The sequence below is a fragment of the Polycladospora coralii genome, from assembly GCF_014773435.2.
Taxonomy (GTDB): domain Bacteria; phylum Bacillota; class Bacilli; order Thermoactinomycetales; family Thermoactinomycetaceae; genus Polycladospora; species Polycladospora coralii.
This window is the reverse complement of the sequence record NZ_JACXAG020000012.1, coordinates 1-52,616: the sequence shown is the minus strand read 5'-3', so window position 1 is coordinate 52,616 and position 52,616 is coordinate 1. Positions and strand designations below refer to the sequence as shown.

The following is a 52,616-nucleotide window of genomic DNA, read 5'->3' as shown; positions in this document are numbered from 1 at the left end:
GAGATTTCCCACAAGACCTTTGGTCTTGGTAAGACCCCTTGTAGATGACGAGGTTGATCGGCCTGAGGTGTAAGCATAGCAATATGTTCAGCTGACAGGTACGAATCGGTCGAGGGCTTAACCTACATTTGATTTTGTTCTCCCATACACTTGCTTCCATTCTAATTTTCAGGGTGTGACTGGTCATATTCCTCAGTAGCTCAACGGTAGAGCGTCCGGCTGTTAACCGGCAGGTTGCAGGTTCGAGTCCTGCCTGAGGAGCCATGCTTCCTTAGCTCAGTTGGCAGAGCGCTTCCATGGTAAGGAAGAGGTCACCAGTTCGAGCCTGGTAGGAAGCTCCAGAAAAGTCAATAAGGCCCGTTGGTGAAGCGGTTCAACACACCAGCCTTTCACGCTGGCATGCAGGGGTTCGAATCCCCTACGGGTCACCAAGAAAATATGGACGATTAGCTCAGCTGGGAGAGCACCTGCCTTACAAGCAGGGGGTCGGCGGTTCGATCCCGTCATCGTCCACCATTTATGGAGGGATACCAAAGTGGCCAAATGGGGCGGACTGTAAATCCGCTGGCTTCGCCTTCGTAGGTTCGAATCCTACTCCCTCCACCACAAAATAACTTGTTGGGGTGTAGCCAAGCGGTAAGGCAACGGACTTTGACTCCGTCATGCGTAGGTTCGAACCCTACCACCCCAGCCAAGTATGAGCCATTAGCTCAGCTGGCAGAGCATCTGACTTTTAATCAGAGGGTCGAAGGTTCGAATCCTTCATGGCTCACCAAAAATATGCGGAAGTGGCTCAGTGGTAGAGCATCGCCTTGCCAAGGCGAGGGTCGCGGGTTCGAACCCCGTCTTCCGCTCCAGATTGACAATCTACAAGGCCCGTTGGTGAAGCGGTTCAACACACCAGCCTTTCACGCTGGCATGCAGGGGTTCGAATCCCCTACGGGTCACCAAGAAAATATGGACGATTAGCTCAGCTGGGAGAGCACCTGCCTTACAAGCAGGGGGTCGGCGGTTCGATCCCGTCATCGTCCACCATTTATGGAGGGATACCAAAGTGGCCAAATGGGGCGGACTGTAAATCCGCTGGCTTCGCCTTCGTAGGTTCGAATCCTACTCCCTCCACCATAAATTAACTTGTTGGGGTGTAGCCAAGCGGTAAGGCAACGGACTTTGACTCCGTCATGCGTAGGTTCGAACCCTACCACCCCAGCCAAGTATGAGCCATTAGCTCAGCTGGCAGAGCATCTGACTTTTAATCAGAGGGTCGAAGGTTCGAATCCTTCATGGCTCACCAAAAATATGCGGAAGTGGCTCAGTGGTAGAGCATCGCCTTGCCAAGGCGAGGGTCGCGGGTTCGAACCCCGTCTTCCGCTCCACTTGCGGGTGTAGTTCAGTGGTAGAACATCGGCCTTCCAAGCCGTTTGCGAGGGTTCGATTCCCTTCACCCGCTCCAATATTCCTCAGTAGCTCAACGGTAGAGCGTCCGGCTGTTAACCGGCAGGTTGCAGGTTCGAGTCCTGCCTGAGGAGCCATGCTTCCTTAGCTCAGTCGGCAGAGCGCTTCCATGGTAAGGAAGAGGTCACCAGTTCGAGCCTGGTAGGAAGCTCCAGAAAAGTCAATAAGGCCCGTTGGTGAAGCGGTTCAACACACCAGCCTTTCACGCTGGCATGCAGGGGTTCGAATCCCCTACGGGTCACCATAGATGAATTTTTGTCTCATACATAGGGAAATATTCATCTTTAATATGAAGATGCGGAGCTGTGGTGTAGAGGCCTAACATGCCTGCCTGTCACGCAGGAGATCGCGGGTTCGAATCCCGTCAGCTCCGCCATTATTTTGAGCCATTAGCTCAGCTGGCAGAGCATCTGACTTTTAATCAGAGGGTCGAAGGTTCGAATCCTTCATGGCTCATTTATAAATTACACAGTATGATCGGACAAGTGGTTCGTCATACTGTGTTTTTTGCTATATACTTAATTAGATGACATATATGTTCATTTGTTCGCTAATGTACGTGATATGTTAAAATATAATCGGTTTAATTTGATAGTACAAGGAGTTAATCTAATGAATCAAAAACCAATCAGTATTGTTGGAATGCCTTCGGATTTAGGACAAGGTCGTAGAGGGGTAGACATGGGGCCAAGTGCTATCCGTTATGCTTCAGCTCAAAGCTTAATAAAGCGTCTCGGATATGAAGTAGAGGATTTAGGTGATATTGCAATTCCTAGCCCAGAATCTATAGATATGGGCTCATCATCGTTAAAATATTTGAGTGCGATTAAACAAGTAAATGAACAACTGGCTGGTGTCGTTTCGGATGTGGTAGAGCGCGGTCGTTTTCCACTGGTATTAGGTGGAGATCATAGCATGGCGATCGGTACGATTGCAGGGATAGCCAAACATCATAAAAATATGGGAGTCATCTGGTTTGATGCACATGGTGATCTAAATACAGGTGAGACTTCACCTTCAGGAAATATACATGGCATGTCACTAGCAGTAAGTCTTGGTATTGGACACCCTGATTTAGTTAATATTGGTGGCTTCGCACCTAAAATCAATCCAGAGAAAACGGTTATCGTAGGAGCACGTGAATTAGACTTGGGTGAGAGAGAATTAATTAAAAACTTAGGGATCAAAGTATATAGTATGCATGATATTGATCGAATTGGCATGGCGCAAGTGATGGAAGAAGCCATTTCGATTGTATCCCAAGATACAGATGGTGTTCATTTAAGCCTTGATTTAGATGGGCTAGATCCAAAAGATGCACCTGGAGTAGGGACACCTGTACCAGGAGGGATCTCCTATCGGGAAAGTCATTTGGCATTAGAAATGTTAGCTGAAGCAAATATTTTAACATCAGCTGAGTTTGTCGAAGTGAATCCAATCTTGGATCGTGAAAATCAGACGGCTAAGGTGGCAGTTGCATTAATGGGATCCATGCTAGGACAAACCGTGATTTAATGCAGTACGAGCACACGGAATTTCTGTGTGCTTTTTCAACATTTGATCTAGACGAGTAGAGTCGATTAACCAAAATACACGAGGGTAAAGTAGAAAAGTCATATAAATCGAAATGCTTGATCTTTAGGAGGGCTCAGATCTCCATTTTCCAACTGATTCTAGGTGTTTCAGTCTGGGCTGAAACGAATTTACTTCAGACAAGTAATTAAGGCGATTTTGGTTTCCAAATGCAAGTTGGGGGAATGCTAAAGAAAATATTCCAACTGACGATGAAATAGGTAAATTATGTAATTACACACTTATAAGAAATTAATAGGTTAGTAAACGGGAAGTGAAGGGAATCTTTTCAACAATAGTCGGTTATGCATTTGAAGTACTAGAGAGAAAGGATGAGACAATATGGTGAATTTGACGCAACAAACACCTGAAGAATCAGCTAAAGACTTACCGTTACGACGTGATATACGGTATTTAGGAAATATATTAGGGGAAGTTCTTGTTAAACAAGGTGGGCAAGAACTATTAAATCATGTGGAAAAGATAAGAGAAATCACCAAGCAGTTGCGCATAACAAATGAAAGTGAATGGTTGGAGCGCTGTAAAAATGAGATCACAAAGCTCTCGCCCAACATGCGAAAAGATGTCATTCGTGCTTTCGCGATTTACTTTCAATTAGTCAATATTGCAGAACAGAATCATCGCATCCGACGACATAAGCAGTATCAATTTGAGGATGATGAAAATAGGCTTCCATTTTCGATTGAAAGTGCAGTCAAAAAAATGTTTGATATGAATATGGATGCTACTCAGGTAGAGCAAGTACTCAAGCATCTGTCACTTGAGCTAATCATAACGGCACATCCTACAGAGGCGATGCGTCGTACCATTCTAGACATTCATCATCGTATTGCGGAAGATGTCATGGAACTGGATCAAGATCATCTATCTAAACAAGAAGAAGAGGCCCTTCATCAAAAAATATGTGGTGAAGTGACCGCACTGTGGCAAAGTGATGAGCTACGTCAGCGGAAACCCACTGTATTAGATGAAGTTAGAAATGGACTCTTTTACATGGATGAAACACTATTTGACATCCTACCCCAAATTCATCAAACGTTAGAGTTGAGCTTAAAACAGTACTATCCTGATTATCAGTGGTCGATACCTTCCTTTTTGCGTTTCGGCTCCTGGATCGGTGGCGATCGGGATGGAAATCCATCAGTTACACCTGAAATCACGTGGGAAACACTTCATTTACAACGTTCACTTGTTATTCGAAAGTATGAAGAAGCGATTCAGAATTTGATTCAGAAGCTTAGTTATTCCACACGTAAAATTGAGATATCTAAGGCCCTGATCGATTCATTAGAACAAGATAAAAAAGAGGTCTACACAGAAGATATTGGGCAAGGAGAATGGCGAAACCAACATGAACCATACCGTCGTAAAGGAACGTATATCCTTGCTCGCTTACGGCACACTTTAGCAGGTAAAAAAGAATTAGGTGTTTATGATGATGCCAATCAGTTTTTACAAGACCTGACCTTAATCTATGAAAGCCTGTGTGCACATCATGCCACGATGATTGCCGAACAAGATGTCAAAACCTTAATGAGACAAGTAGAGTTATTTGGTTTTCATCTCCTTACATTAGATATTCGTCAGCATAGTGCTGAGCATGAGAAAGCCATTACGGAAATCCTTGCTACACTTGGGATTCAATCTCAGTATGATCAACTTGATGAGCAGGATAAGCGTCAGTTATTAACGGATCTATTGGAAGATCCACGGCCGCTCACCTCGACCTATAGTGATTACTCAGCAGAGACAACAAAATGCTTAGCCCTATTTCACACCATTGTGCGTGTAAAAAATGAGTTTGGTGAGGGTGCCATCCAAAACTACCTCATTAGTATGACCCAGGATACAAGTGATCTCTTAGAAGTGATGTTACTTGCTAAAGAAGTGGGCTTGTACCAAAAAAGAGCAGGCAAAGCTAAAATGCGATTACATGTCGTGCCATTACTAGAAACGATTGATGACTTACATCGGGCAGAGGAAATCATGGAATCTTACTTCCTTCACCCAGCTTTTACACCAAACTTTAGAGGAGACCATGCTGTACAAGAAATTATGCTGGGTTACTCAGACAGTAATAAAGATGGTGGCGTGATGAGTGCGAATTGGGAGCTTTATCAAGCACAGGAAAATCTTACACGTTTAATTAAAAAGCATGGCATGGAAGCTAAATTTTTCCATGGTCGGGGTGGTGCACTTGGTCGGGGTGGTGGCTCGCTAAATCGGAGTATTATGGCTAATCCAAGTAAAGCAACCTTAGGCGGTATCAAAATTACAGAGCAAGGCGAAGTGTTGTCCTCACGTTATGCACAACAAGCTATTGCCAAGAGAAGCTTAGAACAAGCTACTTCAGCCCTAATGCTTTCCATTACACATGCTCTTTTTGATGAAGGCATAGATAGTAAGTCAGAATGGATGAAAGTGATGAATGAGATTGCTTCCTACACACTGACAAAATATCAAACTTTGGTCTTGCAAACACCCGAATTTATTACATTTTTCAATGAGGGAACGCCTTTACCGGAAGTGGGAGAATTAAAAATCGGATCACGACCTACACGTCGTAAAAATAGCAATTCCTTTTCTGACTTAAGGGCGATTCCATGGGTGTTCGCTTGGACGCAAAGTCGATATGTATTCCCAGCTTGGTTTGCTGCCGGTACAGGTATTAAGGAATTTTTAGAGAAACGTCCAGAAGGGATAGCGGTTTTAAAAGATATGTATGCGCAGTGGCCCTTCTTCCAGTCGCTAATTTATAATATACAAATGGCACTTGCTAAAGCGGATTTAACCATAGCGAAAGAATATACTTCGCTCGTCTCAGATCAACAATTGGCCGAGAAAATGTTTAAATTGATCGAAGATGAATATCATCTCACGTATCAAAAACTGTTGGAGATGACGAATCAAAATGAGATCTTAGATCATAATAAAGTGATCCAAGATTCGATTCGTTTACGAAACCCTTATGTAGACCCGCTTAGCTTTATTCAAGTATATCTACTAAAACAACTACGAGGTCAAACTGATCCTGTTTTAGCAGAGGAACAATTAGAGCAAGTACTACTTACAATAAATGGTATTGCCGCAGGGCTTCGTAACACAGGTTGACCTATGCGAAGGGCTCTTCATTGAGGTGGAGAGTCCTTTGTATGAGGTTGTAGTTGAGTTGACACTGGAAAATTATGCGAGTTATCATAATTGGCATGTATTTACATAAATGCGTCTGCATATTAGTATGAACACAAGACGAACGATGGAGCCGGACTTGTAGGAGTATATTACAACGGAGGGAGCTAATGGAATTCCTTTTAAGTTTAAGAGGGTATTTTAATGATGCGATTGATATATTGATCGTAAGCTATATCATCTATCAAGTATTGGTATTATTACGAGGTACTCGTGGGGTGCAATTATTACAAGGCATGACTGTACTTGTATTAATATGGATACTAAGTAATGTGTTTGATTTAAAAACCCTCGGATGGATGATTGAAAAAGTATTTTCCGTGGGTATTATTGCGATTATGATTATTTTTCAACCAGAGCTGCGTCGTGCTTTAGAACGTCTAGGGCGAGGAGGGCTACTCGGTCGAAGTCGCCAGGTAGAGGAGCAATTAACAACACAGGTAGTAGGAGAGCTCACCAAAGCGGTTACCGATTTAGCAGCGAGTCGTACTGGTGCGTTAATTGTGATCGAACGGGTTACCGGACTAAATGATTATATGGAGACTGGCGTAAAGCTAGAGGCAACCTTAAGTAGTGAATTGATTCAAAACATTTTCTTTCCCAATAGTCCACTCCATGATGGTGCTGTAATCATTCGTAACAAACAAATGATGGCTGCGGGGTGTTATCTACCGCTAACAGAAAATCCCTTTATTAGTAAGGCACTAGGAACTAGACACCGAGCGGGGATTGGAATCAGTGAAAATTCGGATGCCCTCGTCATTATTGTTTCTGAAGAGACAGGGCTCATTTCGATTGCCTTGAAAGGAAAAATTGAACGTGGGTTATCGGAGAAACAACTGGTTTCTCGCTTATATGAAGAATTAAAACCATCAGCCAAAAAGAAAGCGTCTGCAACGATGTGGAGATGGAGCAGAAAAGGGGATGATACGGCAGATGAGTAAATGGTTAAAAAGTGACCTTATTTTACGTATTATATCTGTTGGACTAGCCATTATGGTATGGGCAGCAGTAACAAACCCTGACCTGTCTTTTACCTCCGAAGGGCCTTCCTTATTAGTATCAAATGTAAAAATCGAACCAATTTATAACGAAGATACCCAGGAAGTAGCCAAAATAACACCTTCTGAAGTTGCATTAGAATTGTACGGTAGTAATGCGACTTTGCAAGATCATAACATTAACTATACCGCTTATGTAGATGTAAAACAATTATCAGCTGGAACGCACCGTAATGTGAAGGTTAAAGTGAAGAATCTTCCTTTTGGTGTTAATTATGTTGTAAGTCCGAGCAGTGTAGATGTCACGATTGAAAAGCGGGTCCAAAAAGAAATAGCAGTAGATATCCATTTACTCGGATCTGTGGCAGAAGGATTTAAAGTAAATGAACCGATACTATCTCCAGAACGTGCGATTGTACGTGGAGCAGGAAGCACGCTTGAACAATTAAAAACTGTGCAAGCCGTTGTTGATATCTCTGATGCGAAAACAAAGATATCGAAGCAAGTGAAACTACAAGCCTATGGTGATAGTGGTCCGATAGCCAATGTAGAAATCGATCCTGAAGTTGTGCAGGTAGAGGTCCCGATCACGAGTCCAGACAAGAAAGTCCCGATACAGATCGAGGTTGATAAACAACCCCCGCCTGGATTTGCTGTTGAAAGTATTGATACCGATATAAAAGAAGTGACCGTTTTTGGTCCTCAAACGTATCTCGATTCTCTGCAGTATTATTTAGGACCTAAATTAGATTTATCTAGTGTGACGAAAGATAAAACCATTCAACTAGACATTGACACACAACCAGAAGCGATAAAAGTAGAACCCCAAAACATAGAAATCTATGTTAAAATGGTTCGTGCTGAGCAGAAAAATATGAATGACATCCCGCTGCAATTAACAGGTATCGGTGAAGGATTAAGTGCGGAGATTCAAAAACCCAAACGTGAAAAAGTAGATATTACCTTATCAGGCGCACCAGCCCTTCTAAAACAAATCAGTAGTAGTGATATGAAAGCTGTAGTTGATCTGTCAAATTTACCGGAAGGGAAACATCAAATCCCTATTGTATTTAAATTACCGCCTTACCTTAAAGTGTTAAATGAGAAATCATATAAAGCAACAGTTGAAATAAAATCATGATGGAACTTTAGGAGAATTGTTGAGGAGGAAGAAGACAGATGGGAAAATATTTTGGTACGGATGGTGTAAGAGGAGTAGCGAATACGGAGCTCACACCTGAACTTGCTTATCGTTTAGGCAGATTTGGTGCCTATGTATTAACAAAGGGAAAAGAACAAGCCAAAGTATTAATTGGTGGAGATACACGCTTATCTGGTCAAATGTTGGAGTCTGCATTAATAGCAGGTATCTTATCTATAGGATGTAACGTCGTTAAACTAGGCGTTGTGAGTACACCAGGAGTCGCTTATTTAACCCGGCGTTTGGAAGCTGACGCAGGTGTGATGATTTCTGCTTCTCATAATTCATTTGAGGATAATGGAATTAAGTTTTTTGGATCGGATGGTTTTAAATTAACCGATCAGATGGAAGCTGAAATCGAAACGTTGCTGGATAGTCAAGAAGATCGTTTACCTCGTCCAGCAGGTGCGCAATTAGGACGCATATCGGAGGAAACGGAAGCCGTACAGCTTTATATGGAACACTTAAAATCAACGATTGATACCGACTTATGTGGGATGCATATCGTTGTTGACTGTGCCAACGGCGCAGCTTATCAGTTAGCTCCAGAGCTGCTTCGTGATTTAGGTGCAGATGTTACCGCGATTCATGTTAATCCAGATGGCATCAATATTAATAAGGGGTGTGGTTCTACTCATCCTGAGGCGCTACGAAAAACCGTACTTGAAAAACGTGCTCATGTTGGACTCGCATTTGATGGGGATGCCGATCGCCTTATTGCTGTTGATGAACAAGGAGAACTCATCGATGGTGATGTAATCATGAGCATTTGTGCAAGTTATATGAAAGAAATCGGTTTACTTAAGGAGGATACAGTCGTAACGACTGTGATGAGTAATATCGGGTTCTTTAAAGCGGCTGAAGAAAATCATATTCAAACCTGTCAAACAAAAGTGGGTGACCGCTATGTCATTGAAAAAATGCGAGAAGGTGGCTATAACTTAGGTGGAGAACAGTCTGGACATATTATCTTTTTAGACTATGTCACCACTGGAGATGGCATGCTGACAGCCCTTCAACTACTCCGTGTGATCAAAGAAAAGGCGCAAACCTTAAATGGACTCGCAAAAATGATGACCAAATACCCACAAATCCTTGTTAATGTGCGTGTGAAAGATAAACGGGGCTGGGATCAAAACGAAAAAATTAAGCAAGCGATTCAATCCGTAGAACATGAACTGGGGATAGATGGACGCGTGTTAGTAAGACCCTCTGGGACAGAACCTCTCATCCGTGTAATGGCAGAAGGTCCAGATGTTAAAAAATTAGACGAATTTGTAAAAACAATTGCAGATGAAATCCAAGCCGTTTTAGGGTAGAATAGAAAGAGTAGCACCAAATATCGGTGCTACTCTTTACAATTTTCTTTTTTTTGAATAGCATAGAAACAGGATACGTTGGAGGAGGGATGATATATAAACCATTTGCTCATTGCATCATGTTGAAAAGCGCCAGGACTATAGAGAGAGGTCTATAGTAGACGAGGTGGAGGTTTATCGAAAGGATCGGCGGGTACCTCCCGGTTCCACGTCAGAACCGCAGAGTTATGGTTTAAACCTATTGGGTGACCAGTAGACAAAGACCGTAACGTGACGTTTAAAATAGTATTGTCGATTCATCCTAGTCAAAAATTGTTTCTAAGCGAAAACAAATCAACATGCCTGACAGAAAAACAGAGAAAAATGGATTTTTAAATTTTTAGGGGGTAATTTTTATGTGCGGAATTGTAGGTTATATTGGAGAGCAGCAAGCGCAAAATATTTTGTTAGACGGCTTAAGTAAGCTAGAATATCGCGGTTATGACTCGGCAGGGCTTGCCATCTATAATGGAGAAACGATTGGACTTACCAAAGCGATGGGAAGAATTCGTAATTTAGAGGACAAATTACAGGTGCGATCCTTACCGGGAACAATCGGTATTGGGCATACCCGCTGGGCTACACACGGAAAACCATCTGATGCCAACTCCCACCCACACATGGATAACAGCGATCGCTTTGCTGTTGTGCATAATGGTATTATTGAAAACTACTTGGAGTTAAAAGAAAAATTAATCGCTAAAGGCTACATTTTCCGCTCTGAGACCGATACAGAAGTAATCGTAAACTTATTGGCTGACTTATGGAACGGTGACTTACTAGCTACTGTGCAAGCTGCAGTTAAGCATTTAGAGGGCGCTTATGCGCTTGCGATTACGAGTGAATACGAACCAGATAAATTAATTGCTGTGCGTTATGCAAGCCCGCTCATCATCGGAATCGGACAAGGAGAAAACTTTATCGCATCTGACATTCCTGCTATCCTCAAATATACACGGGATATCTACATCTTAGAAGATGGTGAAATGGCTGTGCTTACGCCTGATCACGTTCATTTGATGAGATTGGACGGAACAAAAATCGAACGAGATGTCATGACTGTGGATTGGGATATTACCACTGCTGAAAAAGGTGGCTATGACCACTTCATGATGAAAGAAATTTATGAACAACCGAAAGCGATTCGAGATACCCTTGGTAGCCGTATTAAAGAGGAAACAGTTGATTTAACCAATGAAATTGGTTTAAACAAAGAAGAGATCAATGAAATTGAAAGAATTCATTTTGTAGCTTGTGGAACCGCTTATCATGCCGGACTTGTAGGTAAATATGTAATAGAAGATCTCGCGCGTATCCCGGTAGAGTGCGACGTAGCTTCTGAATATCGTTACCGCAATCCGATCATTACAGCAAAGACGCTTGTGATCGTAGTGAGCCAGTCAGGTGAAACTGCGGATACATTAGCGGCGCTTCGTGAAGCAAAACGTCAAGGCGCACGTGTACTTGCGATTACCAACGTCGTAGGTTCATCCGTTGCGCGTGAAGCTGATGATGTGATGATCACGTGGGCAGGCCCTGAAATTGCCGTAGCTTCGACCAAAGCTTACACTTCGCAACTCATTGCGATCTACCTATTAGGTGCTTACTTCGCACAAGAAAAAGAATTGAAAACGGCTGCTGAAATTACGACAATCATCAGCGAACTGAAACAATTACCTGAGAAAGTAGAAGAAGTCTTACAACAAGAAGAAACAGTAAAAGCATTTGCGACTTCAATTGCTAAGCATAATAACCTTTTCTTCCTGGGTCGTGGGCTAGATAATGCTGTGGGACTAGAAGGATCACTCAAACTAAAAGAGCTATCTTATATTCACTCTGAAGCATACGCAGCAGGTGAACTCAAGCACGGAACGCTCGCGCTGATTGAAGAAGGTATCCCTGTCATCGCCTTAGCTACTCAGCCAGCGATTTACGATAAAATGGTTTCCAATGTAGAAGAAGTTAAAGCGCGTGGTGCTCACGTACTCGGTTTAACCACTGTAGGAAATAACGAGCTCGAAAAAACCGTAGATGAAGTGATCTACATCCCAGCGGTAAGTGATCTCCTTTCTCCAGTGATTACCGTCATCCCGCTTCAACTACTTGCTTACTACGCATGCCTTGCGCGTGGTTATGACGTGGATAAACCACGTAATCTGGCGAAAAGTGTAACGGTGGAGTAAGAAATGATAAAACCCCTTTAGATGTGACAGTCTAAAGGGGTTTTATGTTGTAAATAAAAAAGCATAAAACAAAGTTGAGGCTAAAGGTACGTATAAGAGGTGGAGTTCATGTTTTTAGGGCTTGGAATGAGAATCCTCCCCATTTCAATAGCGAGATATTTTACAAGAAAGCGTCTTACTTGCTGTCAAAAAAGTAGAAATGAAAAAGATGGGTTAGCAATTCTCCCAAAAAACACTCCTTTGCAAATAAAAAATACATGGTGAGGAAAGATATAAAAAACGATATATGAAGATTCGAAAATTATAGATGAGGGGCTCATTTATACGGATTTCATCGAAACAGATGCAGAAAACGATGTGTACGAATTTAAGAAAGGTTAACTGGAGGATCAGTGGTTGGCTTACATTCCTGATTTACTTTGTTTACGTCTTATGCTCATATACGGACTCTTGTATCAATCTATCTGATTTAAATACGATTGGCGTGCAAGAGAAAACTGATATTGGGTAAACCAACTCCAATTACGACACTTGATTTTACAAAGCTGATTCAATCCTAAAATAACGGGAAAATGATTCTTACAGTTGTCCCTTTTTGTGGCGTGCTTTTCACATTGATAGACCCTCCATGAAGTTGCACCAATTGTTTCGTTATGGCCATTCCAAGTCCAGTTCCGTTACCAGAATCGCTTGTGTTGGTACCTCGGTAATAACGCTGGAAGAGTTTATCTAGGGTTTCCTTGTCCATACCTATGCCATTGTCTTCAATCGTAATCTTAATAAGATGTTGCTCGATAAGCGAGATGGATACTGTAATCGTAGTTCCGGAAGGATTATACTTGACAGCATTTTCTAATAGGTTATCAATAACCCTTTGAAACCACTTCGAATCGATGGATGCTATAACTGTCCCATTATGTGGATGGTTTGAGATGTGTCTGATATCTTGCTCGCATGTCTGCGTAAGTGTGCTTTTACCCTTGCGACGACTTCAAGTGGATTGAAAGGTTTTGTAATGTAATCATCTGCACCCAATGCAAAGCCGGAAAGTTTATCTAACTCTGTCGATCGTGCAGCATCGGTTATTTCCCTAATTAAGGGACAACTATGTAACGATCAATATAGATGAAGAAAATGAGATTGCTGAAATGATACGAGCATTTAGTCCGTATAAGGTAGACGTCCTTCGTGTAGAAGTGGAAGAACCATCACTTGAAGATATATTTCTTGATGAATCGTATTAATGATAATATATAAAAGTAGTAGTTTAGAAATATGGGCGGTGATGATTATATATTCCCAAATGAATATGCCTCAAAAAAGATTATCCAAGGAAGCGGTCAAAGTATGGATTATAAGTGAAATGATCATGAATCTAATCGGATTCATGATTATCGGGGTGTTACTTTACCTAGACTATTTTTTTTCATGGCAAGAATGGATCGGTTGGATTCTGATTGCTATAGTAGTGATCTCTGTACTAGGCACGGTTTGGTCATTTATCAACCCATTACTACGTTATAAAAACTGGCGCTATGATATAGATGAAGAGTTTTTACAATTGAAATCGGGTGTATTATATGAAAAGCATGAGCTTGTCCCGATGACAAAAATTCAATCGGTTGCAACTAAACAAGGCCCCATACTTAGAAAATATGAACTCTACTCAATTTCAATTGAAACAATGGGGTCATCCCACACTATACCTGTCCTATCTAAAGACATTGCTATCAAGTTAAGAAATCAGGTAGCGCATTATGCAAAAATTAAGGAAGTAGAATCATGACTAAGACGAAACGACACCATCCACTTCTCATGCTTATTCATTTATGGACACTAGCCAAAAGATTTATCTTCTTTGTGGTGTATTTATTCGTGATCAAAGCGGATTCGGAATCTAGCTTCATAATATACGGTAGGATTATTATTTTTGCAGCTTTCGGAATTATGGTTATAACCATTATATGGACGTGGTTCACCCATAAATACAAACTTGATCATAAATCTTTTCACCTTTACAAAGGAATCTTCATTAAATCTGAGCAAACCATTCCTTTTTCAAAAATACAAAATGTTCATCGACATACATCTTATTTTCATCGGGTTTTTAAAGTAACTTCAATTCATTTTGAAACTGGAATGACAGGTGAGGAAACTACTGTGAAATTTGAAGTTATTTCTCACATAGAAGCAGATCGATTGGAAGCACATATAAAAAGTACTGACGGCGATGCATTGACCACTGATGATGTGAAAGATACAAAACATGCGAATCTAAATCGTAATATTCATTTTGAGCCGACGAAAATGGACATTTTAAAAGCATCCTTTACTTCATTAAGCTTTTTAATTCTTATTCCTTTAGTGGGTTCGTTTTATTCTAAAATCAATGGCATTTTTCATATGGAAAAAGAAGCCAAAGGAGTTTTTATGAATATCATAAGCTCTGAATGGATGGTGACGATCATCATCATGGTACTCGTCATTGCTTCAGTTACTTTCGGTATCGTGCGAACATTTTTAGCATATGGGAAATATCAAATTTCCTCAGACCATGATCGTATTTACATTACCAAAGGTGTAATCGAAGAAACTTCTTTTTCAATATCAAAAGAAAAAGTGCAGGCAATTGAAATTAAGCAGTCCATCATGAAACGATTGCTTGGTCTTGCCGAAGTAAAACTGACCAGTGCAGGCAGTTTGAGTTCTGACGAAGAGACACTTGAAATCAATTCACTCTATCCATTTTTACCTGTTAAACGGGCATATGAAATGGTTTCGGAAATTTTACCTTCTTACGAAGTAAAGCAAAAGATGATTCGTCTCCCGAGAAAATCTCTATGGGTACGTTTGATTAAGCCGAGTTGGATCTGGTTCATTGCAACGGCTATCCTATTTTATTTCAGACCAAGTATTCTAAAAGTGGAGCAAGCTTGGTGGATCTTATCTGCTGTGCTGTTTATTCTTATTGCTGTATTAAGACTGCTAGAATTCATGAATACACGATTCATTTTGAATAATCAATTCATTCAATTCAAAACAGGGGGGATGACCACTTCTTTATTCATATCAAAAAGGGATAAGATCATTGAAGTGAAAGTAACTCGGAATATCATACAACAAATGGTTGGACTTGCATCTATCGGAACAATTCATCGAGCTAAACCAGTGCATCATGCTGGCGTTGACGATGTACCGTTAGAGCTAGCTACCTCATTTTACCACTGGTATATGGGACGTAAGAATGAAATCAAGCTAGAATGAAAGGGTGTTGTATTGTCAAATAGGATTTCTACGCATAAATGCTTTGGAGCGTGTGAAATGATCCCCTAAATGGAAAATGTTTATTTAGAACCACACTCAATGCCGTATATGGTCAAATGTACACTGCTCTTATTACCTATTTCATAGGTCAATGTGTGAGTCCCATCGTCATTTTGAAAAACTGAATCAAATTATTTTTTTCTTTGTGTGATAACACGGATCCCTTCCAATTAGTTAGATGGTTTCTGTATACCATGCATTCCAGCATTTTAACATGGAAGAATGTTTGTAATTTAATTTTGGTTAATCGACACTACTGCCCTCTAGCGGTAAATGATCTCTTCTCTCCAGTGATTACCGTCATCCCGCTCCAACTACTTGCTTACTACGCATGCCTTGCGCGTGGTTATGACGTGGATAAACCAGTGTAACGGTGGAGTAAGAGATTTAACAAAATACATCCCTCGGTGTCGATTTGAAGTTAACTTGCACCGTGTACCCAAAACCATTAGATATGATTATCTAATGGTTTTTTTGTCGAACAGAAAAAGAACAATTTAGCAAAGTGTTGAAACTAGAGCAGGAATAATTGATCGAAAAGGTAGCTACATCCTTTGTGACAAAAGCTAAATAAATAAAATAGGAAATAGAAATTTTCATAAATTATAGAATTAAATGTTTGATAAAGGGTTAAATACACACATATATTGCGGGTTCTAAAGCAAATACACAGAATCAAAATGGAATAGCTTCATCCAATTTTATTGGCAGGAGGTGCTTGATCTGAACATTTTAATCGAGGAGCCGTCGCGTGTTCACGCGTAATCGAATAGAATGGGTATTATGACATGAAGAAAAAAGGAGAGTACATGGGAAATAGCATGTTATATCCATCATTAGAAGAAATTTCTATTGCATATCATAGCAGTTATCAGTACAAAAAAAAAGTGGACGAGGTCAGAATTATATCGCGAGCAGAACGTTTGTCCAAGCTAATAATTGAATACGAAATTGTCTTTCATACGAAGCGTAGTCGCAATCAAGTTGATCACGTTTTTCTAAAGATATATAAGAATAAAACAGATGCCGAAAAATCTTACCAAATGAATCATCACTTGTGGATGAATGGATTTCAATCTGCAAATTATTCAATAGCACGTCCACTTCATTATTTTAAATCGTATCAAGCGATTATGACAGAAAAAATGCGTGGAGAAGCGATGTTATCTTACATTATGTCGAGTAACAATACTAAAATCTTGGAAAGTATATTTCGAGTTGCTTACTTTTTGACAAAGCTACACCAATTAACATGCCCAACAATTTCATCTAATTTTGCGAATCGTTCAAAATCAAATCTTGAGAATTTTTATCATGATTTGATGGCGTTCACCCCAGGTCAAAGAACGGATATAGAATACATTTATAATATGTTACTACATCATTCTGAAAATATAAATAATAATAGCGCTACTTTTTTACATGGTGATTTTCATTTGGACAATATTTTTGTCAATGAGGGACAGGTTACTGTTATTGATTTTGATGATCACTTTCGAGGAGATTGTGCTTGGGATGTTGCCTATTTTTTGGCACAAATACATGTGAGAAGCTATCTCATTTTTGGTGACTTTGATCATTTCAACGATATTGCAGATTGTTTCCTAAACGCTTACTTGCTTTTTAATCCTCAGGAAGATCCTAATTCATTCCATAAGCGACTAGCTTTTTACAGTTCAAGATCTTTATTTGAGTTCTTATACTATGAAATTTGTATATTAAAGAAAAAAGAACCTACATTGCTTCAAGATTTTATTCAACAATGTCAGCGCTATATAAATGAGAAAAAAAATTAAAGTCATACTAAATTTTCTATGTTACTTCAGATGAGCAAATTTACTAACAATAATTGCCAATAAAAGAATCCATTTTAATCAATCTTTTTTCAAAATGAATTTTTTTTAGTTCTTACTAAATAAGGTTTGAAAAGCATTTCATTTACACTTTATTCCAAACCAACACCCCTCGGTGTAGATTTGAAGTTAACTTGCACCGTATACCAAAAAACCATTAGATATGATTATCTAATGGTTTTTTGGTAAAGTGTTGAAACTAGAGCAGGAATAATTGATCGAAAAGGTAGCTACATCCTTTGTGACAAAAGCAAAATATATAAAATAGGAAATAAAAGTTTTCATAAATTATAGAATTAAATGTTTAATGAAGGATTAAATACACACATATATTGCGGTTTCTAAAGCAAATACACAGGATCAAAAAGGGGTAGCTTCATCCAATTTTATTGGCAGGAGGTGTTTGATCTGAACGTTTTAATCGAGGAGCCGTCGCGCGCTCACGCGTAATCGAATAAAGTGGGTATTATGGCATGAAGAAAAAGGGGGAGACGATGGAAAATAACATGTTATATCCATCATTAGAAGAAATTTCTATTGCATATCATAGCAGTTATCAGTACAAAAGAAAAGTGGATGAGGTCAGAATTATATCGCGAGCAGAGCGTGTGTACAAGCTAATAATTGAATATGAAATTGTCTTTCATACGAAGCATAGTCGCAATCAAGTTGATCACGTTTTTCTAAAGATATATGAGAATAAATCAGATGTGGAAAAATCTTACCAAATGAATCATCACTTGTGGATGAATGGATTTCAATCCGCAAATTATTCAATAGCACGTCCGCTTCATTATTTTCAATCGTATCAAGCGATTATGACAGAAAAAATGCGTGGAGAAGCGATGTTATCTTACATTATGTCGAGCACCAATACTAAAATCATGGAAAGTATATTTCGAGTTGCTTACTTTTTGACAAAGCTACACCAGATATCTTGCCCGAAAATTTCATCTACTTTTGTGAATCGATCAAAATCAAATCTTGAAAATTTTTATCATGATTTGGTAGAGCTCATTCCAAGTCAAAAAACGGATATAGAAGCGGTTTATAATATGTTACTACACCATTCTCAACATTTAAAAGATGAAAATACCACTTTTTTACATGGTGATTTTCATGTGGACAATATTTTTGTCAATGAGGGACAGGTTACTGTTATTGATTTAGATGATCACTTTCGAGGAGATTGTGCTTGGGATGTTGCCTATTTTTTGTCACAAATGCATGTGAGAAGCTATCTTGTTTTTGGTGACTTTGATCAATTCAACAATATTGCAGATTGTTTCCTAAACGCTTACTTGCTTTTTAATCCTCAGGAAGATCCTAATTCATTCCATAGTCGACTAGCTTTTTACAGTTCAAGATCTTTATTTGAATGCTTACACTATGAAATTTGTATATTAAAGAAAAAAGAACCTACACTGCTTCAAGATTTTATTCAACAATGTCAGCGCTATATAAATAAGAAAAAAAATTAAAGTCATACTAAATCTCCTATGTTATTATTGTCATGAATTACAATGCGTGTGGGTTACTCATCTGGGCTTAGGTATATATTTAACTGAAGGTCTTTGGGTATTGCAAGGCGCATAATTTTGGAAAGCATTTTTATTTGAATCCCTGTTTGTACTTTTGAGTTAGATTTTGGCTCATACCGCTATTTTTTAGGTGGCAGCTTCTACAAGCCCTGTAGAAAATATTCGATTTTTAAAAATGATAAGTAGGGGGATTGAAAGATGATTTTTTCTAAAAAGAAACCTTTCTTATGGACGATAGTTTGTCTGATGATTGTATTATTAGGGTGCAGTCATAATGGTAAAGTATTTGATGAAGCAGAAAAATATGTTTCATCTGTAAATAAAATGAATATTCCGGATGATGTAAGAATAATTGGCTTGGGAGAGGCAACGCATGGTAATGTAGAACTTCAGAAGTTAAAAAAAGATGTATTTGAAACATTAATTAAAAATGAACATGTCCGTGTGTTTGTAATAGAAGGGGATTTTGGTGGCGGACAAGTAATTAATCAGTTTATTGTACATGGAAAAGGTACTGCAAAAGAAGCTGTATACGCACTTGATTACAGCATTTATAAAACGGAGCAAATGATCGAACTCGTTCAATGGATGCATGATTATAACGCTAGGGTTAGTGACGATGAGAAAATATATTTTTATGGAAACGATATGCAACGATATGATTACAGTAAAAAAGGTTTACTTGACTATTATGAAGTTGTTAACAAGAATGTGAAACAAAGTTATGCAGTTGAATTGGAACGTGCTTCAAACGATACAATGAGATCGTTATCAGAGAAGCAGCTGAAAAAAATAGATCAGGTGCTTGATGATATCATTTTTGATCTGCAAGCAAACGAAGTAGCGTATACTAAACATTCATCACCGGATGCATTTGCGTTTGCTTTAAAATACGCAGAACTTATGAAACAAAGAACAAAGCTATTTCTAAATGAAGGGAATTATCAACAACTGCGCGACCAGTATTTAACTGATAATTTGCAATGGATTTCGGAATTTGAAGCTGATCATGATAAGGTATTCTTCTCCGGACATAATGGGCATATCGAAAAAACGTCTGCTTCATTAGCTGGTTATAAAACGATGGGAAGTTACTTAGATGAGTTATATGGGTCCAAGTATTTTGCGATTGGCACCGACTTAACGAATAGTGAATTTCAAGCCTTAAACCGCGGATCGAATAGAAGAGAAAAGTATAAAATAGAGAACCATAATGAATTAGTTGATGCATTTCGTAAAGTAGAGTCAAATGTCTTTTACATTGATTTTGATAAAGCTAGTGAGTCAGAGGAATTGATGAGTATTATAGAATCGGAACAAAAAATGATAAACGTAGGTGATGACTTTCGTTCTTGGCAAAAGCGATTAAAAAGGTTTTACACAATTGAAATGATACCGAATAAGGCTTATGACGGCATCATTCTTTTAAAAGAAGCAACTCCAACTGATGTAATGGATTAAAGTTATGATTTTAAGCAGACTATCGGATATACCTAAAATTTTCGAAGGGAACAGATTAAATGAACTGGGACTTCTTTAAGCGAACAAAAAAATATCCTGCAGACTTATACACTAAGGAATATAAAGAGGAGGTACTATGTTCTATAGAAAACGATAATCAATGGACTAAAATCCCACTAGCTTTTTTATTTATGTTATCGAAATCAGATGAAGAAAAAGTTAGAACGGCTCAAATTCTACACAAATGTGTTATGAATTTGACGTACACACAAATGGCAAATCTAGATACCATTTTTAGAGATAGAACATCTATGGATTGGAGTTACGATTGGGGAAATGAGTCACCAAGAAACTTGCTATTAACCAGTATGAACGAAGAGGAAAGAGTATCCATTTTAGGGTTGTGTACATTTCATCCAAACGGGTACTTTCGAGAGAAAGCGTTACATACTTTGGCAAATTTTGAAACGGGGAGAGAAATACCATTCTTTCTTTTTAGATGTAATGACTGGGTCCCAGAAATTAGGCGTGTAGCGAGAATGAATTTTGAAAATAGAATTTCTATAAAGTATGGTAAGGAAATTGTACAAAATTTACCGATTGTATTTAAGTTGCGAAACGCTAAGCGTGCTGACCACAGTGTGCTTATTGAAAAGATTTTACAGTTTCTTGCACAAAAAGAAGCTATTGCGTTCCTAGAGCAAGGAACAAAATCTGAATTTAATAAAGTTAGGTTTTTTTGTTATAAAATTATGATTCATTCAAAAACATTTAACAAAGAGGCATTATTAAACTATCTACTGCAAGAAAGTGAACCTCATTTAAGATTTATTTTAATGAAAGAAATACTTAATGATATAAGCATAAAAAAGTTTAATGATATCTTTCCAATTCTAAGTAGAGATAAGTTTCCTAAAATACGAGTCGAAGTTTTACAGAAATACAACACTTTCCATCTTAAAGAAAGTATACCTATTCTAGAGGAAACTTTATTGGATAAAAATGGTTCAATCAGGTCGATCGCAAGATATTTATTAGAGAAACAAAATATAACAAACTTTGTTTCGTATTATAAAAGGGTTATCCATCAAGGCCCTAACGAAAAATATCGAGGCGCTTTACTAGGTCTGGGTGAAGTTGCAAATAAAGACCACATTGATTTGGTATTACCTTTTTTACAAGATGACAAGGTAGGTTTAATTAAAGCAGCCATTCGTACAATACGAATGTTGGACGGTAATACATATAAAAATGAATTTATTCATTTGCTAAGTCATGAACATAGGGGAGTTTCAAAAGAAGCTACAAGGTCACTGCAATCAACTTTTTTTCAAGATATGGAAACAGCTATTTATCATGTATATCAAAATGCTCAGTATGATCATACGAAATATAACGCTGCTGTTTTACTCTGTTCACTTCCCAAATGGAATTCGCTACCATATATTATTCTTTTTTATGTGTGCAAAGAAGATCAGTCAGTAAGTCATTTAGGAAAATTACAGTTAGTCAATTGGCTAGCAACTTTTAATAAAACCTTTAGTATTCCCGATAAAGAACAGATTAATTATATTCAATTTGCTTTAAAAAACCATGGTAAAAAGTTGATCGAAGAAGAAAAAAGGCAGATTGAATTTTACATAAAAGGATTTTGAAGAATGTATTTACAGATGATGATGTTTTAATCCTTCTAACTCAATTTGAAGAGAGGGAAAGAATGTTTCTCCTTTTTCTGTAACCTTGAACGCTAAGTGGGTTCAGCCCCTCACTTCTATAAATGGGGCTTTAATCCGGTGGAGTAGAGCTCCACCGGATTCCCCGATATTTCAGCTGTCATGGGTATTGTTGTTCGTCCTTGAAGGCGAGATGAGGTAGGAGATCCTCCTACTTTCTCATTTGTCTGGTTTTATATAGGGTACCATTTGTGCGGTAACACCTACAGAGGCTCCCCGGATAAAATCTTGATTTTCTAAGGCTTTAAAATTTTGGGTTTGCCCGGTGAGCATGACTCCTAAAATCTTTACTTCGTTCAACTGTTTATTTTGGTTCCGTTTAAGGTAATCTTGGATGGTTTTGTGATCGGCACGCTGATCATATTTTTTGAGGGAATCAATAAAGGTTGTATATGCTTCTTGAGGCGCATGAGATGAATCGAATCCGAAGATCTGCATGCCAGCAGGACCTTTACTCTCATCGACAATAGGCGATGTCATATATAACCATACCATATTTAAATTATCAGGAATTTTTGTTTGTATTTCTTGAAAGGTATAAGGTTTGTCAAAAGAAATGGCGACTTCCGCAACCTGATTTTCCATTTGTCCGAGTGCTTTTAGTTCATTTTGTACACCATCATGGTAATTACGGATCGACGGATGGTAAAACCTCGCAACTTTCTGCTTGGTTTGTTTATCATACATATAAAACTTCGTATTCGACCAGTGAGATCCAGGAATAAGTTCATTGAAATCAATTTGGTTCCGAACCCAACCATACGAACTCGTCAGCGTGCTCCATTGTACAAGATACCCATTAATATTTTTAGAGCGGTTCGTCACCATGCTTCCACCAAACATAGACGAGTTACTTGTAACTTGCGAATCAATCTGAATGTTAGGTTCCATAATACGATGTTGTAAAAAAAGTTGTTCGTGAAGGCGATTTGAACTTTTGGCAGCAAAGTAATTACCCGTTTTATAAATGACTGGCAACAATATAAGTACAACGATGATAGAAGTTATGACCATTTTTAATAAATGTTTTCGTTTTGCTTTTTTCAGGGCACCTCTTAGTAAATCTTCCATGATTGCTTTCCTCCTGAATTTTTGTAAACATATTTTCGTGCACGATATAGCTTCTGTTTTACGTTTCCTACTTTCATGTCCAACATATTTGCAATTTCTTCATATGAAAAATCATAGTAGTACTTTAGAAAGAACATTTCCTTATATTCCTTTTTGATGTCTTTTAACAAGTGAAAAATCTCATCCTTATTGATAAGCTGATCGAACTCATTGGTTGTTTGTCGTAGTTTTGCGTACATGTCCTCGGATATGTAGAGGTTTTGGTGCTCTTTCTTTCTTTTTAGATCAATGTATGCATTGAGTGCAACTCTAAAAAACCATGGACGTATATTATGCTCCGTTATATCATCCAATAAAGTGTATACTTTGTAGTAGGTGTTTTGAATGATATCTTCAGCATCTTCTCTCTGAGCCCCTTTTGCTATTAATAGCTTAAATACTTCCTCACCTAATTGAATTAGATAGGAGGTTAGCCCGTTATCTTTTTCCATTACCTATCCTCCTTGTACTTATACAACGATTAAGGCATTCAATTTGTATACACGATATATGTGGATGCAGGGAAAAGGCGGCTTTTCTATTCATCGAGGAAAGGATAATAAAATGTACTCAATTGGTCAATTTTCTAAAATATGTAAAGTGTCAGTAAAAACATTGCGCTATTATAGCGATATAGGATTACTTCAACCTGCATATATCGATCCGAAGACAAATTATCGCTACTATGATTATGAAGAAATTAAGGTGATGAACCAAATTATGCTGTTAAGAAAGTGTCAGGTTCCATTAGCGACGATTAAGCAGTTACTTCAAGGTCGCGCGCATAAAGGATGGGAGCAGATACTAGATGAGCAAATGAAAGCGCTTATCCGTCAAAGAGAAGACATTCAAAGGCAAATGCTTTGTATTCAGCAAATACAACAAAAAATTGCAGCAGAACAGTCACCCATTCCAAAACCCATACTATCTAAATGTAAGATAGAAAATCATACAGAGATCCCCGTTTATACTTTGAGAGAAACAATCGCCCTTAGTCAGATGGATCGTTTAGTAGAAAAATTATGGCATCAACTCTATGCATATCGATTAAATCCATTGGGCAGTTTGATGTCCACTTTCCATCACTATGAACAAGGGAAAGAGGGGGTAGATGTAGAGTTAATGATACCCATTGCGAATCCTTTAAATGAGTCTCAGGTTTTGGCGGGCGGAACCTATGCATCGCTTACGATACAAGGCCCTTATTCAGAGCTTTATTTGGGATATCAAAGTCTCAAAGAGTGGCTGGGTGAACAAAATCTCAAACCATTAGGTGCATATATTGAGATTTATGAAAAAGGGCTACTCTCTTTGTCGCATAATAGGAGAGAGATAAGGCCTGAGTTGAGTCGCCATCCATCAGAATTTATTACGAAAATATGTGTCGCTGTGTGAACCAACTAATTCCGGGATAGACTCTCCAGTTACTGGAGGGTCTATTCTTTATGGTAGAACAGATAAATATGGGATCGAGGAGGAGTTGTATGTATCATCCTAGATTAAAAGGAAGTTATTATGAAGCAGGCAAGCATTACGCAACGCTTCTATACCAGAAAGGAATTCGCTTTCCACAGATAACAACAGAACAATTAACATATGGTATGCAGTGTTTACCTATATTAAAAAAGTTTGACCCGAATGTGATCCAGGAGATAAAAGGTTTTGCTGAGGGATTTCAAACGAATGTCGAAAATGTGAGTGCGTTTCTTTTAAGTTTGGGTGTATTTGAGATGACAGGGCAGTGTAGTATCTTTGCCGCTTATAACGGTAAAGAAGTGATAGTTGGACGCAACTATGACATGCGATATGAATTCAGAAAAACGACTGAAGCAGCATTCGTAGATATAGATCGGCGTTATCCATATATCGGACATTCGGATTGTTTCATCGGTAAAGTAGATGGAATCAATACACATGGTTTATTTGTAGGGATTTCCGCTGTACCACATGAGGGCATCCAGAAGGGAATTAACTTCTATTTTGCTGTAAAGTATATCTTAGAAAATTGTCGTACAGTAGCAGAAGGGATCGAGGTATTACGAAAATTTCCAAGCTCTGTTGGAAATAATTATTTATTGGCAGATTCTTCGGGTGAAATGGCAGTAGTTGAGGTAGCACCTCACCACTTTCTTGTGAATCGGCCAAACGGTCCATATATTCATTGTACAAATCATCATGCGCGTACCCCAGCTTCACCAAAATGGAATTGGAGTAAATCGAAAGAGCGACATGTCAGCTTAGATCAACGTTTGCAGGAAGATGCACAGAATATGACGATAGACATTGCAAAATCAATCATGTCAGAAACAAAAGGACATGTATGCTTAAACTTAAAAAAACATCAGTTCGGCACATTATATTCCGTTGTTGCTAATTTAAATACATTAGAAATACACAGAGCTGAGGGTTCACCTCAGAGAGCAAAATATCAAGTGGATACAAGGTTAGGGAAGTCGTATAACTAAAATAGATTGACCTTTGCGAAGGTCAATCTATTTTTTATGTCCAAATAGAAAAGAGAGTGAAACCATTGACAAGAGACGTGGTGTCATTTATTATTTTAAATAACGACGCGTCGATTAATTTGATGTTGGTAAAGTGTATGTGGTTTGTTCATACTGTGAACCTTTTAAGAGAACAGGGTGACGAAAGCATTCCATGTAAAAACGAATTTCTGATTAATCGACTTTGAAAGTGTTGATCGTGGTCTCGTTACACTGGAAGAAGGAAAACCGATCTACTAAAGTTTATATGTTAAAAAGAGGAGAGATAAACATGACAAAAAATAAAACTGCATTGATTACAGGAGCATCATCGGGGATCGGATATGATCTAGCTCATATCCATGCTGAAAAGGGTGGTAACCTGGTGATTGTTGCTAGACGTGAGGATAAGTTGAAGGAACTGAAAGAGACATTAGAGAAAAGATATGGGATTCAAGTCATGACGGTTGTGAAAGATTTAGGTTTACCAAACGCTCCTTTGGAAGTATATGAAGAAGTGAAACAAGCAGGGATAAAAGTAGATTATCTGATCAATAATGCGGGCTTTGGTGGTCGTGGTAAATTTCATGAGCGAGATTGGGAAAAGGATTTAGCTATGATCCATTTAAATATTATTGCATTAGCAGCACTTACAAGACTGTTTTTACCTGATTTTGTAAAGCGTAATACGGGTAAAATCATGAATGTATCATCGACTGCTAGCTTAATGCCTGGTCCATTGCAAGCGGTATATTTTGCTACTAAGGCCTTTGTAACTTCATTTAGCAATGCGATAGCCGGAGAGCTACATGATACAAAAGTAACGGTCACATCCCTCTTACCTGGTGCCACAGAAACTGAATTTCTGAGTGCCGCTAATCTGAATAATACCGATATGGTGAAGAGCACAGCCAGCTCTAGAAAAGTAGCAGAAGATGGGTATAATGGAATGCTAGAGGGGAAACTAAATGTGATTACGGGACTGCCGTTTTCTCAGCGTATACAAGTGGCCGCAATGCCCCTACTCCCTAAAAGTATGCTTTTGAAAACGGTGAGACAAATGCAAGAAGTAAAATAGAAAATGCACACAATTGAAAAATAAAATGAATGAACACACTGGATACGATATAAGTTAGCTATTCGATCGTAGTGTGTATAGATGATAAATGAATCAAACGATGACATAGGCACATTTCCTGAGAAGAGGATATGTGTTATTTTTATTTAAGCAGGAGCTTGACGGTAAGGAGTGATAAAATGGGATTTTCAAGAGCAAGGACAAATGAGCAGAAGCAAAAGAGAATAGAAGAAGTAATGTGTGCGACAGCTCATTTATATGACACAGTCCCATATGAAGAGATTACGTTTGCTGCCATTGCCAAAGAGGCTGGTTTTGCTCGATCCAATCTATATATTTATTTTACAAGTAAGGAAGAAATTTTACTTGAAATACTAGTAAGCGATTTATCTTCGTGGTATCAAAATGTAGAAGCCTCTTTTCATGTCAGAAGGTCTTACGCGCTAGAGGAAGTGATGGAAGTTTGGACGGATGCACTGATAAAGAATGAGCGCCATCTCAGTTTACTATCAATCTTGTTTACAGTGCTAGAGAAAAATGTAACAGTAGAGGCACTTACCAAGTTTAAAGAAGGTCTTTTGACTGTCCAACAAAAGTGTTATCAGTTGTTACAAGGGCTTTTTCCAACTGCTTCTGATGATGCATTGCAACAATTTTTAGTAAGTGCGTTTGCGTTGGCGCAAGGGCTATACCCCATGACGCGTCTGTCCGAAGTGCAATTAGAAGCGATTGAAAACTGTACATTGGGCTATGTTCCACCAACTTTCCGTGATTCTTATTTGAAAGCATGTATTCAATTAGCACAAGGACTATTCGTGAAATGAGGGCGCTTCATATCGTCTGAGAAAAAACCTACGCGTGGTTTAGCCGGAGTGGATGATTTTATTTGCACACGTGAATTTAAGTGTTGGTTATGGGGGTATGAGCCTCTCCTTCTTATTGATAGTGTAAGGGAGAGAGGTTCATACCTGAGCTAACATTTGCTGGACGATTTTAAATACTTTATGCCAGTGGCTGCAGCATCGGGTTGTATCTTGGAAAGTACCAGCCATCAATTGTCATCTTCCGTCATACATCAATAGGTCACCTGCGACAGTAGATCCACGGCGATATAAAAATTATGAATCAATTTGACATTGAACTGGCTAGTATTGAGTGAACCCATGATGACAATATCACCTACAGGCAAATGGATTGATTAACGCTACCTTTTCTATCGTTTCTTGATCTTAAGGGTGGGTTTAGACCTCACTTATATAAGTGAGGCATACTTTTTTGGCAACTGGTTCAAGTTCGTTTATCCACTCAATTGCCGTATTGCTGTCCTTGGAAACGATGAAGTTTAACTTCAAGTGCAAAGATGAATCCTTGTTTAATCAGTCGAGCAATTCGCTTTTCTCCTGATAGAGGTGTTTGACCACCAATATCCTTGATTTTTTTTCAAAATAAATAAAAATCTCTTCTTCTAATAGCGGTTGAAATTCGATGATCTTTGTTTTCATTCTCCCTAGTCCACTATTAAATGCAGTGCCTACCAATACATATCATATCGAAATATTGGCTTTCTTTTTACGATAGCCGTTCTTTCCAACTCAAAAGAATCTATGTAAAATTTACACACAATAGTTGACAATGATTCTCAATGGCGTTATAGTACCAGTAGTCGTAATTGATAATGATTATCAATATTAAACAAGTGATTGAAAGAGGTGATTGAACAAAATGGTTCGCCTTCTTGTATATGATTTAAACGTGAGTTACGAAGAAAACTTAATTGTTAAGGATCTCAATATTCATATTCCAGATAAAAAAATAACGACCATAATAGGTTCGAATGGATGCGGAAAATCAACATTATTAAAAGCGATGACGCGTATTATCCCATATCGAGCTGGAATAATTGCTTTTGATGGTGTTCGTATAGAAGATGAAGATACGAAAAGCTTGGCTAAAAAGATGGCAATTCTGCCGCAGATCACAGAAAATGCCGTAGGTCTTACGGTAGGCGAGCTAGTTTCTTATGGACGCCATCCCTATCAAAAAGGATGGGGGAGATTAACGCAAAAAGATAGTGAAGTGATTGACTGGGCACTTGAAGTAACAGGTACCGCTGCTTATAAATACCAACTAATCGATACGCTATCTGGTGGACAACGGCAACGGGTTTGGATTGCTATGTCTCTAGCTCAAGAAACAGAAATGATCTTTCTTGATGAGCCTACTACTTATTTAGATATCGCTCACCAGCTTGAAATTTTAATGCTCTTACAGAAGCTAAATAAAGAGCAAGAAAGAACAATTGTTATGGTTCTACATGATATCAATCAAGCCGCACGTTTTGCTGATTACATTATTGCACTCAAAGATGGACAAGTTGTAAAAGCCGGAAGTGTTGAGGAAGTGATTCAGCGAGAAGTATTGAAAGAAGTGTTTCAAATTGATGCTGAAATCGGTCGTGATATTAGAACCCATAAACCGATGTGTATATCTTACGATTTACTAAAGGGAGAAGAATGTCCAAATGAAAAAGTTACTTATTCCGATACTTCTGTTATTAACGCTCGTACTTAGTGCTTGTGGAAATAGCACAGAAACTAAAACGGATACAGGGAGTATGGTTACTTATCAAGCTGAAAATGGACCAGTAGAAGTGCCTAAAAATCCGCAACGTGTGGTTGCCCTTTTCTTTGGTGGAAATGTCTTGGCACTTGATGCCAATGTGGTAGGAATTGATGTTTGGGCACCTAAGAGCCCGCTCTTGAAAGACCAATTAAAAGATGTAGAAGTCGTTTCTGAAGAGAATCTAGAAAAAATTATTGAACTGGATCCGGATTTAATTATTGGATTATCGACGACTAAAAACTTAGATAAACTTAAAGAAATTGCTCCTACTGTTACTTATACATATGGAAAATTAGATTACTTAACACAACACCTAGAAATCGCCAAACTTTTAAATAAAGAAGAAGAAGCACAAGCCTGGATCAATGATTTTAAGCAGCGTGCGCAAGTGGCAGGTGAAGAGATCAAAGCAAAAATTGGTGAAGATGCAACAGTAACGGTAATTGAGAACTTCGATAAACAAATTTATGTATTTGGGAAAAATTGGGGGCGTGGAACAGAGATCATCTATCAAGAAATGAAGTTAAAAATGCCAGAGAAAGTAGAAGAAGTAGCTTTGAAACCCGGTTATTACTTACTATCACCGGAGGCACTTCCTGAATATATAGGAGATTACCTCATTATTAGCAAATATTCGGATACAGACAACTCTTATATGGAAACAAAAACATATCAAAATATTCCGGCGGTTAAAAATAACCAAACTTATGAAGTGAATGCTTATATTAATTATTTTAATGATCCCACCACATTAGAGTATCAACTCGACTTTCTGAAAAAGTCGTTTCTTGGTCAGTGAAATTGGAAAATGAATGGATCATATGAGTATTTAGAACAATCATGCGAGTGGTCAAATCTCACAATCTACTGTGTGGAGGGTCCTACGAGGTACCCTCACTTTTTATTTTAATAAAGGAAGAGATGACATGAAATGCATAGACAAACCATTTATGTATAAGTTCATTTTGGCGATTTGTGTACTGATCGGTATCTTCTCTATTTCGATGTTGCTAGGGGCGGTTAATACCAGTGTGAGAGATGTCTGGTTAGCCTTAACATCAAGTCAACAGAATAGTACGATTACGATAATACGTGAAATCCGGTTACCACGAGAAATAGCAGCCGTATTTGTTGGAGCTGCATTAGGGGTTTCTGGTGCGATTATGCAAGGTCTTACGCGTAACCCACTGGCTGATCCGGGTTTATTAGGGATAACAGCTGGAGCAAATGCAGCACTAGCCATAACGATCGTACTCATTCCTTCTGCCAATTATTTCGTGATCATGTTTGCATGTATGATTGGGGCGATGATGGGTGCTTTGCTTGTCTTAGGTATCGGAGCCTTACATAAAGGAGGTTTTTCACCTTTTCGTATTTTGTTAGCAGGAGCAGCTGTATCTGCTTTTTTTTACGCCCTTGCTGAGGGGATTGGCCTGTATTTTAAAGTATCAAAAAATATTTCGATGTGGACGGCGGGCGGATTAATTGGAACTACTTGGAACCAACTTCAAATTATTGTTCCTTTTATTCTGCTTGGCATTATCGTATCGATATGCTTGTCTAGACACCTTACAATACTTAGTTTAAGTGAAGAAGTGGCAATCGGCTTAGGTGAGAAAATCAATCACATAAAAATGATCTTATTCTCAATCATGATTATACTAGCAGGAACTTCTGTAGCTTTAGTAGGTAGTCTTGCATTTGTTGGCCTGATGATTCCACACCTTGTACGCGCCATTGTAGGAACCGATTATCGTAAAGTATTACCCATGTCGGCGATACTAGGTGCTTGTTTTATGTTAATAGCAAACACAATAGGAAGAACCATTCAAGCACCTTATGAAACACCGATTGCAGCTATCGTGTCCATTATAGGTTTGCCTTTCTTCCTATATATCGTACATAAAGGAGGAAAAAGATGGATTTGATTCGTCCAACTAGGATCAGAAAGAAACGCATGCTTATTGTCCTATTTTTTCTGTTCATCGTAATTACAAGTATTGTAAGTATGGGATTGGGTTATTCTTCATTATCCTATAGTCGATTAATACCCACATTTTTGGGTGAAGGGACATTCAAAGAGGAATTTGTCTTATTTTCGATTCGTTTACCTCGCATTGTAATTACGATATTAGCAGGAATGGCACTTGCTTTAGCAGGAGCGATTTTACAAGCCATCACCAGCAACGAACTAGCTGATCCAGGCATTATAGGGATCAATTCTGGTGCTGGAATGGCGATTACTTTATTTTATTTGTTTTTACCTATAGAACTTGATCATTCCTTTATTTATATGTTGCCTGTAGTCGGATTTATAGGTGCACTTTTAACGGTGTTTTTCATTTACTTCTTCTCTTTTAACAAAACAGTGGGACTCCAACCCGTTAAGCTTGTGATTACTGGTGTAGGGGTTTCAATGGCTCTGTCGGGATTTATGGTTGTTCTGATGTCAGGTTCAGAATGGAGAAAGGTGGATTTCGTTGCAAAATGGTTATCGGGTAGTATTTGGGGCTCAGATTGGCCATTTGTAATCGCAATGCTACCCTGGTTGCTCATTCTGATTCCTTTTTCTCTATTTAAGGCCAATCGTTTAAATCTATTAAATTTAAGTGAGCCTGTTGCAATAGGCGTAGGGGTAAACTTAAAAAGAGAAAGATTCGTACTTCTGATGACTTCCGTCGCCTTAGCCGCAACAGCTGTATCTGTGACTGGTGGGATTGCATTCATCGGTCTGATGGCTCCGCACATAGCTAAAGTCCTTATTGGACCGAGGCATCAATTGTATCTGCCGATCGCCATTCTACTCGGGGGATGGTTTCTCTTGCTTGCGGATACAATTGGACGAAATCTAGTTGAACCAGATGGTATTGCTGCAGGGATCGTGACGGCCTTAATTGGAGCACCTTATTTTATTTATTTGTTGCTAAAAAAATAGAAGGAAATCTAGTCGTACTTAGTTAGCGTTAGGAAGTGTATTTCGGGTGGAATACGCTTCTTAATTTTAAATAATCAACATCATTCGGAGTGTAGTATAATAAGCTTAACCCCCATACAATTACATACTTTTTAGAAAATAAGAAAATATAAAGTGAGGTGATAAAATGGCAAACCAAATTATGATTGAAAAAGCAGGTAATCCAGAAGTGTTAGTTGATCAACAGAGCGCTCCAGTTCAAATGGAGAGTGGAATGGTTCGGATTGATGTCACTGCGGCAGGTGTTAACTTTGCTGATGTCGTCGGACGTTTGGGGAATTATCCAGACGCTCCACCTATTCCCTACTGTCCAGGGTATGAAGTGGCTGGGGTGGTTACGGAAGTTGGGGAAGGCGTTACGCATCTACAAGTGGGCGATCGCGTGTGTGCATTGACGACATTTGGAGGCTATACGGACGAAATCGTGACACGAGCAGATGGTGCTTTTCGACTGCCTACAGAGATGGATCTAGAACTTTCGGCGGCTGTTCCAGTGACGTATTTAACCGCACACACTTGTTTATTTGATGCAGGTGGGCTAGTCCCTGGTAAAACTGTCTTACTGCTTGGAGGAGCTGGTGGTGTCGGCTCTGCGGCTATTCAATTAGCAAGACAAGTAGAAAATGTTACGATACTAGCCACTGCGGGTAGTAAAGAAAAATGTGAGTGGATGGTAAATGAAGGCGTACATCATGCGATCAATTACACAAATGAAGATATAGCTGAGCGAGTGAAAGAGATTACGAATGGGAGAGGCGTTGACCTTGTACTCGATCCGATTGGTGGGCGTAATTTGAAACAAAGTGTGGAGATGTGTGGTCAACTAGGGCGTGTGGTCTTATTTGGAACCAGTTCCATGTCCCCTAGTAAAGACCGCAAACTAGGGACAGTCATCCGTGAAGCTTTGCCACTTCGTTTTTTTAACTTAATTGATCTGTTTTCACGAAACGTGGGCATACATACCATTAATATGTTGGTTTTATCACAGAGTGAGCCTGAACGTACACAAATCGTTATGAAACAGATCTTAGCGCAGATTGAAGCTGGCAAATTAAACCCAGTGATTGCCGAGCGCTTTACACTTGATGCCAAAGGAGCAAGAGAAGCCCATCATTACTTGCAAGATCGCAAAAACATTGGGAAAGTATTGCTGATTAAAAAGCATAAGTAGTTGTACAAATTATAAAGTAAGATCGTGAATGATCGTATGAATTCGTGTTTGGGCTAGGAAATTGTATTCCATTTCTCGATTAAATCTCCGCTCCATCACTATGGGAGCGGAGTTTGGCTTATGCTGTTTTTCGTTGACTATAAATATCAAACCATACAGCAAGGATTAAAATGGAACCTTTTACGATCAGTTGCCAAAAAGAATCGATGTTCATCAAGCTCATGCCATTATCCAGACTTGCCATGACGAGTGCTCCGATTATGGCACCCGTGATGGTACCGACACCACCCATGAGACTGGTCCCTCCAATGACACAAGCAGCAATCGCATCCAATTCGTACATGGTGCCTGCACTGACAGTAGCGGCATTCACACGCGCAGTGAGGATAAGTCCTGCTATCGCAGCTAATGTGTTGCCGAGGATAAAAACGGTGAGGATGCGTTTTTTGATAGGGATTCCAGATAAAAATGCGGCTTCAGGGTTACCTCCGATCGCGTATACTTGACGACCAAAAACGGTTTTTTTAGCAATAAAAGTGAAGATACAAGCAAGAAAAATGACAGCCATAAAGGGAATCGGTACGCCTTGGTATTGATTGATGAAAAATACGAATGCAAAAATACTGATGCAAATCAGAAACCAGATCAGATAAGTCATTGATTGAGATGTACTCGTAAAAGCATAACGAATTCGATTTTTTCGTCGTTTAATCATGATCAGAAGAATGAGAATAGAAGCCAAAGCCGCGATGAAATAGCCAAAAATGGGAATCAGATATCCTTGCCCAATCAGCTTAAAAGACTCATCTAAAGGTGCAATGGTTTGACTCTTGGTTATGCCTGTTAGGACACCACGAAATATTAACATACCACCCAGCGTGACAATAAACGCTGGCACTGCACGATAAGCAATCCACCAGCCCTGAATAAAACCGATCATAGCACCGATAAGAAGGGTGAGTAGGATAACTGGAATGGTGTGCCAGCCATACCATACTTGCAGGATAGCCGCAATTCCCCCGGTGAGGCCAACTAGTGATCCTACAGATAAATCGATATTTCCAGTAACGATAATCAGTACCATACCAATGGCTAGAATCGAGGTGACAGACATTTGAACTAACAAATTAGATAAGTTACGAATGGTTAAAAAGTTAGGATCTAATATTGCAAATAAAGTCCAAATGACGATGATCGCCGTAATCATAGAGTAGGCGCGCAGATCTAATTTAAACCTGTTCGAAATCATGAGACTTTACCCCCAGTAGCAGCTTGCATAATACGTTCTGGTGTGGCTTCATCTGTTTCAAACTCAGCCATTTTTCTTCCTTCAGCCATCACCATAATGCGGTCGCTCATTCCGATGATTTCCGGTAGTTCAGATGAGATCATAATAATGGCGATTCCTTCTTTTACGAGTTGGTTCATCTGTTGATATAGTTCGTATTTAGCACCCACATCAACACCACGAGTTGGTTCATCGAGTATCAATACTTGAGGTTGAGTCATCATCCACTTTCCTAAAACCACTTTTTGCTGATTACCACCACTTAATGTTGCCACTGGATCTTCAAATGTACGTGATTTAATCTTCAGCTTCTCTATAAATGAGTAGCTCTCCTGAATCTCACGGTTTTCATCAACCCATTGCCATTTTGCAAGGTGTGCTAAGTGTGCAAGTGATAAATTTTTCAAAATGGATTGATTTAAGATTAAACCTGTCTTTTTACGATCTTCAGTAACTAAGGCTAAGCCTGCACGAATGGCTTCTGCTGGATGCTTAAACTGTACCACTTGACCATTGAACAAAACTTGACCCGTTTGTTTTCCATTGTGTGCACCAAACAGATGCAAAGCAAGTTCACTCCGCCCCGATCCCATTAAACCTGCAATGCCTAGTATTTCCCCGTGATGAACTTGGAACGAAAGATCGTGTAAAAGTTGCTTTTTTTGCCGCCAGACAGATAGATGACGAATCTTTAATACCACGTCTTGTGCAGGAATTTTGATTTTGGGAAAACGTTGATCGAGTTCACGTCCTACCATATGATGGATGATTTCAGGTTCGGTTGTGTGTGCGATTGGGCAAGTCGTGACGGTTTTGCCATCTCGAAGTACGGTTACGGTATCTGCAATCGAGGTAACTTCGCTTAACTTATGTGATATATAAATAGAAGATACGCCACGCTTTTTTAGTTGACCCAAAATGTTGAGGAGGATGCGGCTCTCTTTTTCTGTAAGTGCGGCCGTCGGTTCATCTAAAATGAGGATACTGGCATCTTTAGCGAGTGCTTTAGCAATTTCTACTAATTGTTGTTCACCAATACCTAGATCTTCCACAGTTTGTTCAGGATGCAGTTTACCCAGACCGACTGTGGAGAGCCATTTCTGGGCTTCGTGATAGGATTGAGTGGTGTCGATGATACCCGATTTAGCTCGTTCGTTTCCTATAAATAAATTTTCCGCGAGGGTCATTTGTTTGACGAGTGCCAGTTCTTGATAAATGATGGCGATGCCTGCGTGTTCAGCATCCTTGATGGATCGGAAACACTGCTTATTCTCACGAATGTAGATATCCCCTTCATAAGTGCCGAACGGATATAATCCGCTCAGCACTTTCATTAAAGTTGACTTCCCAGCCCCATTTTCACCACACAAGGCATGGATTTCTCCTTCTTTAACGGAAAGCGACACGTGATCTAGTGCGGTAACACCTGCAAATTTTTTGGTAATTTGTTTCATTTGAAGTGCGATAGTCAAGAGAAGACCTCCTCTACTGGTTATAGATGTCTTCACGTCGATGGAAACCATCGGTAATGACTGTGGCATCGATATTTTCTTTGGTCACAATTACCGGGTCGAGCAAGATAGCAGGGGTATCGATTTTTCCGTTGAAAACGGTTTTATTGGTTTGTACAGATTCATCTTTAGCAAGATTTACAGTTGCTTCGGCAGCCGTTGAGGCCAGAGTTGAGATTGGTTTATAGATTGTCATGGCTTGTGTCCCTGCGACAATTCGTTTTATGGCTGCCAGTTCAGCATCTTGCCCCGATACGGGTACGTTACCAGCCAACTTTTGGGCGGTAAGGGCTTGAATCACACCACCTGCTGTCCCATCATTTGCTGCAATGACGGCATCGATCTTGTTTTGATTTGCGGTTAAGGCATTCTCCATATTGGCTAAGGCATTGGCTGGATCCCACTCTTTAGTCCATTGATCATATACAATCTGAATATCTCCACGATCGATATAGGGCTTTAATACTTTCATGTGCCCTTTTTTTAATAGATGTGCATTGTTATCTGAATCTGCACCTTCAATTAAGGCATAATTTCCCTTGGGTTGGCGCTCAGTAATGGCTTTTGCTTGCATTTCTCCCACTCGCTCATTATCAAAGGAGACATAAAGGTCTACATCTGCTTGCTTAATTAAACGATCATAAGAAACGACTTTTATGCCTTCAGTATGTGCTTTTTCGACGATTGCTGCGGAAACTTCCGAATTATGAGGAACCACGACGAGAATGTCTACGCCTTGACTAATGAGATTCTCTGCCTGTGCAATTTGTTTAGCATCATCTGAATTGGCTGATTGTACTTTCACCTCAGCACCTAATTCATTTGCTTTGGCAACAAATAAGTCTCGATCTTTTTGCCAGCGCTCTTCTTCTAAGGTATCCAGAGAAAAGCCAATCACGATTTTACCACCATTCGTTTTTTTGTTTGTTCCTGTTGGACTGGTCGTAGTAGGTGCTTGTGTCACACAAGCAGATAAAGCCAGAGCTATACTGAGTAACAATGATAAATGAATCCACCTCTTCATTGATCTTCACCTCATCATTTTTTGTTTTCAGTCTAATCTATGATATATGGGAGCGTTTTCATCGCAAGAATTACCTTCATTTAATCGTGGAAGGTAGCACAAATTGAGAGTGGCATAAAAAAGAAAGAGTCCTGCTCTCGATAAGATGGACTCTCTTCAGTATGATGAAGTTATTGTGTCACAGTATAGGAATATTCCAATCCATTTCGATTGTCCCACTGATTGGACTGATTTTTAAACGCCATGTTGATGGAATAGCTATTGGACGGGAGCGTGATGGTTGCAGACCAGCTGCCGTCACGATTTGGGGTCATACTTGTATTTTGTGTTTGTTGCCAGCCACTAACACCCCAATGGAGGGTGATGGAACGACTAGAAGGAGCAAGCTCTCCTCGATAGGTAATTGTTGTGGTTTTATTTGCTTGTGGCGCAGGGTTTATTAAAACTGGATTTTGGTCTGTGTAGACGGGTAAATACCAATCTCTTCCTTTGTTATTATCCCATGATTGGTTTCCATTCCAGAAAACAAAATTGAGCTGATTGGCATCTGTAGGTATTTGAATCGCTGCTTCCCAAAATCCATCACTTCGTTTACGCATGCTTGTTTGCGTGACATCATGCCATTCATTGTTTCCCCAATGTAAGATGAGGTTAGACTCATTTTGTAAAGCACCTTTGTAGTACACTTTAAGTTCTTGTCCGCGCTTCAGTAATTTTGAATCATAATCGACTTGGTAGCCGGAGTGAGGCGTCGTGTCATGGGGAGGAGGATCATTCGATTCATATCGTTCCTGTACCACTGATGGAATTCCAACCGGCTTTCCTTGATGGATAGAGGCAAGTAGATTAATATATTCACCCATCGACCAATTAAGTGCTTGCATGGAGCCCGTTGGTGTTCCAGGGGCTTTACCTGATGGTGCATTTAAATCCCATACTTGTTCGGGAAGGGTTCCTGTGGAACTGGAAAATTTTTTGAGAGTGGCTAAATAAGCATCACCGCTATTTCCATTAGCGATTTCATAGATACCTCGTTCAGCCGTAAAGATGGGCCATAATCGACCAACGCCTGCACCTGTGTAATTGCTACCATCTGCTTTTTCGCCATAACCATCATGATTATAGCGGAACCAAGCATCTCCTTTACCTGGAATGGATTGTTTAATGACAGCGTCCACAACAGCGAGTGACTTTGTAATGTGCGGGTCAGTCGGTTTTTTTACTCCCATTCGTACCAATTCTAAAAAGCTCATATCTACAATAGCGCGTTCATCGTAGCTTCCACCACCGTTCGCAATATGAATGGTTTGACCATCATTGGGATTACCATTTTCATCAATGCGTAGGTAGTATTGACCATCCCCATAAACACCAGAGGTGGTGAAGGTCCACTCGTTTACTTTTGCTTGCCACTCATCTGCTTTGCTTAGATACGTATTCGCACGATTTAGATCGCCGTTTTGTTTCGCCATATCTGCTGCACATACTAAACCTGCTATTTGAGCAGCAATTGTTGCGGGAGAGAAGCCGGCATTCTCTTCCCAACGTTCTTGCTGTGTCCACGGACCAGTATTTACGATATAATCGGCTGTTTTTTGCACTTTTGGCCATAGATCTTGCCGCTTTAGCTTCCATGCGAGAATGATCGGCATACCTTGCTCATCCATTTGTGTCGCATTCCAATAAGGCGTACCATCGTTCCATGAATTTTGCGGGAAACGTCCTGTTTGTTGATCCATTTGGGTGTGGAAGAGGAAATCGACGGCGCGGTTCGCAGTTTGTGTATCTCCTGCTACAATGAGGGAATTGGCAAATTTATATAGATCTCTTGCCCACACCAGATGGTATCCGCCGTGTTTGCCCTCGTCTGCTGAAACACTGTCTCCCCAGGGATTTCCTAGACCCGCTACAATTCCGCCATATGTTTTATCTTGGCTTGCTTTTAGAAGCATCGTAGCTAAATAATATTGATCATCGGCTGCTCCCCCCTGCGAATCAAGGTCATTTGTATAGGTATGCCATTCTGTGATGTAGTTGGTTTCAGCAGCAGAGACCTGATTTAAGCTGGCAGTAGTGGCTTGCAGTGCTTCGTTTTCATTGGCACCAAAGCCGAGTACTAAATCAAAAGAGACGGAAGTTTCGTTTCCATTTCCCATATCAACCATACCCATTTGTGCCACATTCCCGTTGTAAGCGGCATCGTAGGTATAGGTCATTTCATAATCAGGGTTTTGTCCTCCCAGTAGATCTTGCCAACCATCATTGACTCCTACAAAGGCATTGGACACTTGATTGTTTTTCCAAGGAAGAGATAAACCGAGTGCGGACACTTTGTCTTGTTTGGAAGCAACCAACATCGTCCGATTTTGATGGGCGATGGTTTTGGCATGATTGTTGGCTCCAGAATTATTCATGGAGGGATTATGCAAGACGTATAAATTGTAATCGTTTACATTTCCAGCTAACGCCTGGAAGGTGACACGTTGAATTAAGGTATGCTGAGTGGGGTCTGTAAATATTTTTTTGGTTAGACGCCAGCGCTGATCACGGTCTTCTGAGGTTACTTCCCACATTAAGGCTTTGGGATCTACTTGCTTAACGGTATGTGTTTGCGATTTTTCTTCATCTACCCAAGTGTGGTCAGCATCACCAACCATAAATTGTAAATCTTGGACATTTGCAGTATCGAGTGTGGGATAAAATACCTCTGTGATAATCCCATCTGTACCCGTAAACCAAACTTTTGACTGTGTATTTACTGAAGAGCCCATCCATTCCTTATCACCGGGACTCCAGACCGAATTTGCTCCTGGGCCACCAGGAGCGGTTTCTGCTGTCATGCTTGATGCAAGAGCAGGTGTAAATAACGTAATGGTTAAAATGAGCATAACCATCACCCTGACCAATCGTCTTGGCATGCGCTTCTCTCCTCTCAAAGTATGCACTCGTTACAAGGTATGAGTTAGATGAGAACGATTGCGCAGTAAAGATCTGTACTTTTTGAGGAAAGATAGGACTGATTAAGTGCGTGTACCTGCCATTACGTCTTTTTATACTGTGTAGGGGTAAGTCCGCACATCTTTTTAAATACGCGGCTAAAATAATTGGGATCATGATAACCTACTGCAAAGCAAATCTGTTTCATACTTTTTTTACCTGCTCGAATCAATCGTTTTGCTTCTTTTATTCTCAAGTCTGTGAGATAGTCCACATAATTCATATTAAAAGCTTCTTTGAATCTTTTGCTGATGTAATAAGCACTTAGTTGGTATTGATGCGCTAAATCTTGTAGTGAAATCTCCTCATGATAATGCTGATCGATGTACTTTTTAAATTGGTGCGCAACATCTAAAGCCTGATTTTGTTGTGTGTGGCGCATTAAATGTTTAAAGAGGGCGATTTTAGTTTGAATTTCAACTTGTAGTTGAGATAAACTTTGGCCAGTAAATGTGAGCGTATGTAAGTCGATCAAGACGCCTTGTTCTTCTAATTGAAAGGAAATGAGGGAAAAGATACGAAGCAGATTTTGCCTCACTTCATCAAGGCGATCATCGGTTTGCACTTCACAGTATAGGAATTGAAAGATAGCTTGTTCTAAAGCTTGCCAATCCCAAATACGAATCTTTTCCCAAATGTCTTCTTGTAAATTTCTCTGTAAGAGGCACAGATCATGTTGTATAAAATCTTCATAAAACTGAAACTTGCGTTGTGATGAGCGAATATGAATGACTTGCATGGCCTCATAATAAGAATGTCGGAGGCAATGTAGCTGGTCGTAAGGGGTTCCGATTGCGATAAACGTTACTTCTGGTCGTACCTGTACCTTCTTCATGATTTGGTAGGTGATATGACGATAATTTGTTTCTATATAGGTGGTGAAGGCGATGATTGGAATATGAGCGCCACTTAAAGCACCAACAAAAACATGCTCGATAGCGTGAAATGCTTGTTTGATCTCATGATATAGCTGTGTATTAGGATTGTCTAAGTGAAGCGTAAGCACAAATCCTTGCTGTGAGCGCTTTAACTGAAATCGTTCAAAAACGGGATCTATATCGTGATCATATGTGTAATGGTGCAAGATTTGCATGACGAAATCCGCTTTTAATATCGATAAAATTTGATGATCTGCTGTTTGCTTCTCCTGTTCGGACTCGATTTCGTTACATACTTTTTTGATAGCTTGGACGATGTCACTTACGCTACTCGGTTTAAGCAAATAATCTTTTACACCCATTCGCAGTGCTTCTTGTGCATAGGAAAAGCGATCATAGGAAGAAACAATCATCGCCTTGATTTGCGGAGCATGGGCTTGTATATAGGCAATTACGTCTAAGCCATTTTTGCCGGGCATTTGGATATCGACCAGTATGAGGTCTGGTGGGTCCTTCTTAATCTTTTCAATGGCTTGTAGTCCATTTTCAAGTGCTCCAATCACTTCTATTTCGGGTACATGTTTGGTTAAGATGTCTTCTAAGGCAAGTCTTTCAATCTCTTCGTCTTCAACAAGAAGGGTTCGAATCATTTGTAATCACCTTTGATGGCTCTCGTGGGAGAGAGAGTTTGATCGTGGTACCTTTGTTGATTTGGCTCGTAATCTGAAGGACATCCTGTCTTTGATAAAATAATTGCAGGCGCCGCTTCACATTGTAGATCCCCATACCACCTGATTCAAGTTGTGTCATGGACATGCCAAGACCATCATCTCGTATGTATACGTAGACATCATTCGTTTTTACTTCGATGGAAATGCGTATCGTACCACCAGTCTCCTTCGGTTCGATACCGTGTTGAAACGCATTTTCGACGAGCGGTTGTAGTGTAAAGCTAGGAATTTTAATGGATTGAAGAACGGGTTCAGTGGCATCGATAAAAATGTGTAATCGATGTGTAAAACGTGCTTTTAAAATGGCGCAATAGTTTCGGATCATGTCCATTTCTTGGGCTAAACTTACGCCTGAACGAGGATCCTGCATCTGATAGCGGAGCAATTGTGCGACTGTAATGACTAAATCACTTGTTTCATGTGCGTGTTCCAGATAAGCTTTTTTAGCCAGCAAATTTAGTGTATTAAACAAAAAATGAGGTTTGATCTGACTTTGGAGACGGTCTAACTCTACTTCTTTGGCTAATAATTGGTATTCTTGCAACTCTTGTTCGAGGTGCATGCGTTGTTTCAGTTTATCAAATGCAGCTTGAATATTTTCTTGCATGGTATTAAATGTGTCAGCTAAAAAGGCTGTTTCATCTTTTGTTTGCACATGTATAGGACTTTGATAATTTCCGGTGGCGATTCGTTTTGCACCTGTTGCCAGTGTGCGGATTGAACGCGTAATATTTGTAGCGAGTAGGTAAGCGAGAAAGAAAAGTACACATACTGCTAACAATAATCCAAGTAGCGTATCTTGTTGAAATTGCTTGCTAAGTTGAATCATCTTCGCATAGTAAGCTTTATTTTCAATTAGCTCAGCTTGTATGAGGGTAAACGTCGTTTCATTTAATAGATGTTGTACTTGTGTGGCGCGATTATAGTAATCCTCTGCATTTGCGAAAAGTTGATGCTCGTGTGACAATAGGGCTGAATGGATAAGTTCCATTTGCTCTTTCATTTGATTCATGTAGTCGATTAAGTGGATTTGATTACTATTGTGCTGAAAAATGTGCAATTTTTCATAGTCTTCTAGAAGGCTCTTTTTAATCGTTTCATACCGTCTCTTTCGTGCAGGGTCAGGGGTGTTTAGATAAGATCGACTTACTTGCAGGAGTTGCTCTGATTGGGAAGAGATGCGTTGCAACAATAAAAAACGTTCTAATACTTCGTTATATTGCTTGATCTGTTGCTGATGAATAAAGAAAAAGGTGAATCCATACAAGCTATAGAGTAGTACGATACAACTAACCAATAATAAAATCTTTCCTCTAATGGTTCTGATCATGTTTTTTTACCCTTTGCGTTACAAGATGAATAGAGGTATGTATGGGATCAGGACTTAGCTCTTCTCGTCCTTCTAGCCAGTTTATAAGTACGGATATACTTTTTTCTCCGATTTGCTGTGGAGATTGCTCGATATAACCAGATAGATCACCTGCTTCATAGTAGGCGTGGATAGCAGGATCATCAGCAAAGGTATATAAATGCTGATTTACTTTACCTGTTCGTGTTTGAATGATTTGTAAGACCTCTCTATAATCGCGACCATCGAGGACGACAATCACATCGACAGCGGGATGATTGTTTAATAAATGCTCAATTTGATCAAAGACAAGCATATTTTCATCATTTACAAGTGTTTCTTTCAGACCTAAAAGCCGGATTGGACGAGCGGGTAAGGTATGATTCGGTGTGACTATGCCGATCTGATGATCCTGCCCAAACGTTTGCTGCAAGTGTCTCCCCATTTTTTTGCCAGCTTCCATCTGATCTGAACCAATATACTTTTTACGTAGGCTAGAGGGGGCATCACTTCCAATCGTAAAAACAGGAATACCTTTCTGTGTCGCGCGCTCAACTGATTGGTTAAAACGTACTGTATCGTTTCCTACGACTAAGATGCCATCCACATTTGAAGCAATAGAGACTTCCATTTGCCGAATCAGTTCAGATGATTGATCAGTTCGGAGCAAAATGGGGTATTTTTGAGCCGATATCTTTACACTTTCCGCTACTTCATCCCAAAAAGGATCTCCGTAGGTGGGTAAGATCAAGTCAATTCGGTACTGATGTGCTTGAACCGGTGATGTAACAAAGCGGTTCGGCCACGACGTATAAAAATGGAAAAAAGGAAGATAGGTGAAGCTGAGCAAAATCAGTAAAATGAGAAGTTTACCATGCTTCATTTCTTCACCTCGATCTACGACTAGGAATAAGCTTGTTTTATTCTACGCAACACATGCTGTTTACATGTCAATCGAGGAGAGCGCATCATGAAAAAAGTGATTTTTCACAATCGAAATCATCTAAAATTAGTCGGCCATTTTTGGGAATCTGATTCAGATTCTATTATCATCTTTTGTCATGGATTTACCTCAGATAAATCGGCTCGCGGTCGCTTCGATCGGCTTGCTGTTTTTTATCATGGACTTGGATATGCTGTACTCGCATTTGATTTTAGTGGTTGCGGGGAGAGTGATGATGTCCATCTGACACTCGCCAATCGAATCATTGACTTATACGCGGCCATTTCTTATGTACAAGCGCAAGGGTATAGGCGTATTGTTTTGCATGGGCATAGCTTGGGGACATGCGTCTGCTTATCTTGTTATACACCTGTTATCGATACGATGATCTTAACTGGAGCACTAACGGGACCGATGTTTTATGATTGGGAACAAGTTTATTCGAAGCAGCAGATACAAGCATTAAGGCGGGAAGGATATATCACAGAAGTACAAGCAAAGCGAGATGTTATGATTGACAAACAAATGCTCCTTGATTTTGAACAGATTGATCAAGAGAAGTTATTGTCGCATGTGAAATGTCCAGTCCTTATCATTCATGGAGACGGAGATCAAGAAGAGCGCGCGCTCTATCAAAATAGTCAGCGTGGGTTGAAATGGCTACCCGAAGCTTCCAAGCTAGAAGTGATACAGGGGGCTACACATAGCTTTACCTATCATCTATCTCAGATTGAGCATCTAGCGAAAAGATGGTTACATTTTCAGTGGTAAAAGTAAGCGTAAACGCACTCACACCTATTTATTCGGAGTGCGTTTACGCTTACTTCGTTTGGAGGCGGTTGTGACACAGCAAGTCGTGTGTCATTCAGGTCATTTATTTATGCTATTTTCATACCGTTCCATCTCTTTTTGCACTTTCTTCTCAAATTGAACGGGATCTGAACCAAAAAAAGTGTGAAACCAGTGAAAAGCAAGTCCAATTCCCCATGGGAGAGCAGGAAATATCAGAGTCCAATCTAAGCCTGCATCAGCGTAAACACGCACAATCAGAATAAAGAGATTGACTAAAATGTAAACAAGTAGGTGATTGTAAAAATCTTGTTTTTCACGCACTTTTTTTTCAGCATACTTTCTTATTTGTTCTTGATCCATTATCGTGATCCTTTCTTATACAAAATAGATGAGTAGCCATGATTAAGCTGAAGATCTTCACAAACTTTGCATGATACGTAGTACACATATAAAATCCAAACAGGTAGCCAACATGTCCACGCATCCAAGTAATCCCAGTGTGCACCTAAGGCATGCGGCGTACCAAAGGTCTATTTTAATTATACGATTTTGAATCTAAAAAATCCCATTTTTGCAATTTCTGCTTGCGCTTTGCCTAATGAAAACAAGACTCCCTAATTTGGGTTAATTGGAACGTGGTCAACCTAGCACAATGATTTTTATATTAGACTAAGAGGGTAAATCAGTTATATTTTTCTTTGATTTCACCTTAATGACTGGATCAAAAAAATAAATTTAAACGATCTGATAGTAAGATGCAGCATATTATAAGTGGTCATAAATAAGAAACTCAAATAAATTAAAAGAAAACTCAATATTATTCTGGAAAAGTATACTGTTTTAATTTATTATATCTATAAAACGGTTTATGGAGCGTATTAATATTGGGAATTGGTGCTAAGATAAGATTGATAAGAATACACAAGAAAATGACGCAACAACAGTTTATTGAAGGAATTTGCACGCATGCTTATTTGAGTAAGGTTGAAAATGAGCAAGTTAAACCTTCGAAAAGTTTTTTGAAAAAACTATCCTCTAAGTTGAAATTAAACCTAGATGACTTCTTTAATGAGGATAAAGAAGCAATTGTCACATCTATTAGATCAATTTCTTCAGAATTTAGAAGTGATTTAACAATAAGTGAAAATGAACTCCTTCTTCTTAAATTGTATGCTAAAGATTTCTTCGCCAGTGAACTGTACTTGAAGATATATAGTACACTTATAAAATATTATGTTACGGAAGAAGTTACGATTGCGAAGCATTTGTATCATGATTCAATTAAATACATTCTTGAAGATGATATTAATAACGAAGATGATATGGATATGGATAGGTATTACTATTATTTTGCGTGTGGTAACTTATTTCATGCAGTCCAAGATTTTGCGATTGCAGATGAATACTTCTCAAAAGCAGAAAGACTTTCTGATAATTGTAGTATTGAAGAAATGGGTAAATTATATTTTAATATAAGCATTGTAAAAATGAAGGTAGCCGATCATCCTGAAGTAGCATTGGAGTATGTAAATAAGTCCTATGCGTTACTCAAAAAAATTGGTGGTGATGCATATTTAACTAAAGTCTTGATATTAAAGAGCATACAATTAACTAATTTAAATGCAGTAGATGAAGCATTAACTTATCTAGAAAAAGCGCGTCAATTGGTTTGTAGTAAAGATTTATTAATAAATGCAGTAATCGCATTCCATATGGGCAATATCTATAAAAAAAAGAACTATATTGATGTAGCTGTTGACTGGTACAAGAAAAACATTCAGCTAAATATAGAAAATAAAAAGGAAGAATTGGCAATCACAGGTTATCAACAACTTGCTAAAGCCTATTATGATATCAAGAGATGGGATATTGCGAATGATTATCTGGAGTGTGCGCTGAGGATTTCTGAAACACGTGAACTTAGATACAATTGGGTAGAAACCAAACGAATTCAAATTGAGTTATATAAGAGATTCGATATAAAGAAATACGAACTGGCATTAAAAGAAGTAATAGAATATTGCAAGGTACATAATCAAACGTCTTTTATATATGATCTTGCAAGTGAGCTAGGAAAATATTATTTTAGTAATAGGTATTATAAAAAATCAGCAGAAATGTTATTGCTAGCTTTGGAATCTAAAGATACGGGTCGAACAGAAGAGATAGATAGTGATTTGGGCGTTATACCTTGATAAAAAAGAGAAGGGAATTTTTAATTTGAGAAAGCTAAAATATGTTACGCTACTGTTACTGGTTTTAGGATTCACGCTATTTTCTGAAAGTAATTCAGTTATGCCTGATGTTCCAGATCCTCCAAATACAGGTGGTCAAGATCCGCCATTATTCTAAAAATACGCCTATCGGATTTCAGATCGTTGAAAATCCGATAGGCGTATTTTTATACCCCATTGGTTACATTTTCATTACTTTACCTGCAATGAATGGATCAAAAAAAGATAAATTTAACATCTAGCATGTAACTTCTGCCTAACTTTAAAATAAACATCATAATGAATAGTATGCGTTTATATGGAGGTTATATGATGCTTATCAATCTAAAAAAGGTAACACGTATTGGACTGGCAATTGCAACAGTGTTTGCAACATCAATAGTTGGTGGAAATGCAGATTCCGTACAAGCAGCACAAACTGTGTATAAAGCAAAATCTTATGACTATATCACGACAAATGATTTTAATGTTATTAGGACACATGCAAGTAATATTAAAGCCGTAAAAATTAATCAAGCACTTCCTTATACAGATTACTACGGTATAAACGGCGGGCTATATAATTTTGCTACTAAATCTACACCAGCTTCTGCATCAAACATTTTCTGGGAAAAAAGCAAGGATGGCGTACCCAATACGCTAAATGATCATAACACGGGTTACAAATATCGTGGAACCCTTGTTACTTATAAGGACCCAGTAAAAGGCACAGTAGCTGTTGTTAAGAGTTATACAGATATAAGTGCCGTTAAAAGTGACTTAGGTCAAAACTTAGATTATCGAAATATGCTTGGTGGAGGAAATTTATACGTTAAACAAGACGAAGCAACTTTTAGAAAGGGATTCAAAGCAGAAGGATGGGATTCGTTAAACCATCAGCCAGATGCTACTGGAGCAAATAGAACGGGTATTGGGGTGAAATATGAAAATGGTCAATCCTACCTTTATCTATTTACATCTAAAAAACATACTTCACTAATTAATCTCAGAAATACGATGAAAGCTTTGGGATGTAAAGAGGGAATCTGGCTAGATGGGGGTCATTCCACTCAAATGCAAGTTAAAACTAGCCCAACCAATACGCTTAAATTCGCAGAACCTTATGAAGGTCAGCTTCGTCGTATTCATCATGCGGTAACACTTATTAATAAAAATTAATAGAAGATCAACAGAGCTTAGAGATATAGCGATCTAAGCTCTTTATCTATTTAAAATAATCCGTCCCACATATTCATTTTTCCATTACATAAGTCGATTACATACAGCATATGATGTTGCAAGCATATGAGATGACATGAACAGTAGAGGTGGCATTTGTGACAAATCCACAGGTGATTGCGTTTTATCTTCCGCAATTTCATGCGATTCCAGAAAATAACCGCTGGTGGGGGGAGGGGTTTACGGAATGGACCAATACGCGTAAAGCCAAACCTTTATTTGCTGGGCATAATCAACCACGAGAGCCTATGAACGATTATTATTATGATCTGACTGATGCTGCTGCGCGCAAGTGGCAAGCGGAAACGGCTTCACGATATGGCGTAGATGGCTTTTGTTACTATCATTACTGGTTTAAGGGAAAAACTTTACTTGAAGCCCCATTACAGGAGGTGCTACGTCTAGGAGAACCTGACTTTCCATTTTGCTTATCATGGGCAAATGAGCCGTGGACACGTGCTTGGGATGGAATGGAAGAGCATATATTAATGGATCAAGATTATGGGGATCAAGCAGACTGGCAAGCCCATTTCGATTACCTACTTCCTGCTTTTAAAGATCCACGTTACATATGCATAGAAGAAAGACCCGTATTTCTAATCTATCGTCCCGCTAGTATTCCCAATTGTACAGAGATGCTTACTTATTGGAATGAGCAAGCACAAACACATGGCTTAGCTGGCATATACTTTGTAGAAACTTTAAATAGCTTTGACCTCCCTATTGTGCCAGGGTTTGATGCAAGTGTTGAATTTGAACCCATGTATACGATGCGTCACCAGATGCCCAATGCCTTACATGTGGTCAATGAATTTACGACTGGAGAAACGACGGTTCATATTTTTGATTACGAGCGAGTATGGACGCGAATACTGGGGAGAATGCCTGATCAGATTGTGAAAAGGAATGCAGAGCGAGGTGTAAAGCAAACATTTGTCGGTGCTTTTTGTGATTGGGATAACGCTGCACGAAGTAAACATTTCGTTCAACTTTTTCACGGTGTTACACCACAAAAATTTGCTGTATTTTTTCTGCATCAATTATTACGGGCAAAGGCGATGAACAGTCCTTTTATCTTTATTAATGCGTGGAATGAATGGGCGGAAGGGGCCTATCTAGAGCCAGACCGCCGCTTTGGATATGCTTTCTTAGAAGCGATTGCCCAAACATTAAGTTTGAAGGAATGAGGGATGTGATGCGTGATCATGGTGGCTACTGTCCAATTTGTGAAAGAGAAGTAACCTTTCATATTCGAGGCGCATGGCTTCGTGAAGAATATTTTTGTACGCGTTGCTGGTCCATTCCACGACAACGCGCCATTATCCATGTGATTCAAAAATTTTTTCAGCTTGGCTCTAATGCGATTGTACATGAATCTTCACCTGCGGGTATGGCTTCTACAAAGTTGAAGCAAATGTTTCCACAAATGACGTTCTCACACTACTATCCTGATGTGCAGTTAGGAGAGCTGGTAAATGGATTTAGATGCGAAAATTTAGAAAATATGACCTTTGCTGATCAAATTTTTGACTTATTTGTAACCCAAGATGTGTTTGAGCATGTCTTTAACCCCAAAAAGGCATTTGCTGAAGTGGCACGTGTTTTGAAATTAGAGGGTATACATATTTTTACGGTTCCTTTTTATAGAAACCAAACCACAAAAATACGTGCTACAAGGGAAAATGATGAGATTGAATATATTTTTGAGCCAGAATATCATCAGAATCCGATTGATCAGGAAGGGGGCTCATTAGTGGTTACAGAGTGGGGAACGGACATGGCTGAAGTGATCAAATCATGTTCGGGTATGAAAACCACCATGTACCAAATTAAAGATCACAGTATGGGGATAGACGGTGAGTTTTTAGAAGTATTTGTAAGTCGAAAAACCAATGCTTAAGGTGGAAAGGGAATGGAAACTTTTGATATACGTGTACTTTTTGTCCGTAGTGATTTGACAGATCCCTATATCGAGCTAGAAAATGCGATGATCTCCCATTTGCAAGATCTTGTTAACAAAGTAGAAGTAACATCAAATAAGTTACTTATTCATCATTGCCTAAAATTTCAACCACAGCTTATCATCATTTTTGCCGGGTTTTTAGTCGAGAATATTGCGATTCAATATTTAAAAAGATTAGGCTATTCGATCGCGATTTGGATTGTAGATGACCCCTATCATATTGATGTGACAAAAAATAAAGCACTGCTATGTGATATCATCTTTACACAGGATAGTGGATGTGTCAGGCATTATCAAGCGTGCGGGCATCCTCATGTATATCATTTGCCACTCGGGGTTGATATACATACCTATTATGCAGACGAAATCCCGGAAGCAGAGAAGATCGACTTCTGTTTTCTAGGGAGTGGCTTCACGGATCGTATTTCTTTTTTTAATCGTGTTTTTGACTATCTTTCTAGTAAACGCACATTAATCAGTGGACGATGGTGGGAGCGATTAGCACAGTATGATACGGAAAAAGGGCGAGCAATGTGTAAATTGACACGCTACGATGCCAGTGAAACGGCAAACATTTATCGTCATACTAAAATCGCGATTAATCTGCATCGCCATCCATTTGCGGATCCCCATAATGACAATCAGAATCAGTTACCAGCCCAATCTATTAATAATCGCATTTTTGAAGTGCTGAGCTGTGGTACTTTTTTATTAACGAATTGTAGTCTCGATTTAACTGATTACTACAACCCGGATACAGAAATTGGTATCTTTAACTCATCGGAAGAGTTTATCCAGAAGGCGGCGTATTACTTAAAACATCAGCAAGTGCGTAAGCAGATGGTGCAATCAGCTCAGCAGCGCACCCACCAGGAACATAGTTATCATAGGAGGTTGACGCAGTTATTACAAACTGCGGTTGATGCAGTCAAGCTCCCAAATATGAAGTATAATAAAAATGTGGACAGGTGACGCACCTTTTATTTTTTCATGGAATGGAGCGGGTAGTCTGTCTAAAAGAAAATAAAAATGAACTTGATCATATAGGAGCGAGATTTCATGTTACCTTTATTTCATTATAATTGGCAAATTCGAGATGAGTGGTTGAAGTGGTGTGAACAATTTGATCAAGAAGAATTACTAAAAAAGAGGGTTGGTGGGATGCAAAGTATTTTGCATACTTTGTTTCATATCATTGATGTGGAGTATAGTTGGATCGGTGCCATCATAGGTGAAGAGGAAGAAGGACCCCAGTTTTCGGATTATCAGGCCCTGGAAAGTGTAAAAGAGCTTTCGTTCCGTTATCGGAAAGTATTAGAACCTATGCTAGAGCAGAAGCTACCTAAATTATTGCGAGGAGAAGTAAAACCGGCATGGTCAATTGAAACGTACTCAAACGAAGAAGTCATGTATCATGTATTGACACACGAAATACATCACATGGGACAATTGGCCGTCTGGGCGCGTGAATTAAATATAAAGCCGATTTCTGTTAACTTTATCGACCGAAACTTGATTCATTTGCGCCCGCACATTCGTGTATGAGTTCACTATAGGGGGAAGCACGATTGAAAAGATATCACGGCAATCGCATTTATCTTCGTTCTTTTCATATTGAAGATGCTAGACAGTGTTTGATGTTGATGGAGCAAAATCGAGATTTATTTCAGCGGTTTGTGCCTACTCGTGAGGAATCATTCTACACCATAGAGAAGCAGAAGGCGGTGATATTGAAGCGTCAATATGCAATGAAAGAGGATACGGGTTATGCATATGGTATTTTCTTGCTCGAAACAGATCAGTTAATTGGAGAAATCAATCTCAATCGGGTATTTCGAGAGCCGCATCAACGAAGTACAATGGGGTATTGCTTAGACCAAGCGCATCAGGCACAAGGCTATGCGACAGAAGCCGTTTTACTTCTTTTAGATATTGCCTTCACAGAACTGTGCTTACATCGGATTGAAGCGGGTGTCCAACCCACTAATATCGGCTCGATACGTGTACTAGAAAAAGCTGGATTTAAACGGGAAGGGCTGGCACGCAAAAACGTAAGAATTAACGGAAGTTGGACAGATCATTTGATGTTTGCGATTTTAGCTGAAGATGGATGGAATGCATAAATTTATCTGCTTATGGTAAACATAAATTTAATTTAGGTATAGGATTGACATATGTTTAATCCTATGCTAGTATATTTCTTGTCGCCACGATAAGGCGGTAACAACTGAAATGTTCCTTGAAAACTAAAGAGTGACACATGACCTGTTCAATTTTTATATGAGCTTACAAGCTCACCATTATATGGAGAGTTTGATCCTGGCTCAGGACGAACGCTGGCGGTATGCCTAATACATGC

At 39.2% G+C, this 52,616-nt stretch carries 43 protein-coding genes, 20 tRNA genes, 1 rRNA gene and 1 pseudogene; 52 read left to right on the top strand and 13 right to left on the bottom strand.

The annotated features are described in order from the left end of the window. From IC619_RS15845 to glmS, 27 genes are all read left to right on the top strand, one after another. Positions 1-125 (top strand): 23S ribosomal RNA (locus tag IC619_RS15845); the annotation flags it as partial. Between the two features lie 64 nt (positions 126-189). After that, positions 190-264: transfer RNA gene (locus IC619_RS15840), tRNA-Asn, on the top strand. A gap of 1 nt (position 265) precedes the next feature. Further along, a tRNA-Thr gene (locus IC619_RS15835) sits at positions 266-341 on the top strand. Between the two features lie 13 nt (positions 342-354). Further along, positions 355-431: transfer RNA gene (locus tag IC619_RS15830), tRNA-Glu, on the top strand. A 9-nt stretch (positions 432-440) separates the two neighbouring features. Further along, positions 441-516, top strand: a tRNA-Val gene (locus IC619_RS15825). Between the two features lie 5 nt (positions 517-521). Beyond that, positions 522-606 (top strand) — tRNA-Tyr (locus IC619_RS15820). 13 nt (positions 607-619) lie between these two features. After that, positions 620-694: transfer RNA gene (locus IC619_RS15815), tRNA-Gln, on the top strand. 5 nt (positions 695-699) lie between these two features. Further along, positions 700-775, top strand: a tRNA-Lys gene (locus IC619_RS15810). A 7-nt stretch (positions 776-782) separates the two neighbouring features. Further along, positions 783-857: transfer RNA gene (locus IC619_RS15805), tRNA-Gly, on the top strand. A 16-nt stretch (positions 858-873) separates the two neighbouring features. Continuing rightward, positions 874-950: transfer RNA gene (locus IC619_RS15800), tRNA-Glu, on the top strand. A 9-nt stretch (positions 951-959) separates the two neighbouring features. Further along, a tRNA-Val gene (locus IC619_RS15795) sits at positions 960-1,035 on the top strand. Between the two features lie 5 nt (positions 1,036-1,040). After that, positions 1,041-1,125 (top strand) — tRNA-Tyr (locus IC619_RS15790). Between the two features lie 13 nt (positions 1,126-1,138). Further along, positions 1,139-1,213, top strand: a tRNA-Gln gene (locus tag IC619_RS15785). A gap of 5 nt (positions 1,214-1,218) precedes the next feature. Then, a tRNA-Lys gene (locus tag IC619_RS15780) sits at positions 1,219-1,294 on the top strand. 7 nt (positions 1,295-1,301) lie between these two features. Next, a tRNA-Gly gene (locus IC619_RS15775) sits at positions 1,302-1,376 on the top strand. Positions 1,377-1,379: 3 nt separating this feature from the next. After that, positions 1,380-1,453, top strand: a tRNA-Gly gene (locus IC619_RS15770). 4 nt (positions 1,454-1,457) lie between these two features. After that, a tRNA-Asn gene (locus IC619_RS15765) sits at positions 1,458-1,532 on the top strand. Between the two features lies 1 nt (position 1,533). After that, positions 1,534-1,609 (top strand) — tRNA-Thr (locus IC619_RS15760). Between the two features lie 13 nt (positions 1,610-1,622). Beyond that, positions 1,623-1,699: transfer RNA gene (locus IC619_RS15755), tRNA-Glu, on the top strand. A 55-nt stretch (positions 1,700-1,754) separates the two neighbouring features. Next, positions 1,755-1,831, top strand: a tRNA-Asp gene (locus IC619_RS15750). A gap of 7 nt (positions 1,832-1,838) precedes the next feature. Beyond that, a tRNA-Lys gene (locus IC619_RS15745) sits at positions 1,839-1,911 on the top strand. Between the two features lie 156 nt (positions 1,912-2,067). Next, positions 2,068-2,970 carry an arginase gene (gene rocF / locus IC619_RS15740; RefSeq protein ID WP_191140982.1) on the top strand — a complete coding sequence of 301 codons (903 nt, stop codon included), beginning with the start codon at positions 2,068-2,070 and terminating at the stop codon, positions 2,968-2,970. Between the two features lie 399 nt (positions 2,971-3,369). Beyond that, positions 3,370-6,159 (top strand): phosphoenolpyruvate carboxylase, encoded by a 2,790-nt coding sequence (ppc, locus tag IC619_RS15735; RefSeq protein ID WP_191140983.1) that lies wholly within the window; start codon positions 3,370-3,372, stop codon positions 6,157-6,159. 188 nt (positions 6,160-6,347) lie between these two features. Further along, on the top strand, positions 6,348-7,181 hold the full coding sequence (gene cdaA, locus IC619_RS15730) for a diadenylate cyclase CdaA (RefSeq protein ID WP_191140984.1): 834 nt from the start codon (positions 6,348-6,350) through the stop codon (positions 7,179-7,181). After that, on the top strand, positions 7,174-8,379 hold the full coding sequence (locus IC619_RS15725; protein ID WP_191140985.1) for a CdaR family protein: 1,206 nt from the start codon (positions 7,174-7,176) through the stop codon (positions 8,377-8,379). Before cdaA ends, IC619_RS15725 begins: the two co-directional genes overlap by 8 nt. A gap of 38 nt (positions 8,380-8,417) precedes the next feature. Next, positions 8,418-9,758 (top strand): phosphoglucosamine mutase, encoded by a 1,341-nt coding sequence (gene glmM / locus IC619_RS15720; protein ID WP_191140986.1) that lies wholly within the window; start codon positions 8,418-8,420, stop codon positions 9,756-9,758. Positions 9,759-10,153: 395 nt separating this feature from the next. Continuing rightward, positions 10,154-11,980, top strand: a complete 1,827-nt coding sequence (gene glmS, locus IC619_RS15715) for a glutamine--fructose-6-phosphate transaminase (isomerizing) (protein WP_191140987.1) — start codon at positions 10,154-10,156, stop codon at positions 11,978-11,980. 556 nt (positions 11,981-12,536) lie between these two features. Here glmS and IC619_RS15710 read toward each other — a convergent pair. Both IC619_RS15710 and IC619_RS17425 read right to left on the bottom strand, forming a co-directional pair. Beyond that, entirely contained in the window at positions 12,537-12,875 is a 339-nt protein-coding gene (locus IC619_RS15710; protein ID WP_347239816.1) for a sensor histidine kinase, read from the bottom strand. Positions 12,876-12,934: 59 nt separating this feature from the next. Then, positions 12,935-13,009: pseudogene (locus tag IC619_RS17425) on the bottom strand (DNA-binding response regulator); the annotation flags it as partial. A 119-nt stretch (positions 13,010-13,128) separates the two neighbouring features. On the opposite strand from IC619_RS17425, the gene IC619_RS15705 reads away from it, so the two are divergent. The 8 genes from IC619_RS15705 to IC619_RS15670 all read left to right on the top strand — a co-directional run bounded on the left by IC619_RS15705 (position 13,129) and on the right by IC619_RS15670 (position 21,814). Then, the gene (locus IC619_RS15705) at positions 13,129-13,224 is read left to right on the top strand and encodes a hypothetical protein (RefSeq protein WP_249669901.1); all 96 of its coding nucleotides are present in this window, start codon (positions 13,129-13,131) and stop codon (positions 13,222-13,224) included. Positions 13,225-13,271: 47 nt separating this feature from the next. Next, positions 13,272-13,766, top strand: a complete 495-nt coding sequence (locus IC619_RS15700) for a PH domain-containing protein (protein ID WP_191141020.1) — start codon at positions 13,272-13,274, stop codon at positions 13,764-13,766. Next, positions 13,763-15,244, top strand: coding sequence for a PH domain-containing protein (locus tag IC619_RS15695; RefSeq protein WP_191140988.1), 1,482 nt, complete (start codon positions 13,763-13,765; stop codon positions 15,242-15,244). Before IC619_RS15700 ends, IC619_RS15695 begins: the two co-directional genes overlap by 4 nt. A 254-nt stretch (positions 15,245-15,498) precedes the next feature. Continuing rightward, complete coding sequence (locus IC619_RS15690) at positions 15,499-15,675, top strand: hypothetical protein (protein WP_191141023.1); 177 nt, start codon at positions 15,499-15,501, stop codon at positions 15,673-15,675. Positions 15,676-16,092: 417 nt separating this feature from the next. Then, positions 16,093-17,100, top strand: a complete 1,008-nt coding sequence (locus tag IC619_RS15685; RefSeq protein WP_191140989.1) for a phosphotransferase — start codon at positions 16,093-16,095, stop codon at positions 17,098-17,100. Between the two features lie 551 nt (positions 17,101-17,651). After that, positions 17,652-18,638, top strand: a complete 987-nt coding sequence (locus IC619_RS15680) for a phosphotransferase (protein ID WP_191140990.1) — start codon at positions 17,652-17,654, stop codon at positions 18,636-18,638. A 258-nt stretch (positions 18,639-18,896) separates the two neighbouring features. Then, entirely contained in the window at positions 18,897-20,159 is a 1,263-nt protein-coding gene (locus tag IC619_RS15675) for an erythromycin esterase family protein (RefSeq protein WP_191140991.1), read from the top strand. A gap of 59 nt (positions 20,160-20,218) precedes the next feature. Continuing rightward, complete coding sequence (locus tag IC619_RS15670) at positions 20,219-21,814, top strand: HEAT repeat domain-containing protein (protein WP_191140992.1); 1,596 nt, start codon at positions 20,219-20,221, stop codon at positions 21,812-21,814. Positions 21,815-22,051: 237 nt separating this feature from the next. Here IC619_RS15670 and IC619_RS15665 read toward each other — a convergent pair whose 3' ends face one another. Further along, entirely contained in the window at positions 22,052-22,963 is a 912-nt protein-coding gene (locus tag IC619_RS15665) for a sigma factor regulator N-terminal domain-containing protein (protein ID WP_191140993.1), read from the bottom strand. Further along, complete coding sequence (locus IC619_RS15660) at positions 22,948-23,454, bottom strand: RNA polymerase sigma factor (RefSeq protein WP_191140994.1); 507 nt, start codon at positions 23,452-23,454, stop codon at positions 22,948-22,950. Before IC619_RS15660 ends, IC619_RS15665 begins: the two co-directional genes overlap by 16 nt. Positions 23,455-23,566: 112 nt before the next feature. Between IC619_RS15660 and IC619_RS15655 the strand changes: the two genes are divergently transcribed. From IC619_RS15655 to IC619_RS15640, 4 genes are all read left to right on the top strand, one after another. Then, complete coding sequence (locus tag IC619_RS15655) at positions 23,567-24,397, top strand: MerR family transcriptional regulator (RefSeq protein WP_191140995.1); 831 nt, start codon at positions 23,567-23,569, stop codon at positions 24,395-24,397. 89 nt (positions 24,398-24,486) lie between these two features. Continuing rightward, entirely contained in the window at positions 24,487-25,467 is a 981-nt protein-coding gene (locus tag IC619_RS15650) for a C45 family autoproteolytic acyltransferase/hydrolase (protein ID WP_191140996.1), read from the top strand. A 310-nt stretch (positions 25,468-25,777) separates the two neighbouring features. Continuing rightward, positions 25,778-26,563: an SDR family NAD(P)-dependent oxidoreductase gene (locus IC619_RS15645; RefSeq protein ID WP_191140997.1), complete on the top strand. Its 786-nt coding sequence runs from the start codon at positions 25,778-25,780 to the stop codon at positions 26,561-26,563. 179 nt (positions 26,564-26,742) lie between these two features. Then, entirely contained in the window at positions 26,743-27,387 is a 645-nt protein-coding gene (locus IC619_RS15640) for a TetR/AcrR family transcriptional regulator (RefSeq protein WP_191140998.1), read from the top strand. Between the two features lie 552 nt (positions 27,388-27,939). On the opposite strand, the gene IC619_RS17145 is transcribed toward IC619_RS15640, so the two are convergent. Beyond that, entirely contained in the window at positions 27,940-28,065 is a 126-nt protein-coding gene (locus IC619_RS17145) for a hypothetical protein (protein WP_283770992.1), read from the bottom strand. Positions 28,066-28,285: 220 nt separating this feature from the next. Here IC619_RS17145 and IC619_RS15635 point away from each other — a divergent pair, with 220 nt between their 5' ends. The 5 genes from IC619_RS15635 (at position 28,286) to IC619_RS15615 (ending at position 33,330) form a co-directional block, all read left to right on the top strand. After that, a complete protein-coding gene (locus tag IC619_RS15635) occupies positions 28,286-29,134 on the top strand; it encodes an ABC transporter ATP-binding protein (protein ID WP_191140999.1) in 849 nt (282 codons plus the stop codon). Then, positions 29,085-29,984, top strand: coding sequence for an iron-hydroxamate ABC transporter substrate-binding protein (locus tag IC619_RS15630; protein ID WP_191141000.1), 900 nt, complete (start codon positions 29,085-29,087; stop codon positions 29,982-29,984). Before IC619_RS15635 ends, IC619_RS15630 begins: the two co-directional genes overlap by 50 nt. Before the next feature lie 127 nt (positions 29,985-30,111). Next, positions 30,112-31,113, top strand: coding sequence for a FecCD family ABC transporter permease (locus IC619_RS15625; protein ID WP_191141001.1), 1,002 nt, complete (start codon positions 30,112-30,114; stop codon positions 31,111-31,113). Then, entirely contained in the window at positions 31,110-32,120 is a 1,011-nt protein-coding gene (locus IC619_RS15620) for a FecCD family ABC transporter permease (protein WP_191141021.1), read from the top strand. Before IC619_RS15625 ends, IC619_RS15620 begins: the two co-directional genes overlap by 4 nt. A 166-nt stretch (positions 32,121-32,286) precedes the next feature. Then, on the top strand, positions 32,287-33,330 hold the full coding sequence (locus IC619_RS15615; RefSeq protein ID WP_191141002.1) for a quinone oxidoreductase family protein: 1,044 nt from the start codon (positions 32,287-32,289) through the stop codon (positions 33,328-33,330). Between the two features lie 118 nt (positions 33,331-33,448). Here IC619_RS15615 and IC619_RS15610 read toward each other — a convergent pair whose 3' ends face one another. The 7 genes from IC619_RS15610 to IC619_RS15580 all read right to left on the bottom strand — a co-directional run bounded on the left by IC619_RS15610 (position 33,449) and on the right by IC619_RS15580 (position 43,990). Further along, positions 33,449-34,579 (bottom strand): sugar ABC transporter permease, encoded by a 1,131-nt coding sequence (locus tag IC619_RS15610; protein ID WP_191141003.1) that lies wholly within the window; start codon positions 34,577-34,579, stop codon positions 33,449-33,451. After that, positions 34,576-36,072: a sugar ABC transporter ATP-binding protein gene (locus tag IC619_RS15605; protein WP_249669902.1), complete on the bottom strand. Its 1,497-nt coding sequence runs from the start codon at positions 36,070-36,072 to the stop codon at positions 34,576-34,578. Before IC619_RS15605 ends, IC619_RS15610 begins: the two co-directional genes overlap by 4 nt. A 31-nt stretch (positions 36,073-36,103) precedes the next feature. Then, the gene (gene xylF / locus IC619_RS15600; protein ID WP_191141004.1) at positions 36,104-37,153 is read right to left on the bottom strand and encodes a D-xylose ABC transporter substrate-binding protein; all 1,050 of its coding nucleotides are present in this window, start codon (positions 37,151-37,153) and stop codon (positions 36,104-36,106) included. Positions 37,154-37,323: 170 nt separating this feature from the next. Further along, positions 37,324-40,071: a glycoside hydrolase family 15 protein gene (locus tag IC619_RS15595; protein ID WP_191141005.1), complete on the bottom strand. Its 2,748-nt coding sequence runs from the start codon at positions 40,069-40,071 to the stop codon at positions 37,324-37,326. A 122-nt stretch (positions 40,072-40,193) separates the two neighbouring features. Then, a complete protein-coding gene (locus IC619_RS15590; RefSeq protein WP_191141006.1) occupies positions 40,194-41,678 on the bottom strand; it encodes a response regulator in 1,485 nt (494 codons plus the stop codon). After that, positions 41,656-43,089 carry a sensor histidine kinase gene (locus IC619_RS15585; protein ID WP_191141007.1) on the bottom strand — a complete coding sequence of 478 codons (1,434 nt, stop codon included), beginning with the start codon at positions 43,087-43,089 and terminating at the stop codon, positions 41,656-41,658. The genes IC619_RS15590 and IC619_RS15585 overlap by 23 nt, the downstream gene beginning before the upstream one ends. Continuing rightward, entirely contained in the window at positions 43,073-43,990 is a 918-nt protein-coding gene (locus IC619_RS15580) for a sugar ABC transporter substrate-binding protein (RefSeq protein ID WP_191141008.1), read from the bottom strand. Before IC619_RS15580 ends, IC619_RS15585 begins: the two co-directional genes overlap by 17 nt. Before the next feature lie 87 nt (positions 43,991-44,077). Here IC619_RS15580 and IC619_RS15575 point away from each other — a divergent pair, with 87 nt between their 5' ends. Further along, entirely contained in the window at positions 44,078-44,821 is a 744-nt protein-coding gene (locus IC619_RS15575) for an alpha/beta hydrolase (RefSeq protein WP_191141009.1), read from the top strand. Positions 44,822-44,920: 99 nt separating this feature from the next. Here IC619_RS15575 and IC619_RS15570 read toward each other — a convergent pair whose 3' ends face one another. After that, positions 44,921-45,202: a 2TM domain-containing protein gene (locus IC619_RS15570; protein ID WP_191141010.1), complete on the bottom strand. Its 282-nt coding sequence runs from the start codon at positions 45,200-45,202 to the stop codon at positions 44,921-44,923. 524 nt (positions 45,203-45,726) lie between these two features. On the opposite strand from IC619_RS15570, the gene IC619_RS15565 reads away from it, so the two are divergent. The 7 genes from IC619_RS15565 to IC619_RS15535 all read left to right on the top strand — a co-directional run bounded on the left by IC619_RS15565 (position 45,727) and on the right by IC619_RS15535 (position 52,380). Beyond that, the gene (locus tag IC619_RS15565) at positions 45,727-47,037 is read left to right on the top strand and encodes a helix-turn-helix domain-containing protein (protein ID WP_191141011.1); all 1,311 of its coding nucleotides are present in this window, start codon (positions 45,727-45,729) and stop codon (positions 47,035-47,037) included. Positions 47,038-47,388: 351 nt separating this feature from the next. After that, positions 47,389-48,234 carry a phosphodiester glycosidase family protein gene (locus IC619_RS15560; protein WP_191141012.1) on the top strand — a complete coding sequence of 282 codons (846 nt, stop codon included), beginning with the start codon at positions 47,389-47,391 and terminating at the stop codon, positions 48,232-48,234. Between the two features lie 158 nt (positions 48,235-48,392). Then, the gene (locus IC619_RS15555; protein WP_191141013.1) at positions 48,393-49,481 is read left to right on the top strand and encodes a glycoside hydrolase family 99-like domain-containing protein; all 1,089 of its coding nucleotides are present in this window, start codon (positions 48,393-48,395) and stop codon (positions 49,479-49,481) included. Continuing rightward, on the top strand, positions 49,478-50,194 hold the full coding sequence (locus IC619_RS15550) for a class I SAM-dependent methyltransferase (RefSeq protein WP_191141014.1): 717 nt from the start codon (positions 49,478-49,480) through the stop codon (positions 50,192-50,194). The genes IC619_RS15555 and IC619_RS15550 overlap by 4 nt, the downstream gene beginning before the upstream one ends. Before the next feature lie 12 nt (positions 50,195-50,206). Further along, on the top strand, positions 50,207-51,229 hold the full coding sequence (locus tag IC619_RS15545; protein ID WP_191141015.1) for a CgeB family protein: 1,023 nt from the start codon (positions 50,207-50,209) through the stop codon (positions 51,227-51,229). An 87-nt stretch (positions 51,230-51,316) separates the two neighbouring features. Continuing rightward, entirely contained in the window at positions 51,317-51,802 is a 486-nt protein-coding gene (locus IC619_RS15540) for a DinB family protein (RefSeq protein ID WP_191141016.1), read from the top strand. Between the two features lie 23 nt (positions 51,803-51,825). Further along, positions 51,826-52,380 carry a GNAT family N-acetyltransferase gene (locus IC619_RS15535; protein WP_191141017.1) on the top strand — a complete coding sequence of 185 codons (555 nt, stop codon included), beginning with the start codon at positions 51,826-51,828 and terminating at the stop codon, positions 52,378-52,380. Positions 52,381-52,616: the final 236 nt, after the last annotated feature.

Bases quoted from the DNA above. Each gene is read 5' to 3' on its own strand.
- IC619_RS15695 (WP_191140988.1), top strand. From the start codon at position 13,763: ATGACTAAGACGAAACGACACCATCCACTTCTCATGCTTATTCATTTA.
- IC619_RS15650 (WP_191140996.1), top strand. From the start codon at position 24,487: ATGTATCATCCTAGATTAAAAGGAAGTTATTATGAAGCAGGCAAGCAT.
- ppc (WP_191140983.1), top strand. From the start codon at position 3,370: ATGGTGAATTTGACGCAACAAACACCTGAAGAATCAGCTAAAGACTTA.
- xylF (WP_191141004.1), bottom strand. From the start codon at position 37,153: ATGAAGAGGTGGATTCATTTATCATTGTTACTCAGTATAGCTCTGGCT.
- IC619_RS15640 (WP_191140998.1), top strand. From the start codon at position 26,743: ATGGGATTTTCAAGAGCAAGGACAAATGAGCAGAAGCAAAAGAGAATA.
- IC619_RS15680 (WP_191140990.1), top strand. From the start codon at position 17,652: ATGGAAAATAACATGTTATATCCATCATTAGAAGAAATTTCTATTGCA.
- IC619_RS15670 (WP_191140992.1), top strand. From the start codon at position 20,219: ATGAACTGGGACTTCTTTAAGCGAACAAAAAAATATCCTGCAGACTTA.
- IC619_RS15550 (WP_191141014.1), top strand. From the start codon at position 49,478: ATGAGGGATGTGATGCGTGATCATGGTGGCTACTGTCCAATTTGTGAA.
- IC619_RS15580 (WP_191141008.1), bottom strand. From the start codon at position 43,990: ATGAAGCATGGTAAACTTCTCATTTTACTGATTTTGCTCAGCTTCACC.
- IC619_RS15685 (WP_191140989.1), top strand. From the start codon at position 16,093: ATGAAGAAAAAAGGAGAGTACATGGGAAATAGCATGTTATATCCATCA.
- IC619_RS15605 (WP_249669902.1), bottom strand. From the start codon at position 36,072: ATGAAACAAATTACCAAAAAATTTGCAGGTGTTACCGCACTAGATCAC.
- IC619_RS15595 (WP_191141005.1), bottom strand. From the start codon at position 40,071: ATGCCAAGACGATTGGTCAGGGTGATGGTTATGCTCATTTTAACCATT.
- IC619_RS15665 (WP_191140993.1), bottom strand. From the start codon at position 22,963: ATGGAAGATTTACTAAGAGGTGCCCTGAAAAAAGCAAAACGAAAACAT.
- glmM (WP_191140986.1), top strand. From the start codon at position 8,418: ATGGGAAAATATTTTGGTACGGATGGTGTAAGAGGAGTAGCGAATACG.
- IC619_RS15615 (WP_191141002.1), top strand. From the start codon at position 32,287: ATGGCAAACCAAATTATGATTGAAAAAGCAGGTAATCCAGAAGTGTTA.
- IC619_RS15625 (WP_191141001.1), top strand. From the start codon at position 30,112: ATGAAATGCATAGACAAACCATTTATGTATAAGTTCATTTTGGCGATT.
- IC619_RS15675 (WP_191140991.1), top strand. From the start codon at position 18,897: ATGATTTTTTCTAAAAAGAAACCTTTCTTATGGACGATAGTTTGTCTG.
- cdaA (WP_191140984.1), top strand. From the start codon at position 6,348: ATGGAATTCCTTTTAAGTTTAAGAGGGTATTTTAATGATGCGATTGAT.
- IC619_RS15570 (WP_191141010.1), bottom strand. From the start codon at position 45,202: ATGGATCAAGAACAAATAAGAAAGTATGCTGAAAAAAAAGTGCGTGAA.
- IC619_RS15635 (WP_191140999.1), top strand. From the start codon at position 28,286: ATGGTTCGCCTTCTTGTATATGATTTAAACGTGAGTTACGAAGAAAAC.
- glmS (WP_191140987.1), top strand. From the start codon at position 10,154: ATGTGCGGAATTGTAGGTTATATTGGAGAGCAGCAAGCGCAAAATATT.
- IC619_RS15590 (WP_191141006.1), bottom strand. From the start codon at position 41,678: ATGATTCGAACCCTTCTTGTTGAAGACGAAGAGATTGAAAGACTTGCC.
- IC619_RS15705 (WP_249669901.1), top strand. From the start codon at position 13,129: ATGATACGAGCATTTAGTCCGTATAAGGTAGACGTCCTTCGTGTAGAA.
- IC619_RS15545 (WP_191141015.1), top strand. From the start codon at position 50,207: ATGGAAACTTTTGATATACGTGTACTTTTTGTCCGTAGTGATTTGACA.
- IC619_RS15585 (WP_191141007.1), bottom strand. From the start codon at position 43,089: ATGATCAGAACCATTAGAGGAAAGATTTTATTATTGGTTAGTTGTATC.
- IC619_RS15610 (WP_191141003.1), bottom strand. From the start codon at position 34,579: ATGATTTCGAACAGGTTTAAATTAGATCTGCGCGCCTACTCTATGATT.
- IC619_RS15645 (WP_191140997.1), top strand. From the start codon at position 25,778: ATGACAAAAAATAAAACTGCATTGATTACAGGAGCATCATCGGGGATC.
- IC619_RS15630 (WP_191141000.1), top strand. From the start codon at position 29,085: ATGAAAAAGTTACTTATTCCGATACTTCTGTTATTAACGCTCGTACTT.
- IC619_RS15575 (WP_191141009.1), top strand. From the start codon at position 44,078: ATGAAAAAAGTGATTTTTCACAATCGAAATCATCTAAAATTAGTCGGC.
- IC619_RS15560 (WP_191141012.1), top strand. From the start codon at position 47,389: ATGCTTATCAATCTAAAAAAGGTAACACGTATTGGACTGGCAATTGCA.
- IC619_RS17145 (WP_283770992.1), bottom strand. From the start codon at position 28,065: ATGAAAACAAAGATCATCGAATTTCAACCGCTATTAGAAGAAGAGATT.
- IC619_RS15725 (WP_191140985.1), top strand. From the start codon at position 7,174: ATGAGTAAATGGTTAAAAAGTGACCTTATTTTACGTATTATATCTGTT.
- IC619_RS15540 (WP_191141016.1), top strand. From the start codon at position 51,317: ATGTTACCTTTATTTCATTATAATTGGCAAATTCGAGATGAGTGGTTG.
- rocF (WP_191140982.1), top strand. From the start codon at position 2,068: ATGAATCAAAAACCAATCAGTATTGTTGGAATGCCTTCGGATTTAGGA.
- IC619_RS15660 (WP_191140994.1), bottom strand. From the start codon at position 23,454: ATGGAAAAAGATAACGGGCTAACCTCCTATCTAATTCAATTAGGTGAG.
- IC619_RS15690 (WP_191141023.1), top strand. From the start codon at position 15,499: ATGCATTCCAGCATTTTAACATGGAAGAATGTTTGTAATTTAATTTTG.
- IC619_RS15655 (WP_191140995.1), top strand. From the start codon at position 23,567: ATGTACTCAATTGGTCAATTTTCTAAAATATGTAAAGTGTCAGTAAAA.